37 protein-coding genes and 1 pseudogene (1 of these 38 cut by a window edge) are annotated in these 44,669 nt (G+C 62.2%); 31 read left to right on the top strand and 7 right to left on the bottom strand.

Going from position 1 to position 44,669, the window contains the following annotated elements; translation table 11 throughout:
• Nucleotides 1-637, top strand: partial view of a DUF1499 domain-containing protein gene (locus NKI46_RS25065; RefSeq protein ID WP_352748312.1) — the 3' portion only. It extends 146 nt beyond the left edge of the window; the window shows 637 of its 783 coding nt (coding positions 147-783); the start codon falls outside the window, past its left edge; it ends in the stop codon at nt 635-637.
• 4 nt (nt 638-641) lie between these two features.
• On the opposite strand, the gene NKI46_RS25070 is transcribed toward NKI46_RS25065, so the two are convergent.
• Nucleotides 642-1,550 (bottom strand): MBL fold metallo-hydrolase, encoded by a 909-nt coding sequence (locus NKI46_RS25070; protein WP_352748315.1) that lies wholly within the window; start codon nt 1,548-1,550, stop codon nt 642-644.
• Nucleotides 1,551-1,667: 117 nt separating this feature from the next.
• On the opposite strand from NKI46_RS25070, the gene NKI46_RS25075 reads away from it, so the two are divergent.
• From NKI46_RS25075 to NKI46_RS25145, 15 genes and pseudogenes are all read left to right on the top strand, one after another.
• Nucleotides 1,668-2,261 (top strand): biotin transporter BioY, encoded by a 594-nt coding sequence (locus tag NKI46_RS25075; RefSeq protein WP_023684601.1) that lies wholly within the window; start codon nt 1,668-1,670, stop codon nt 2,259-2,261.
• 272 nt (nt 2,262-2,533) lie between these two features.
• A complete protein-coding gene (gene rfbA / locus NKI46_RS25080) occupies nt 2,534-3,415 on the top strand; it encodes a glucose-1-phosphate thymidylyltransferase RfbA (protein WP_023687178.1) in 882 nt (293 codons plus the stop codon).
• Nucleotide 3,416: 1 nt separating this feature from the next.
• A complete protein-coding gene (gene rfbC, locus NKI46_RS25085; protein WP_352748318.1) occupies nt 3,417-3,971 on the top strand; it encodes a dTDP-4-dehydrorhamnose 3,5-epimerase in 555 nt (184 codons plus the stop codon).
• A gap of 25 nt (nt 3,972-3,996) precedes the next feature.
• Nucleotides 3,997-5,091: a dTDP-glucose 4,6-dehydratase gene (rfbB, locus tag NKI46_RS25090; RefSeq protein ID WP_023738507.1), complete on the top strand. Its 1,095-nt coding sequence runs from the start codon at nt 3,997-3,999 to the stop codon at nt 5,089-5,091.
• Nucleotides 5,088-6,017 carry a dTDP-4-dehydrorhamnose reductase gene (gene rfbD / locus NKI46_RS25095; RefSeq protein WP_023738508.1) on the top strand — a complete coding sequence of 310 codons (930 nt, stop codon included), beginning with the start codon at nt 5,088-5,090 and terminating at the stop codon, nt 6,015-6,017. The genes rfbB and rfbD overlap by 4 nt, the downstream gene beginning before the upstream one ends.
• A 124-nt stretch (nt 6,018-6,141) precedes the next feature.
• Complete coding sequence (locus NKI46_RS25100; RefSeq protein WP_245260410.1) at nt 6,142-6,876, top strand: ABC transporter permease; 735 nt, start codon at nt 6,142-6,144, stop codon at nt 6,874-6,876.
• Between the two features lie 36 nt (nt 6,877-6,912).
• Nucleotides 6,913-7,638, top strand: coding sequence for an ABC transporter ATP-binding protein (locus NKI46_RS25105; RefSeq protein WP_023687183.1), 726 nt, complete (start codon nt 6,913-6,915; stop codon nt 7,636-7,638).
• The gene (locus NKI46_RS25110) at nt 7,638-9,107 is read left to right on the top strand and encodes a rhamnosyltransferase WsaF family glycosyltransferase (RefSeq protein WP_023738510.1); all 1,470 of its coding nucleotides are present in this window, start codon (nt 7,638-7,640) and stop codon (nt 9,105-9,107) included. The genes NKI46_RS25105 and NKI46_RS25110 overlap by 1 nt, the downstream gene beginning before the upstream one ends.
• Nucleotides 9,108-9,315: 208 nt before the next feature.
• The gene (locus NKI46_RS25115; protein WP_352609110.1) at nt 9,316-9,855 is read left to right on the top strand and encodes a sulfotransferase; all 540 of its coding nucleotides are present in this window, start codon (nt 9,316-9,318) and stop codon (nt 9,853-9,855) included.
• A 102-nt stretch (nt 9,856-9,957) separates the two neighbouring features.
• Nucleotides 9,958-10,611: a sulfotransferase domain-containing protein gene (locus tag NKI46_RS25120; protein WP_352459694.1), complete on the top strand. Its 654-nt coding sequence runs from the start codon at nt 9,958-9,960 to the stop codon at nt 10,609-10,611.
• A gap of 219 nt (nt 10,612-10,830) precedes the next feature.
• Nucleotides 10,831-11,580: pseudogene (locus NKI46_RS25125) on the top strand (sulfatase-like hydrolase/transferase); the annotation flags it as partial.
• Complete coding sequence (locus NKI46_RS25130; protein ID WP_031253479.1) at nt 11,577-11,978, top strand: sulfatase/phosphatase domain-containing protein; 402 nt, start codon at nt 11,577-11,579, stop codon at nt 11,976-11,978. The pseudogene NKI46_RS25125 and the gene NKI46_RS25130, both read left to right, overlap by 4 nt.
• A gap of 230 nt (nt 11,979-12,208) precedes the next feature.
• Nucleotides 12,209-14,197: a nucleoside-diphosphate sugar epimerase/dehydratase gene (locus NKI46_RS25135; protein WP_031253480.1), complete on the top strand. Its 1,989-nt coding sequence runs from the start codon at nt 12,209-12,211 to the stop codon at nt 14,195-14,197.
• A 139-nt stretch (nt 14,198-14,336) separates the two neighbouring features.
• Nucleotides 14,337-15,269 (top strand): glycosyltransferase family 2 protein, encoded by a 933-nt coding sequence (locus tag NKI46_RS25140; RefSeq protein ID WP_352459692.1) that lies wholly within the window; start codon nt 14,337-14,339, stop codon nt 15,267-15,269.
• Nucleotides 15,270-15,286: 17 nt separating this feature from the next.
• The gene (locus NKI46_RS25145) at nt 15,287-15,826 is read left to right on the top strand and encodes a sugar transferase (protein WP_352459691.1); all 540 of its coding nucleotides are present in this window, start codon (nt 15,287-15,289) and stop codon (nt 15,824-15,826) included.
• Here the strand turns inward: NKI46_RS25145 and NKI46_RS25150 are convergent.
• Both NKI46_RS25150 and NKI46_RS25155 read right to left on the bottom strand, forming a co-directional pair.
• The gene (locus NKI46_RS25150; protein WP_023670715.1) at nt 15,814-16,749 is read right to left on the bottom strand and encodes an NAD-dependent epimerase/dehydratase family protein; all 936 of its coding nucleotides are present in this window, start codon (nt 16,747-16,749) and stop codon (nt 15,814-15,816) included. The two genes, NKI46_RS25145 and NKI46_RS25150, sit on opposite strands and share 13 nt — an antisense overlap.
• The gene (locus NKI46_RS25155) at nt 16,746-17,852 is read right to left on the bottom strand and encodes an O-antigen ligase family protein (RefSeq protein WP_352748325.1); all 1,107 of its coding nucleotides are present in this window, start codon (nt 17,850-17,852) and stop codon (nt 16,746-16,748) included. The genes NKI46_RS25150 and NKI46_RS25155 overlap by 4 nt, the downstream gene beginning before the upstream one ends.
• On the opposite strand from NKI46_RS25155, the gene NKI46_RS25160 reads away from it, so the two are divergent.
• The 4 genes from NKI46_RS25160 to cysQ all read left to right on the top strand — a co-directional run bounded on the left by NKI46_RS25160 (nt 17,830) and on the right by cysQ (nt 22,096).
• The gene (locus NKI46_RS25160; RefSeq protein ID WP_352748327.1) at nt 17,830-18,378 is read left to right on the top strand and encodes a hypothetical protein; all 549 of its coding nucleotides are present in this window, start codon (nt 17,830-17,832) and stop codon (nt 18,376-18,378) included. The two genes, NKI46_RS25155 and NKI46_RS25160, sit on opposite strands and share 23 nt — an antisense overlap.
• Before the next feature lie 73 nt (nt 18,379-18,451).
• Nucleotides 18,452-19,357 (top strand): sulfate adenylyltransferase subunit CysD, encoded by a 906-nt coding sequence (cysD, locus tag NKI46_RS25165; protein ID WP_023670717.1) that lies wholly within the window; start codon nt 18,452-18,454, stop codon nt 19,355-19,357.
• 2 nt (nt 19,358-19,359) lie between these two features.
• Nucleotides 19,360-21,297: a sulfate adenylyltransferase subunit CysN gene (cysN, locus tag NKI46_RS25170; RefSeq protein WP_023670718.1), complete on the top strand. Its 1,938-nt coding sequence runs from the start codon at nt 19,360-19,362 to the stop codon at nt 21,295-21,297.
• 10 nt (nt 21,298-21,307) lie between these two features.
• Nucleotides 21,308-22,096, top strand: a complete 789-nt coding sequence (gene cysQ / locus NKI46_RS25175) for a 3'(2'),5'-bisphosphate nucleotidase CysQ (protein ID WP_352748357.1) — start codon at nt 21,308-21,310, stop codon at nt 22,094-22,096.
• A gap of 1 nt (nt 22,097) precedes the next feature.
• On the opposite strand, the gene NKI46_RS25180 is transcribed toward cysQ, so the two are convergent.
• The 4 genes from NKI46_RS25180 to NKI46_RS25195 form a co-directional block, all read right to left on the bottom strand.
• Nucleotides 22,098-23,240, bottom strand: a complete 1,143-nt coding sequence (locus tag NKI46_RS25180) for a DegT/DnrJ/EryC1/StrS family aminotransferase (RefSeq protein ID WP_352748330.1) — start codon at nt 23,238-23,240, stop codon at nt 22,098-22,100.
• A gap of 297 nt (nt 23,241-23,537) precedes the next feature.
• On the bottom strand, nt 23,538-24,461 hold the full coding sequence (locus NKI46_RS25185) for a carbohydrate kinase family protein (protein ID WP_352748332.1): 924 nt from the start codon (nt 24,459-24,461) through the stop codon (nt 23,538-23,540).
• Nucleotides 24,458-24,904 (bottom strand): RbsD/FucU family protein, encoded by a 447-nt coding sequence (locus NKI46_RS25190; protein WP_023698145.1) that lies wholly within the window; start codon nt 24,902-24,904, stop codon nt 24,458-24,460. Before NKI46_RS25190 ends, NKI46_RS25185 begins: the two co-directional genes overlap by 4 nt.
• On the bottom strand, nt 24,905-26,131 hold the full coding sequence (locus NKI46_RS25195; protein WP_352748335.1) for an ROK family transcriptional regulator: 1,227 nt from the start codon (nt 26,129-26,131) through the stop codon (nt 24,905-24,907).
• A gap of 264 nt (nt 26,132-26,395) precedes the next feature.
• Here NKI46_RS25195 and NKI46_RS25200 point away from each other — a divergent pair, with 264 nt between their 5' ends.
• From NKI46_RS25200 to NKI46_RS25250, 11 genes are all read left to right on the top strand, one after another.
• Entirely contained in the window at nt 26,396-27,373 is a 978-nt protein-coding gene (locus tag NKI46_RS25200; RefSeq protein ID WP_081725578.1) for a sugar ABC transporter substrate-binding protein, read from the top strand.
• Between the two features lie 150 nt (nt 27,374-27,523).
• The gene (locus NKI46_RS25205; RefSeq protein WP_023670725.1) at nt 27,524-28,585 is read left to right on the top strand and encodes an ABC transporter permease; all 1,062 of its coding nucleotides are present in this window, start codon (nt 27,524-27,526) and stop codon (nt 28,583-28,585) included.
• Nucleotides 28,582-29,364, top strand: coding sequence for an ATP-binding cassette domain-containing protein (locus tag NKI46_RS25210; RefSeq protein WP_023670726.1), 783 nt, complete (start codon nt 28,582-28,584; stop codon nt 29,362-29,364). The genes NKI46_RS25205 and NKI46_RS25210 overlap by 4 nt, the downstream gene beginning before the upstream one ends.
• A 139-nt stretch (nt 29,365-29,503) precedes the next feature.
• Nucleotides 29,504-31,966, top strand: a complete 2,463-nt coding sequence (locus NKI46_RS25215) for a glycogen/starch/alpha-glucan phosphorylase (protein ID WP_023742687.1) — start codon at nt 29,504-29,506, stop codon at nt 31,964-31,966.
• A 70-nt stretch (nt 31,967-32,036) separates the two neighbouring features.
• On the top strand, nt 32,037-34,250 hold the full coding sequence (gene glgB / locus NKI46_RS25220) for a 1,4-alpha-glucan branching protein GlgB (RefSeq protein ID WP_023738523.1): 2,214 nt from the start codon (nt 32,037-32,039) through the stop codon (nt 34,248-34,250).
• An 83-nt stretch (nt 34,251-34,333) separates the two neighbouring features.
• On the top strand, nt 34,334-35,599 hold the full coding sequence (gene glgC, locus NKI46_RS25225) for a glucose-1-phosphate adenylyltransferase (protein ID WP_023715696.1): 1,266 nt from the start codon (nt 34,334-34,336) through the stop codon (nt 35,597-35,599).
• Nucleotides 35,600-35,618: 19 nt separating this feature from the next.
• The gene (glgA, locus tag NKI46_RS25230; RefSeq protein ID WP_352748337.1) at nt 35,619-37,064 is read left to right on the top strand and encodes a glycogen synthase GlgA; all 1,446 of its coding nucleotides are present in this window, start codon (nt 35,619-35,621) and stop codon (nt 37,062-37,064) included.
• 3 nt (nt 37,065-37,067) lie between these two features.
• On the top strand, nt 37,068-38,696 hold the full coding sequence (locus tag NKI46_RS25235) for an alpha-D-glucose phosphate-specific phosphoglucomutase (protein ID WP_352748339.1): 1,629 nt from the start codon (nt 37,068-37,070) through the stop codon (nt 38,694-38,696).
• Nucleotides 38,697-38,853: 157 nt separating this feature from the next.
• Entirely contained in the window at nt 38,854-40,854 is a 2,001-nt protein-coding gene (gene glgX / locus NKI46_RS25240; protein WP_352748342.1) for a glycogen debranching protein GlgX, read from the top strand.
• Nucleotides 40,854-42,503, top strand: coding sequence for a beta-galactosidase BglA (gene bglA / locus NKI46_RS25245; RefSeq protein ID WP_352748344.1), 1,650 nt, complete (start codon nt 40,854-40,856; stop codon nt 42,501-42,503). The genes glgX and bglA overlap by 1 nt, the downstream gene beginning before the upstream one ends.
• Before the next feature lie 447 nt (nt 42,504-42,950).
• Entirely contained in the window at nt 42,951-44,543 is a 1,593-nt protein-coding gene (locus NKI46_RS25250; RefSeq protein ID WP_023670734.1) for a peptide ABC transporter substrate-binding protein, read from the top strand.
• Nucleotides 44,544-44,669 lie beyond the last annotated feature (126 nt).

The following is a 44,669-nucleotide window of genomic DNA, read 5'->3' on the forward strand; positions in this document are numbered from 1 at the left end:
CGTCGCCTTGCTGGCTGCATTCGCTTTGCTGTTTGCGGGCCTCGCTTTGTCCAGGCTGTGGCATTTCGGCGACCGTGGCGGCCGCGACCTCTCGGTCGGCGCCTTGCTGGCGCTGCTGGTGCTGACGCCCTACGGCTTTGCCACCTATTTGGCGGCGACCACGCCGCCCCTGAGGGACATTTCGACGGACCTCGACAATCCGCCGGTGCTCGACACCAGCGACCGCACCAAGGACATGAACGTGCTTTCGCCGCCTACGCCCGGCGAGGCGCGCCTGCAGGCCGACGCCTATTCGCTGGTCACCGGGCACAGCTACAATCTGCCGTTCGAGACCGTCGTCGACGCCGTCGAAACCGTGCTCGACCGCCGCGACTGGCAACTCACCGCGCCATACCCGGTGACGGACGGTCAGGACGAGGTGACGATATCGGCGGTGGCCAGGAGCTTCGTCGTCGGCCTGCCCGCCGACGTCGCCATCCGGGTCAGCAATGACGGCGACACGATCGTCGTCGACATGCGCTCGGCCTCCCGCTACGGCCGCTACGACCTCGGCGACAATGCGGCGCGCATCGTCGGGTTCCTCGCCGAACTCGACCGGGAGGTTGCGGGCCAGGTGGGTGCGGCTCCGGCCGAGTAGTTCTCTACCCCACCGGCACAAAGACGCCGTCGATGGCCGGGTCACCCTGGGTGGCAATCAGGCCGCGCGCCACCAGGTCTTCGAGATGGGCAAGCACCGACAGACCGGCGGCGCCATGCAGGCGTGGGTCGGTGTCCCGGTAGATCGCCTTGACCATGTCCGGGATTGTCCGGTCGCCGCCCCGGATCCGTTCGAGGATCGCCCGTTCGCGCATCTTGCGGTGAGTCTTCAGCCCGCGCATGAAGCTGCGCGGCGCATTCACCGGGCCGCCATGGCCGGGCAGCAGCAGGCGGTCGCCGCGCGCGATCAATTTATCCAGCGAGGCCATGTAGTCGGCCATCGCGCCGTCCGGCGGCGCCACGATCGACGTCGCCCACGCCATCACATGGTCGGCCGAAAACAGGATGCCGGTGCCTTCGAGCGCAAATGCCGCGTGATTGGCGGTGTGGCCCGGCGTCAGCACCGTCCGGATCGTCCAGCCATCGCCCTCGACCAGCGTATCGTCGGGCAAAGTGACATCCGGCACGAAACCGGTGTCGGCGCTGGCGTCGAGCGGATTGATCTCGCCGATCCGCAGCGGCCTTGCCGGGCGGTGCGGGCCTTCGGCCAGCACGGCGGCACCGGTGTGCGCTTTCAGCCAGGCGGCCAGCGGAGAATGGTCGCGATGCGTGTGGCTGACGAAAATATGGCTCACCGGCCGGTTTGCGATCACGTTGAGCAGCGTCTGGAAATGCGCCTCGTCATCGGGGCCGGGATCGATCACCGCCAGCGTATCGCGGCCGACAATGTAGCTGTTTGTGCCGTGAAAGGTGAATGGGCTGGGGTTTTTGGCGGTGACGCGCAAGACCTCGAGCGCGACGGTGACGCCCCGGCCATAGGCGGGATCGAAGCTGGTGTCGAATTTGAGCGCCATGGCGGTGTCGTTGAACCTCTGTTCAGGAGGACGGCAAAACTGATTGCCGCATAACACGGAAGCCAATATAGAAAAACGCAAGGCCGCGATCTGCGGCAATCCGGATTGGGGAAGACCATGGCACTTGCAACGACGATGCGCCCGCTTGTTTCTCTCGCTTTGCCCCAGGAGGGCGCGCAGCGCCTGGCAACCCAGCTTTTGCTGGCGATCGCCGGAACGCTGCTTTTGACCCTGTCGGCCAAGACGAAAGTCGTGCTCGGGCCGGTCGACATCTCGATGCAGACGCTGGCCGTCCTGCTGATCGCCACCGCATTTGGCCTGCGGCTTGGCGTCGCTACCCTGCTTCTCTACATGGCCGAAGGCGCCATGGGCTTCCCGGTCTTCCAAAGCACGCCTGAAAAGGGCATCGGCATCGCCTACATGATCGGCGGCACCGGCGGTTATCTCGCCGGCTTCGTCGTGATGGCGGCCATTGTCGGCTGGGCCGCCGACCGCGGCTGGGACCGCCACCCGATCAAGTTGTTCAACGCCATGCTGGTCGCCGAAATCGTCATGATGGCCATGGGCTTTGCCTGGCTGGCCACCCTCATCGGCGCGGAAAAGGCGTGGCAGTTCGGCGTTTTGCCGTTCGTCCTCGGCGACCTGATCAAGGTTGCGCTCGCCGCCAGCCTGGTGCCGGCGGTATGGTCGCTGCTGCCCAAGCAGCCCTGAAACCGGACAAATGAATGAGCCGGCGGGCCCGGGGCCCGCCGGCTTTTTGTTGTCACGCGTCCGCCAGCCGATGGTGCAAGCCGGTTGCCAAATCGCCACGCCCATTTGCATCGTCAGCTTGTGCCTGGTCGGTCAAATTGCCGCGAGGCTGCAGATGCGGAGCAATTCTGGCGCCGATCCACGGCCGAGATTGAATTGACAAGCCATTGCGCGAAACCTAAGCACGGGCAACTTGATTTCGAGGCGGGGGCCGGTAATTCAAGGAGAGCTTGTTGAAGGGAATAATCCTTGCAGGAGGCAGCGGGACGCGTCTGTATCCCCTTACATTAGCGATCTCTAAGCAGATTCTGCCGATATACGACAAGCCGATGATTTTTTATCCGCTGAGCGTCTTGATGCTCGCCGGTATCCGCCAGATTTTGATCATTTCGACACCTCGCGACTTGCCGGTGTTTCGGGAGTTGCTGGGCGACGGTTCGGAATTCGGGGTCGAATTCTCCTATGCCGAGCAGGCGCAGCCCAACGGGCTTGCCGAGGCCTTCATCATCGGCCGCGACTTCATCGGCAAGGATAATGTGTCGATGATTCTCGGCGACAACATCTATTTCGGCGAGGGCCTGTCGCAGCTCTGCCGCACTGCTGCGCAGCGCCAAAGCGGCGCGTCGGTGTTCGCCTACCATGTCGAGGACCCGCAGCGCTACGGCGTGGTGTCGTTCGACAAGCTCAGCGGCACGGCTTTGACGATCGAGGAGAAGCCGCGGGAGCCGAAGTCCAACTGGGCGGTCACCGGCCTCTATTTCTACGACAATGAGGTCGTCGACATCGCGTCGACGATCAAGCCCTCGGCGCGTGGCGAACTCGAGATCACGGCGGTCAACAACGTCTATCTCGAGCGCGGGAAATTGCACGTGCATCAACTCGGCCGCGGCTATGCCTGGCTCGACACCGGCACGCATGACAGCCTGCATGAAGCCTCTTCCTTCGTGCGCACGATCGAGCACCGCCAGGGGATCAAGGTCGCCTGTCCTGAAGAAATCGCTTTCGAGCAGGGCTGGCTGACCGCCGACAAGGTGCTTGAGCGCGCCACGCGCCTGGGCAAGAACGAATACGCCGCCTATCTGCGCCGGCGTGTCGCCGAGCTGACGGAGACATAGAGTGCTGGAAGTCAGGCAGCTCGGTTTGGACGGCGTGCTGGAAATCGTGCCGAAGCGGCACGGCGATGCGCGCGGTTATTTCATCGAAACCTGGAATGCCGAGGCCTTTGCCGAGGCCGGCATCGATCTGCGTTTCGTCCAGGACAATCATTCCTATTCGGCTGCCGCAGGTGTCGTGCGGGGGCTTCACTATCAACTGCCTCCACGCGCGCAGGACAAGTTGCTGCGTGTGATCCGAGGCAAGATTCTCGACGTGGCGGTCGACGTCCGCCGCAGCTCGAAAACCTTCGGAAAATGGGTCGCGCTCGAAATATCGGCCGAGAGAGGCAACCAGATCCTCGTGCCGAAGGGTTTCGCGCACGGTTTCGTCACGCTCGTGCCGGACACCGAGGTTCTGTATAAGGTCACCGACACCTATTCGCCGGCGCATGATCGATCGATCCGTTTCGACGATCCTGATATCGGCATCGATTGGCCGTCGCCGGCCGGCGCCTTCGAGCTCTCGGCCAAGGACCTCAAGGCGTCGGCGCTTGCTGAGGCCGAGGTGTTCGCATGACGCGCGACGATGTGAGGAGAGCGCCATGAATTTTCTGGTGACAGGCGGTGCCGGCTTCATCGGCTCGGCCGTGTGCCGGCATTTGTGCGCCAATCCGGCCTACCATGTGACCAATCTCGACAAGCTTACCTATGCCGGCAATCTCGCCTCGCTGCGCACCATCGAGAATGCGCACAACTACAAATTTGCGCAGGCCGACATCTGTGACGAGCGGGCGGTTCTCGACATCCTCCACCGCGACGAGATCGACGTCGTCATGAACCTCGCCGCCGAAAGCCATGTCGACCGCTCGATCGACGGACCGGGCGCCTTCATCGAGACCAACATCGTCGGCACCTACCGGGTGCTGAATTCGGCGCTCGAATATTGGCGTGGCCTTGGCGACGACAGGAAAGCCCGCTTCCGCTTCCACCATGTGTCGACCGATGAGGTGTTCGGCGATCTGCCTTTCGACGGCGGCATGTTCGTCGAGGAAACGCCTTACGCGCCGTCCTCGCCCTATTCTGCCACCAAGGCGGCGTCGGACCATCTGGTGCGGGCCTGGCACGAGACGTACGGCCTGCCGGTGGTGCTCTCCAACTGCTCGAACAATTACGGCCCGTATCACTTTCCCGAAAAGCTGATCCCTCTGGTGATCCTCAACGCGCTCGATGAAAAGTCGCTGCCGGTCTACGGCGTCGGCGCCAACGTGCGCGACTGGCTGTTCGTCGAGGATCATGCGCGCGCTCTGGAACTGGTCGCCACAAAGGGCCAGCCAGGCGAAAGTTACAATGTCGGCGGCAATTCCGAGCGTACCAACCTTGGCGTCGTCGAGACGATCTGCGGCCTGCTCGATATCAGGCGTCCGCGCAGCGGGGGCCGGAGCTACCGCGATCTTATCAGCTTCGTCACCGATCGGCCCGGCCATGACCGCCGCTATGCCATCGACGCCTCCAAGATCAGCCGGGATCTCGGCTGGGCGCCGGCGGAGAGTTTCGACAGCGGCCTTGCAAGAACCGTCGACTGGTTCCTCGACAACAAATGGTGGTGGGGGCCGATCCGCGAGCAGCGCTATGCCGGCGAACGGCTGGGGCAAGTCCAGCCCCGGGGCCATGTCGAAGGCAGGAAGGGCGCGGCGTGAGACTAGTTGTCACCGGACGCGACGGTCAGGTCGCCAGCAGCCTGCTGGAGGCCGGGCAGAGGCGCGATGGCATCGAGGTCGTCACCCTCGGCCGCCCAGTGCTCGATCTGGCGCGGCCCGATACGGTCTTCGACGCACTCGCGGCAGCGCGGCCGGATATCGTGGTGTCGGCTGCCGCCTACACCGCCGTCGACCAGGCCGAGGACGAGCCCGATCTTGCCTTCGCTGTGAACGCCGTCGGCGCCGGCAAGGTCGCCGAGGCGGCCGCGAAGCTCGGCGTGCCCGTAATCCATCTGTCGACCGACTACGTCTTCGATGGCACCAAGGACGGCGCCTATGTCGAGACCGACGCCACCGCACCGCTCGGCGTCTACGGCGCCTCCAAGCTTGCCGGCGAGCTGGCCGTGGCCGCCGTCAATCCGCGCCATCTGATCCTGCGCACCGCCTGGGTCTACAGCCCGTTCGGCAAGAATTTCGTGAAAACCATGCTGCGGCTGGCCGGCGACCGCGGCGAGATCGCCGTGGTCGCCGACCAATGGGGAAATCCGACATCCGCACTTGATATTGCCGACGCGATCCTGCATGCGGCGGCGGTGTTGCGCGGCGACGACAGCTTCGACGGCTATGGGATCTACCATCTCGCCGGAGCCGGAGACGTCAACTGGAGCGGCTTTGCACGCCACATTCTGGAGGCAAGCCTGTCACATGGCGGGCCGTATGCTGCGGTACGGGATATTACGGCGCGCGACTACCCGACCAAAGCGCGTCGCCCGGCTAATTCGCGTCTTTCGACGCAAAAATTCACAGCCGCATTCGGATCGGAGGCACAGGGGTGGCAGCAATCGACGGGGCTTGTGGTGCGCCGCATCTTGCAAGCCCAGCCGGCAGCATGGAAAGACGTAGCGATTGTGTCTGTTAAGCGATGAAACAGCTTGTCGCTATCTTTATGTCGGCCGAGTCGCCATATCGCGGCGCCTTCATGCCTGTCGCGGAAATTACCAAGCCTGAGCAAGTTACACTGAAGGAAGTATCATAATGTCGGGTGTATCAATGGTTTGGCTTCGGCTCGCGCAGTTTGACATACGGCTTCGTTACCGAAATTCGACTTTCGGGCCTTTCTGGATTACGCTGAACACGGCAATATTTGCCCTTTCAGTTGGGCTTCTATATGCTGTCTTGTTTAAGCAGCCTATCAGGGAGTTCATACATCACTTGGCTACGAGTGTAGTCTTGTGGCAATTCCTATCTGGAGCAATAATTGAAGGTTCGGAAACTTTAATTGGATCTCACGATCTTCTTCTAAATACGAAGATCTCGCCGGCCTCATGCATATTTCGTTGTGTCTCTAAGAACATAATAATATTGATGCACAATGTGCTAATTATACTCATAACTCTAATTATTGCCTATCCGAACTCCGGCTTGAACATACCAATGTTCATCGTCGGAACCGCGCTGTTGGCTGCCCATGCCGCCTGGATATCGACCATCGTAGCGATTGTTTCTGTGCGATACAGAGACGTTCCGCTGATCACCGCTGCCGTTATGCAGCTTCTGTTCATGCTTTCGCCGATTATCTGGACGGCAAAGGTTCTCCCTACCAGCTCTCCGTTCCTGGTCTACAATCCTGTCGCCTACATCATCGATGCAGCGCGAACTCCACTGATGAGCGACGGCACCGACTACATGAGCGTGCTCGTGTCCGCCATTATTGCCGGCGTGGGGAGCATCGCCGCCTATCTTCTCTATCGAAGGACGGAGCACCGAATTCCGTACTGGCTTTGAATTCTGACGCCGTCACACAATTGTATTGGAAGCCCCATGTCACCGCCATCCATTCATCTGAGCGACGTCACCGTCCGAATTCCGGTCTGGTCCGCTCCGGCAAATCGTTCTCTCAAGCAAGCCGCGCTCCGTTTCACCACGGGCGGGCGTTTGCTGGCCGGTGACTCCGGCCGTTTCGAAGTCGCGGCTCTCGATGGCGTGTCGCTCGATCTTAAACCCGGCACCCGGCTGGGGCTGAGCGGGCACAACGGTGCTGGCAAGACGACACTGTTGCGCGTCTTGGCAGGCATTCTCAAACCCACCAGCGGGACAGCTGTCATCAACGGGGACTCGGCCGTTCTGATAACGCCCTCCATGGGTTTATCTCCCGAACTCACGGGCCGAGAGTTCATCCGGCTTCAGAGCCTCATGACCGGTATCGCCCCCCGTGAAATCGAGCGCCAGACCGAATCGATTATCGAGTTCTCGGAACTGGGCGATTTCATAAATTTGCCGGTACGCACCTACTCGTCCGGCATGCAGACACGGCTGTCGTTTTCGGTTGTCACCGCATATCCGACCGATATCGTGCTTCTTGACGAAGGGCTGGGCACGGGCGACGCGTCATTTCAAAAGAAGGCCAGAGAGAGAATGGAGCATTGGCTCAACAATGCCGCCATCGTCGTGCTGGCATCGCATTCCGATGCCCTGATCCGGTCGATGTGCAGTTCCGCGGTGTTTCTCGAGAAAGGTCGCGTCGTGAGAGAGGAGACCTTTGGCTAATGCGTCGTCAGCTGACTGCAACGCTCGCCGGCGCCGGCGCCCGAATCTTCGGGCACCAGGATTTGAAACAATCCTACCATAAGGTCTTCGACCCCGACGTTCCCCTGCAAAGCTATAGGGGCAGGCTTGCCTATTGGTGCATGTCGGCGGCGCACCGCCTTGGCTTCCTCTCCGACCTGCAACTGTCCTACCTGTCGCAGCTGCCGCTCGTCCCGGCGGTCGCTCCGCCAAACCATGTCTATGATCACGAGTTCTTGAACCTGCGGCTGAATCGAATCTACGACATGCCGGACGTCGAGATAGATGAGCGCCGGCCGCAGACGATCAATGTCCTGGTTCCTGCTTTCGACTTCAAATCGATCTCGGCCGGGTTCTTCGGCGTCTTCCAGATGGCGCTGTTCTTGCGCAAGACGGGTATCAATGTTCGCCTCGTCCTATTTGATAATTTCTATTTCAATATCGCCGACTTCAGAGAAAAGGTTTTGAAATACCCCGGTATGGAGGGTGTCTTCGACGAACTCGAAGTCGAGTATATCGGCGAGAGGCGGAAACCGCTTGCTATATCGCGCTTCGACTATGCCGTGGCGACCGTTTGGTATTCAGCCTATTTTGCAGAGAAGATTACAGCGCGCACAGAGAGCAAGAAGTTTATATACCTGATACAGGACTATGAGGCTGTATTTTATCCAGCAAATAGTCTATATGCCGTTGCAGATCGTACATACGCGATGGACTACGACGCGATATTTTCAAGCGAAAGCCTTATGAAGTTCTTCATTTCGAATGATGTCGGCGGCATAAGGTCTCGCGGCATGTCGCATACGTTTTTCAACAACGCCTGCTCGTCCAATCTCCTGCCCAAGGACATGTTCATCCAACGCAATCTTGCAAAGAAAAAGAGGACGATCGTCTTCTATTCTCGGCCGGTGGTGGATCGGAATATGTTCGAACTTACAGCGTTAGCTCTTACGACGGCCTTCAGGCGGGGCATTTTCGACCCCGAGGAATGGGATTGCGTGGGCATGGGCTTGGGAGAAGGTGTTGTCGAGTTGCAGCCCGGGGTTCGATCGGTTTCGTTGCCAAGGATGGACCTCAGCAAATACATCGAGGAGGTCTCGGGTTTTGATATCTGTCTCACGCTGATGGCTTCTCCGCATCCGAGCATGATCCCGATGGATCTGGCCGGATCCGGCTGTGTCGTTGTGACAAATACCTTCAAGACAAAAACTGATGATTATTTGAAGGGCCTCAGCGGAAATATCATCCCGGCTGCTTCGGAATTGAATGAAATCGTTTCAGCTTTGGAGCTGGCAAAGTCGAGGAGCGGCGACCTGGAGCAGAGGTACAGATTTGCCAAGGCAATGAAGTATCCGCGGGATTGGGACCAGTCGCTCACTGCCAAACATCTGAATTTCTTCAAGCGTCGCCTGCAGGTTCGCGCGGAAAAAGCAGCAACCGGCAAACAATAACCGTCATGAATTTTTTCGATTGCCGGCGCCGCGATCGGGGCGACTGCGAACATTGGGACACTAGGAGCGTAAGACGGTGGCGATGGCTACATCACACAAGGCGGTCAGACTCGCGTTGCCGCGGGGGCCACGAACCCTGATAGTGGTCGGATGTGGCCGGGGCGGCACAAGCCTCGTCGCCGGTGCGGCCATAATCCTGGGTGTGCCCATGGGATCGTCACCCGCTTCCATCATCCATGAGGATATGGAGCTCGTTTATGCGGCCCAGGGTCGGGACATCGATGGCCGCCTGATCGATGGTTCGGCAGATAATGGCTTGAAGAAGCTGGAAGAGATCATCGAGGCGAGAAATGATGCCAATGATCTATGGGGTTGGAAAGATCCGTCTGCCGATCTTTACCTCGGGGCGATAGCGGAGGTCGTGAGGAACCCGTTCATCGTGTTCGTCAACCGCGACATGGCTGCGGTCGCCCAGTCCGAAGTCAAGCAGATGCAGTCCTCGATCGAGCAAGCCTATGACCTGGCGCTGATCAGGTACAGCAGATATTGGGAATTGCTGCAGCGATTGCAGTGGCCGACGCTCCTTGTAAGCTATGAGCGTTCGCTGTTGAACCCGGAGTTACTGTTGTGCGAGATCGCAGATTTTATTGGACTTGACCCCCCCAGCGAAAGACAGCGTGATTTCATCAAGCAGTTCGCTTCCGGGCGGGATTATCAGCAACTGGACTTGGCAAACGCCGCTGTCTAGGCTTCCTTGATGGCTTGCCGGGCACTTTCGTCGGGGGGCGAGAGACAGTGGTGACAAGGACGTAACCTTGGCATGGGGGCGCATGCATTGGACCAGCCTGTGTTGGGTTTCATCGTTGGTGGGGTGCAGAAGTCCGGCACGACCAGCCTGTTCGGCTATCTCAGGCAACACCCACAGCTGGCGACGCCGTCCGTTAAGGAGATGCATTTCTTTGACGACGAGACGCAGAACTGGACGGAGCCGGACTATCGCAAATTGGGAAGCTTTTTTTCCGACGATGCTGGGAGAGGCATCGGATTTGACGTGACCCCGATCTATCTCTTCTGGCCGCCATCGCTGGAACGGATAAAGCGATACAATCCCGCAATGAAGCTTGTCTTCATTTTTCGCGATCCGATCGAGCGAGCGTGGTCGCAATGGCGTATGGAGACCGGTAACCGGTCGGAGCATCTGCCTTTTCACCTGGCGATCCGGCAAGGCCGCTGGCGACTAAAGGGGTTGGATCAGACCGATCCGGCATGGCGTGTGTATAGCTGTGTCGAACGGGGCTTTTACGCACGCCAACTACGCCGGCTATTTGCCTTGTTCCCGAGGGAGAACGTTCTGCTCCTGCGTTCACTGGATTTGTTGAGGGATCACCAACCTACGCTGGATGCCGTTGCTGGGTTCCTTTCCATCCAACCGTTTCTCCCCCTTGCTCCGCGAACAGATCATCTTGGGAGACGATGTGAGAACGAGCTTCGACCGGAGGCGTAACCTATTTGCGCGAGATTTTTTACGATGACATCGTCGAATTCTCCCGACTTTCGGGGCTGTCGGTTTCCGACTGGCCGACTATTGATTCGGGCTTGGCGGTAGAAGGCTGATGGAGCGACCCAACATCCTCTTCATCGTGGCTGACGACCTCAATTCCTGGATTGCGCCGTTGGGCCGCCATCCGGACGTCAAGACGCCTGACACGCGTCGCGTGGAACGACGTTTCTGCGCGCCTACTGCACGGCGCCCTATTGCAATGCCAGCCGGATGTCCGTGTTTACCGGATGCCTGCCGACGACAACGGGTGTCTATCAGAACGAGCCATTCTGGGAGGCGCCGCTGCGCAGGGTCACACTGCTCGAGCGCCTGCGCGAGGCCGGGTATTTCTGCATGGGTGCGGGGAAAGTGTTCCATGGCAGTTTCGACTACGCCGATGCAGGGCGCAACAGGACGCCGTCGGCAAGATGGAGCGACATCGAGAACCGCCCAGCCTTGTGGGACGAATTCCATACGACCGCCGCCGAGCCGATGCCGTTGCATCGGCCGCTCAACCGCATGTTTGATTTTGATGATTTCCCGAACGTAGCGTCGATAAATCATCACTTCGATTGGGGCGCCATCGAATCCGCTCGCGAGCCGGAGATGCCCGATTTCAAGACTGCGGACGCGGTTTGCGCCTTCCTGCAAAAACCGCACGAGCAGCCATTCCTTTGCGCGACGGGTTTCTACAAGCCGCATTTGCCCTGGTACGTACCGCAACCATTCCTTGATCTTTATCCTCTCGACAAGGTCAGCCTGCCCTTTGTCAAGAATGACGACCTTGACGACGTTCCCGCCATCGCAAAGGCTTGGGCTCTGTCGCCGCCTGACCACGAGACCGTCCTGAACCACGGGCAATGGCGCAACGCCGTCCAAGGCCTATCTCGGGGCCATCTCCTACTGCGACACTCAGATTGGACGTGTGCTTGACGCACAACGGGTTCCACCTGGGCGACAAGCTGCACTGGCGGAAATTCGTGCTGTGGGAGGAAGCAACGCGATTGCCCTTCATTCTGGTGCCGCCACGAGGTATGGCGACATCGGCTCGCGTCGACCAGCCAGTCAGTCTGGTCAACTTGTTTCCTACGCTTCTTGATCTTTGCGGGTTCGAGCCACCGGCGGACATAGACGTCCGTTCACTCATGCCTTTGGCGCGGGGTGGCAAAATGGAAGACCATTGTGCGATCATGACATGGTTGCGCGGCAATCATTCTGTGCGGTCAAGCCGCTGGCGCTACACGCGCTACTCCGACTTGTCGGAAGAACTCTATGATTTGAGCGCCGACCCCTATGAGGTGGAACAATCTGGCCGGCGGCGCCCGCTTTGAGCAAATGCGCATGGATCTCGGTGCGCGCCTCCCGCCCGATCGTCTGGATTGAAGGTCAGCCAAGGGAATTTCCAAAAAAATATCTGGCGATGACTACAACTCCACGCTATGCGATACAAAGCGGCGGGGCTGGGGATTGGCACTCTAAACAGGTGATCGGTGACGGGTTTCCGTCGCTCTCGCACTACGTTAGTGTCCAAGTCCTTGCGCCTGGAGTTCAGTACTACCCAATGACATCCTATGTAGAGGTCGTGTCCGGACTTCGGCCGAAGATGCGGCGCGCCATTATAATGATCCAGGATCTGGTCATGGTCCTGGTCGCGGTGGCGCTGAGTCTGGGGCTTTCTCAGTCGAGACTTTCATTCGACGCGCTCTCCACGGCCGGCCTGGCGTGCTGGGCAAGTATTGTTTTTCTCAGCCATATGCTGTTTCGCTATTGCGGCCTCTACAACACCGTGTGGCGTTTCGCCTCCACGCCGGACTTCTTCAACATCCTGAAGAGCTGCGCCATCCTGACCGTCACGCTCTATGTCGTCTCGCTGGCGGTTCGATCGTTTCAGCCGGTGACCGGCCTCAACGAGCGCCAGTTCATCGTCTTTTTCCTCGTCTCCTTCACCATCATATCGGCGCCTCGGCTCTATTACCGGTTCCTGCGCGACGGGGCGAGCTGGCGAATCCTGAGCCGCAACGCAAACAATGCGGCGATCAAACAAGCGCTGTTCGTCGGCAGGCTTGGCGAAGCAGACGTCATCATCCGCTTCACACGCACGGCCGAGCCGGCCGAATATTCCATCGCCGGCATCATGGCCATCGAGAACGGCGCGCCGTTGGGCACGCAGATACAGGGCGTTCCGGTGGTGGCCGTGCGGCCCCGCCTGGTCGAGGTCCTCGAAGAATATGCAAGAGGCACCAAAAGCCTCGACATGCTGATTTTCGGCAATGGCACCGAACGCGAGATCGAGGAATATTCGGAACTGGTCCGTGTCGCCCGTCACAGCGGTATCGCCGTCGTCCAATTCTCCGGCGTTTCGGAGCTCGGCCAAGGCGGAAAGCTGGTACTCGACGCTGTCGAGATGGAAACCATCCTGCGCCGCTCCACAGTTGCTTCCGATATGGAGCGGATCGGCGGCTTTATCGGTGGCAAGCGCGTCCTGGTCACCGGCGGCGCCGGCTCAATCGGTCGCATCCTGGTCAAGCGGTCGCTGGAACTTGGCGCGCAGGCGGTTCTGGTCGCCGATATCTCGGAGTTCGGTATTTTCCAGCTCGACCAGCAGGTTGACGAAAAGGACCATGTCCGGCTCAAGAGCCGCATCGTCGATGTCACAGACCGGCGCCAGATCACCCGCGTCGTCAGCGATTTCAAGCCCGACATCATCTTCCATGCCGCCGCGCTCAAACATGTGCCGCTGCTCGAAGAAAATTGGGAATCGGCGATCCAGACCAACATTTTGGGCACCCTCGTCTGCGCCGAGGTTGCCGCTAAATGCGGGGTGCCGCAGTTCCTGCTGATTTCCAGCGATAAGGCGGTCGATCCGACCTCGGTGCTCGGTATGACGAAACGCGCCGCCGAGCAGATCGTCTCTTCGCTGCACGAAACGCACGCCACCGGGCCCAGCGGCCGTCGCTCCGGCACCAAGTTCATCGCCGTGCGGTTCGGCAATGTCTTCGGCTCCAATGGCTCGGTCGCCACCATCTTCCAGGCGCAGATCGAGGCCGGCGGTCCGGTCACCATCACCGATCGCCGCATGACCCGCTACTTCATGACGGTGGCCGAAGCCGTCGACCTCGTCATCATGTCGGCGGCCGACGCCGAGCGGCGCCAGGGCAAGGACGACTACGCCATCTACATGCTCGACATGGGCAAGCCGGTGCCGATCCTCGAAGTCGCTGAAACCATGATCCGCATGGCCGGCAAAAGCCCCTACACCGACATTCCGATCCGTTTCACCGGGATCAGGCCGGGCGAGAAGCTTCACGAGGTGCTGCATGGCGGCAATGAGGAGATCGTCGCGCTGGATATCCCCAAGATCTTCGGCCTCAGGACCGATGTCGTGGGATGGCCCAAGGTCCAGGCGGCGCTGACATTGCTGCAGGCGGCCATGCGCGATCAGGACAAGGCCTCGGCGCTCGCCGTCATGGCCGGCCTCTATCAGGCGGAAGAGCCTCCAAGTGACGCACGCCGGGAAACCGTTGCGAAAACAGTCGGGCAAGCTGGTTAGAGCAAGTTCCAGAAAAAGTGTGGAGCGGTTTTCCGTCCGGGATTGCGTCAAAACAAAGAGCCTGTCCTGATCGACCGGGATTGGCTATTGAAACCGATCCGATGGCCGTTCCCAGGCGTTTGCAGATGATTTTGAACCAGTGAGCAGACAAGATCAGCGCGTGGCCGTGCTGCTGGGCACCAAAGATGGCGCGGCTTTCCTTGACGAGCAGCTCGCGTCGCTGGCTGCGCAATCGCATCCTGTTGTCGACCTCTGGGTTTCCGACGACGGTTCGACAGACGGCACTTCGGCCATTATCGGCGCCTGGCAGAGCCGCTGGTCCAAGGGCCGGTTGACCCTGTCGAATGGTCCTCGCCAAGGCTTTGCCGCCAATTTCCGCGCGATGATCATCGATCCGCGCATCGAGGCCGACTACTACGCCTTCTGCGACCAGGACGACATCTGGGAGCCGGACAGGCTGGAGAGCGCCATTGCCTGGATGCAAGGGCACGACGCCGGAACGCCGCTGCTGTTTTGCTCCAGAACCGCAACCATGTCCGAAACCGGAGCAGCGCAAGGGTATTCGCCGCTGTTCCAGCATCCACCCGCATTTCGCAATGCGCTTGTGCAAAGCATTGCCGGCGGCAACACGATGATGATCAACCGCGCCGCGCGAAAGTTGCTGGCAAAGGCATCGGCAAGGACCGAGTTCGTCAGCCATGACTGGTGGACCTATCTGATCGTCACGGCTGCCGGCGGCATTGTCCGCTATGACCCGCGACCGCTGGTGCGCTACCGCCAGCATGAGGCAAACCTGGTCGGCGCCAACGTGTCGTGGAAGGCGAGGCTGTCGCGGCTGGGGCGCCTGTTCAGGGGCGAGTTCGCCGTCTGGACCGATCACAATCTGAGCGGCCTGGCGGTCAATCGCGACATCCTCTCGAGGGATGCCGCCGCCTGTCTCGGCCTGTTCACCAGGGCACGAAAGGGCGGTATCCTGCGACGCCTGCGCCTTCTCAGGAAAAGCGGCGTCTACCGGCAGACGCTGGCTGGGACGCTTGGGCTCTATCTGGCCTTCATCTGGCGGCGGATCTAGAGCATGCAGACACGGCCATGAGGGAACCCAAGCGAGCTTTCGACCTGGCGGTGGCGGCGCTGCTGCTGCCACTGGCCTCGCCTTTCGTCCTGCTTGCCATGCTGGCAATCAGGACGACGTCGCCTGGACCGGCACTCTTCTCTCAAACCCGTGTCGGCCAGCACGGGGTGCCGTTTGCCTGCCACAAGCTGCGCACGATGGTTGTGGGAACGCCGTCTCTGCCCTCGCATCAGGCGCCGGCAATTTCCGTCACTGCCGTCGGCAAGGTGCTGCGGAAATTCAAGATCGACGAGCTGCCGCAGCTCTGGAACGTGCTCAAGGGCGAGATGAGCCTGGTTGGGCCGCGTCCATGCCTGCCCACGCAAACCGAGTTGGTCGACCGCCGCAGGCAATTGGGTGTGCTTGCCGCACTTCCGGGCATTACCGGGCTGGCACAGATGAAAGGCATCGACATGTCGGATCCGAAACTCTGCGCCGAAACGGATGCCGAATATCTCAGGGGGGCCTCGATCGGACTCGACGTCAAAATCCTGCTTGGCACAATCTACCGGACCTGACGGGCCTGTCGTGCAAGTTCCTCAATCCGGCCGAGCGTGTCGGTTTCCGGCATCCAGCCTTCCGAGATCAGCAGTGACGGGTCGCAAATCTGTGTCGCCATGGAAGCGTCGTACGCTGCTTTTCTGCCAAGCAGTGTGGCGAACAGCCTGAATGGCCAGGCCGGCACAGGAACGAGCCGGGTCGGAACGTCGTATCCGTGCCTGAATGCAGTCAAGATTTCGAACATCGCAACGGGGGAAGCATCGCCCAGGACATAGGTCGGGCGCGGTGGCGTGGGACGAGTCAAAAGATGCGCCACGGCGCCAGCCACCGCGTCGCGCGATATCAGCGAACGAACTGCGGTGAAAGCGCCTAAGGGCAATGGTAAGGCAATGGCGGCAGCCCGCATCATTCCACGCAGGTTTCCCTTCATGCCTTCGCCATAGACCGGCGGCAGGCGCAGCGCCGTGGCATCGGAGGGCCTGGACGCATAGGCTTCCAGTGTCTTGATCTCGCCTTCGCGTTTCGAGCGCCCGTAGGCGCATTGCGGGGCAGGGAGCGTCGCCTCGCTGATCGTTCCGCTGAAACCAGGACCGGCTACTGCCCGGATCGACGACAGATAGATGAAGCGCCCGCTTGTCCGCGAGGCGGCCGCGCGCGCCAGCTGCGCGGTCAGTGTCGCGTTGGCTGCCATGAAGTCGGCTTCGCTCGCCTTGCGGTCATTGTTGAGCGCCGCACAGTGGACGACATGGGTGATATCTCGCATCAGCGCCTGGTATGCCTGAGCCGGTGCGTCGAAGTCCGGCAACAAAACCGCATCGCTCACGGGATCGAGCCGTTCCGGGTGGCGCGATGCCATGCGCACCCCGAACCCGGCTTCGCGCAGCTGGTTGACGACCTGCCTGCCGATGAAACCCGTCGCGCCTGTGACCAGCACTTTCACGGCCGGCTTGCCTGGGGGGCCGGGGCCGGTGCCTGTTGTTCCGGCAGCATTTGTTGCCGGCCCGATGCAAGATATGTCCCGGACACCAGGAACACCATCAGTGTGGCATCGAGGATGTCGTGGCCGACCAGGATGCCGGTCAGGCCGCCGATGAGGTAGGTGATCGCAGTGACGACAATCATCGTGGCGCCGAACCGCTCGATCGCGTCCGTGCTGGTGCGCAGCACGATGGCCGCGTTTCTCGCGGCAACGAAGAACACAGCCGCGAGCGTTACGGCTCCAAGCAGCCCGGCCTCCACCAATGCAGTCAGGAAGCCATTGTGAAAATGGCTGAAGCCCGTGGACGGCATGTGGAACTGATTGTGGAATCCATCCTTTATCAGCTCGCGGCTTGCAGCAATGCCGTGACCGAAAATCGGCATGTCGTGGAAGGCGCTCAGCCCAATCTGCCAAAGTGCTGCGCGCAAGCCGAGCGCGGTCGTGTGGTCGCCCTTCGTGGCGAGCCCATCCCAATCGCTGAACAGGAAGGCCGCGCGCTCGGAAATGATGGGGAGACCGATGACAGCGATGACGATGCCGATCGCGCCCGCGATCAGCAAAAGCCGAATGGCGTTTCTGTTGTTGAGCTTGCGACGGTTGATCAGCAGGACCGCGATGCCGGCCACCAGCATCGCCAGCCAGATGATCCGCGATCCCGAATAGACAATGGCGACCGCGCCGGCCAGTGTCGCGCAGGCCAGCAAAGCCCTGTTCTTTTCGACACCCGATAAGGCGCCTGTCAGGCACATCATCATGCTGAGGCAGGCGACGGTCGCGAACACGATCGGATTGCCGGCGCCGCCTTCGGCCCGTATGCCCAGCCAGTAATATTGCACGACCGCCAGCAGCACGGCGCCAAAACAGGCGGCGGCGCTCGCCAGCACGACGATGCGCGTCAGCGTGGTTTTCTCGGTAATGCTCCAGGTCGCGTATGAGACAGGGAAAAACAGGAAGGTGATCAGCCCTGCCAGATGCGGCGCATCCCTGGCGATCGAATTGTTGACGATGGAGGCGAGCACGCTTGCTGCGCAATAGGCATAGATGGCCACCGTCATCGCGGTCATCGGCCGGTCAATGTTGAAACGCCGTCTTTTCAACGCAAGCAGAAGCACCGACCACAGGCCGCCACCATTGAATAAAAAGCTGACCGCCGATCCCAGCACCGGCGGGAAAAAGAAGCACAGAATGGAGAAGGTGATGTTGATCCGTGACGGCGAAACGTGCTGCTTGATGGCGGAGATCGGGGTCAATGCTCTGGTTCACAATGCGCTGGGTCGCGTGGCGACGGACAATGTTTGGCGCGGCATTTGCGGCATGCCGCCCGGCGCAGGTTCAGGAGCCGGTATAGCGGCTGGGTGCGGTTTTCGAAAGTGCGACGAGGTCGGGCCGGCGTTTCTTTCGGTCCAGGCAAGATTTTTCCCGGCCTTTGAAGGCTATCGCTCCGTCGGGCAGGAATTTTCGGATTCTGGGCTTTTCATGGAAAATTCGTTGCCGATCGGTGTGGCCGCCGGCCTTTCCAGCGTTGTTATATCAGGTGGCGATCTGCTAGAACGCCGGCACGAACCGATAGTGTCCAGCAGTGAAGCTTGAACCGGGCGGCTGAAAAGGACGCCCGATCCATCTGATGCAAGGTCTGGATTGCACGAGAGAACGCTCACAGTCCATGAACATCGCGCTTACGCATCTGCAGCGGCTCGAGGCCGAGTCCATCCACATCTTCCGTGAGGTTGCGGCCTCCTTCTCCAAGCCGGTGATGCTCTATTCCGTCGGCAAGGATTCCTCCGTGCTGATGCATCTGGCGATGAAGGCCTTCTATCCGGCCAAGCCGCCTTTCCCCTTCCTGCATGTCGACACCACCTGGAAGTTCCGCGAGATGATCGCCTTTCGCGACCAGATGGCGCAGAAGCTCGGCTTCGACCTGCTGGTCCACGTCAATGAAGACGGCGTGCGCGACGGTATCAACCCCTTTGACCATGGCTCGAACACCCACACCCATGTGATGAAGACGGTGGCGTTGCGCCAGGCGCTCGACAAATACGGCTTTGACGCTGCCTTCGGCGGGGCGCGGCGCGACGAGGAGAAGTCGCGCGCCAAGGAGCGCATCTTTTCCTTCCGCAACGCCCAGCATGTCTGGGACCCGAAGAACCAGCGGCCGGAGATGTGGAAGATCTTCAACACCCGCATCGCGCCGGGCGAATCGATCCGCGTGTTTCCGCTGTCGAATTGGACCGAGCTCGATATCTGGCAGTACATTCTGCAGGAAAACATCCCGATCGTGCCGCTCTATTTCGCCAAGGAGCGGCCGGTGGTCGAACGCGACGGCATGCTGATCATGAAGGATGACGATCGCATGCAATTGCGCCCCGGTGAGACGATGGAGAACCGTCTGGTGCGTTTCCGCACGCTCGGCTGTTATCCGCTGACCGGCGCCATCGAATCCGACGCCGACACGCTCGAAGCCATCGTCGGCGAGATGCTGACGGCGCGCACCTCCGAGCGCCAGGGCCGCCTCATCGACCGCGATGAAGCCGGCTCGATGGAAAAGAAGAAGCGCGAGGGGTATTTCTGAGCATGCGCCATATCCTGGCCAAGAGCCTCGCTCCCACCGACGGCGTGCGCGAATACATGGCGGCGCAGGAGAAGAAGTCGCTGCTCCGCTTTCTCACCTGCGGCTCGGTCGATGACGGCAAGTCGACGCTGATCGGCCGTCTTCTGTCCGACACAAAGCAGATATTCGAGGACCAACTCGCCGCACTCGAGCGCGATTCCCGCAAGCACGGCACCACTGGCGACGACATCGACTTCGCGCTTCTGGTCGACGGCCTCGAGGCCGAGCGCGAGCAAGGCATCACCATCGACGTCGCCTACCGCTTCTTCGCCACGCCCAAGCGCAAGTTCATCGTCGCCGACACCCCCGGCCATGAACAGTACACCCGCAACATGGCGACCGGCGCATCGACTGCCGATCTCGCCATCGTGCTGATCGATGCGCGCCAGGGTGTGCTGCGCCAGACCCGGCGCCACTCGATCATCGCTTCGCTGCTCGGCATCCGCCATATCGTGCTTGCCGTCAACAAGATCGACCTCGTCGATTTCGACCAGGCGGTGTTCGACCGTATCGTCGAGGATTACCGGCAGTTCTCGCACGAGCTCGGCTTCCAGACGATCGTGCCGATCCCGATGTCGGCCCGCTATGGGGACAATGTCACCAGCCGCTCCGGCAAGACGGCGTGGTATTCCGGCCCGTCGCTGATCGAGCATCTCGAAACCATATCGGTCGACGAGGCCGCGGTCGAACTGCCGTTCCGGTTTCCGGTGCAGTATGTCAACCGGCCCAATCTCGACTTCCGCGGCTTTGCCGGCACCATCGCGTCCGGCTCCGTCGCGCAGGGCGACGAGGTGGTGGTCGCCAAATCCGGCAAGGCCTCGCGGGTCAAGCGCATCGTCGCGCAAGGCGGCGATCTTGCCCAGGCGGTGGCCGGCCAGGCCATCACCCTTGTGCTCGATGACGAGGTCGAGGTCTCCAGAGGCAACATGCTGGTGTCGCCGGCGGCACGGCCGCAGGTCGCCGACCAGTTCGCCGCCAACATCGTCTGGTTCGACGAGGCAGCGCTGCTGCCGGGACGCTCCTATATACTGCGCACCGAGACCGACCAGACCAGCGCCACCGTCACCGACCTGAAATACCGCGTCAACGTCAACGACTTCGCTCGCGAGGCGGCGAAGTCGCTCGAGATGAACGAAGTCGGCATCTGCAATATCTCGACCCGGGCGCCGATCGCCTTCGACACCTTCGCCGACAACCGCGATACCGGCGCCTTCATCCTGATCGACCGCATCACCAATGCCACGGTCGGCGCCGGCATGATCCTGCATTCCTTGCGCCGCGCCGAAAACATCCATTGGCAGTCGCTCGATGTCGGCAAGCGCGGCCGCTCCGACCTCAAGAGCCAGCGCCCCGCCGTATTCTGGTTCACCGGTCTTTCCGGCTCGGGCAAGTCGACCATCGCCAATCTGCTTGAGAAGAAGCTGTTCGCTTCGGGGCGTCACACCTACATTCTCGACGGCGACAATGTCCGCCACGGCCTCAACCGCGATCTCGGCTTCACCGACGCCGATCGGGTCGAAAACATCCGCCGTGTCGCCGAAGTGGCAAAGCTGATGGCCGATGCCGGGCTGATCGTCATCGTCTCCTTCATTTCCCCCTTCAGCGCCGAGCGGCGCATGGCCAGGGAGTTGATGGCCGACGGCGAGTTCGTCGAAGTGTTCGTCGATACGCCGTTCGAGGAATGCGCCCGACGCGACCCGAAAGGCCTTTACGCACGGGCGCTGAATGGCGAGATCAAGAACTTTACCGGCGTCGATTCCCCGTATGAAGCTCCCGAAAATCCCGAAATCCATCTCAAGACACTCGGCAAGACGGCCGAGGAGATGGTAGAGGCTCTGGAACACTGGCTGAATGAGCGCGACATTGCCGAAGACCAATATGACAGCGGCGGCGGCATCTGACGACGAAGTGATGCTCGACGTGTTCGAGCGCCTGGCGCTCAAAGCCGGACGCGAGGTGATGCGGGTCTTCAAGGCCGGCTGCGCGGTCGACAGCAAGTCGGACTCCTCGCCGGTCACGGAAGCCGACCGCGAGAGCGAGACGATCATCCTCGCCGGCCTGCGTGCGGCCTATCCCGATATTCCCTGCGTGGCCGAGGAAGAGGTCGCCGAAGGCATTGTGCCGCCCGATCTGGATGGCGCCTTCTTCCTGATCGATCCGCTCGATGGAACGAAGGAATTCGTCAACCGCCGGACCGATTTCACCGTCAACATCGCGCTTGTCCGGCACGGCGTGCCGGAGATCGGCGTCGTCTTCGCACCGTGCAGCGGGCGGTTCTTCTCTGGACGGCCGGGCTGGGCCGAAGCAATCGAGGTCGATGACGACTTCCGTATCGTCGGCCGCCGGCGGATTTCGGTTAGGAGGGCGGTCACGCCGTTGGCGGTCGTTGCCAGCCGCTCGCACAACACCCCGGAGACCGAAGCCTTCATCAAGGATCTCGGCGCCGCCGAGATCGTCTCGGTCGGCTCATCGCTGAAATTCTGCCTGCTCGCCGCAGCCGAAGCCGACATCTATCCGCGCTTCGGCCGCACCATGGAATGGGACACGGCGGCCGGCGACGCCGTACTGCGCGCCGCCGGCGGCATGACGCGCACGCTGGACGGCGAGCCGCTCACCTATGGCAAGCGCAAACAGAGCGACGACGAGGATTTCGCCAACCCGCATTTTATTGCGAGCGGGAAGGCGGCGGACGCGGCGTAACTTACGCCGCCGCTACATGCGCCGAGTTCGAGCCAATGTAGTTGCGGATCGTCTCGATGATGCGGTCCTGGTCGGCTTCGCTGAGATAGGGATGCATCGGCAGGCACAGGATGCGCTTCGGCAGTTCCTCGGAAACCGCAAGCCCGGTCGGCGTGCGCGGATGGTCGCGATAGGCGACCTGCTCGTGCAGCGGCTTCACATAATAGATCACCGAAGGGATGCCCTTTTCGCCGAGATGCGCCCTCAACCCGTCGCGCTTCGGCGTCTCGATGGCGTATTGCGCCCAGGCCGAGCGGCCACCGCCCAGATTGCGTGACGCCTTGACGATGTCGCCGAGACCTTCGGCGTAGCGCTTGGCCACCACCTGGCGGGCGACCATCTCGTCTTCGAGGATGGCGAGTTTCTCGATCAGGATCGCCGCCTGGATCGTGTCGAGGCGTGAATTGATGCCGACGCGGACATTGTCATACTGCGTCTCGCCCTTACCGTGGAACGCAAACGAGCGCAGCTGGTCGGCCAGCGCGTCGTCATTGGTGAACATCGCGCCGCCATCGCCGTAGCAGCCCAGCGGCTTGGCCGGATAAAAGCTGGTCGAGCCGACATGGCCGAAGGCGCCGCACATTGTGCCGTCGGCCGAACCGCCGATCGACTGCGCCGCATCCTCGATCACCAGCAGCCCTTCGCGCTTGGCAATCGCCATGATCGCCTCGTAGTCGGCGGCAAGCCCGAACAGGTCGACGGGAATAATCGCCTTCGGCTTCAGCCGGCCTTCCTTCTTGATCATGGCGATCGCCGCCTCGAGGCTGGCGATGTCGATGTTGTAGGTCTCGGCGTCCACATCGACGAAAACCGGTTCGGCCTTGGCAAGCGCCACCACTTCCGCCGTCGCGGCAAAGGTGAAGCTCGGCACGAACACCGCGTCGCCGGGGCCGATACCGGCGGCAAACAGCGGCAACAGCAGCGCGTCGGTGCCGTTGGCGCAGGCCACGACATGCTTGGTGCCGATATAGGCTGCGAGCTTGTTTTCGAATTCGGTGACTTGCGGCCCTAGGATATAGCGGCCTTCCTCGACGACATTGTCGATCGCGGCCTTCAGCCGGTCGCGGATACGTTCGCGCTGCGCGCCAAGATCGATGAACTGCATGTCGGCCTCAAAACGGTGTGGTGCGGGCTGCCCCGGGGGACAATGACACGCACAGAAACAACAACTTAACCGGGCCGCTGGTACCAGAGTTGGGCCGGTCTAGAAAGCCGGACCGGCCGCGGGACGGGTTGTCTAGGTGTCGCAGCCTGTTACTTCAGGCTTTCCTGCATTGCCGCAAGATGCCGGAAATCCGGGCTTCGCCGCCTATTAATCCGGCTAATTCAGTGCGTCTTTCCGGCTCGCGGAAACATAAAGTGATCGGCTGCTTGCAGCGGCTGGCGGCGGACTAAGCGTGGATCAGGCGATTTCGTGCCGCCAGGGCGGGTTGGCGCCGGCCCGCGACACGGTCACCGCCGCCGCTTTGGCGCCGAGGGCCAGCGCCTGACGGATGGCGTCCTCCGAAAGGCCGCCGATCCCGGCCTTGGTGAGCAGGCCTTGCTCGTGCAGCGAGGCCAGAATGCCGGCATTGAAAGTGTCGCCGGCGCCGACCGTGTCGACCACCTCCACCTTATGCGGCATCACCGTGACCTTGTGATCCCTGCTGTAGCCGACTGCGCCTTCGCTGCCATGGGTGACGACGATCAGCTTGGGGCCCCGATCGAGCCAATTGCGGATGACGTCCTCATGCGAGCCGGCCTCGCCGAACCAGTGCAGATCCTCATCCGATAGCTTCACGATGTCGGCCATCGCCATCATCGAGCGGATGCGCCGGAGGTGCTTGGCTTTGTCGGGGATGAAGTTCGGCCGGATGTTGGGGTCGAGCATCATGATGCGGCGTTGGTGCTCGCGTTTCATGAATTCTTCGTAGGCAGCACCCGCCGGATCCGAAATCAGGCTGATGGCGCCAAACAGCATGGCTTCGATCTCGGCGCCCAGTTTCGGCAGATCCTCTGTCGTCAGCATGCGCCCGGCGGTGTTTTCGTCGTAGAAAGTGTAGGTCGCCTGGCCGTTGGTGAGCCGCACGAAGGCGAGCGTGGTCGGGCGAGGGGAGGTGTGCGCATAGGTGGAGCTGACCTTGCTTGCGCCGAGCGCCTCGCGGAACTGGCCGCCGAACAGATCCGACGACAGGCCGGAAAAGAAGCCGGCGGGCGCGCCGAGGCGGCCAAGCGCGATCGCCGTGTTGAACACCGCGCCGCCGACATAGGGCGCAAAGGCCGGCTCGCCCTGTGTCGTGGTGCGCGGCAGCATGTCGATCAGGGCTTCGCCGCAGCAGAGGATCATGATTTCTTGTTCTCCGGCGGATAGATCACGCCCTTGCGGATGATGATGTTGGCATAGAGCCGCGGTTCGCTGGTGGCGACGATCGCATATGCCGACCGGACGCGTGCATAGAAGTCGGCGCCCGCCAGCGCAACCACCTTGCGGCCCGGCGCGCGCCTGGTGCAGATCGCCTCGATCTCGAGGTGGACCGGATCTGCAACCGAGGGATCGCCTTTGACCGAGGCACGAAACAGCGCTTCCGGCACGAAATCATCCACCGGCAGAACGCTCAAAATGGCGTCAAGCACCGGTATGAGGTGAAGACCGTCGGCGCGGATCAGCCGGTTTGCCTGTTCTTCCGCCGGATAGTTGCCGTCGACAAGCGCGATCTCGTCGCCATGGCCCATGGCGCGCAATGTCGCCAGAAGCTCCGGACCGAGCAGCGACGGAATACCGATCAGCATTCAGGTGCTCCGGGAAATGGTGGTCGAACCGATGAGGAAGCGTTCGGACAGCGGCAGGCTGGCGCCGCCCAGCGCCCGGGCATGGATGCCGACGGTGCCTTCGCGCACCACCGGAAGCTTCAGGCCTTCGCCGTCAATGGTGCCGATCGCCTGCCTGACGGCATCGACGAGCCGGCGGCGTACGGCGAGCGGCATCCAGCCATCGATCACCGCGGCCTCGAAATCGATCACCGAGGACGCCGCGACAATGGCGTAGGCAAGCGCCTGCGAGGCGGTGGCAATCCAGTCGTCCAGATCGGCGCCGATCTCGCCCCATTCCTGCGGCGAGGTCCAGAGATAGGAGCCGTCAATGCCGCGTGCGTTAAGCGCCTTTTCCAGCATGGCGATCGAGGCGACGTCGATGAGCTGCGTCGGCTTGCCGTCTGGTCCCGGCACCGGCATCGAACCCAGCGCCCCGGCATTTCCGGTTGGCCCGCCGAACAGCCGGCCGTTGAGCACGATGCCGCCGCCGGCAAAGGCGCCGATATAGAAATAGACGAAGTCGCGCGCGCCGCCGGTCTGGCCGAACACCAGTTCGGCGCCGCAGGCGGAGGTGGCGTCATTCTGCAGATAGACCGGGAATTCGCACTGCGCCTGGATGTCGGCACTGATGTCGCGATGGCGCCATTCGTCCATGATGTCGCGCGGCGCGCCGGCGGTGTCGGCCCAGTTCCACAGTTCGAACGGCATGGCGATGCCGAGCCCGGCAATGCGCTTGTCCTGCGCAGGTGTCAGTTCGGCGCGCATCGTCTTCATGCCTTCGGTGACGAACTCAACCGTCTCGCGCGGCGCCGGATAGCGGTAGGAGTGCTGCAGCATGGAACGCACAGTTCCGAGGAAATCGATCAGCACCAGTTCGGCGCTGCGGCGGCCGATCTTGAGGCCGATGAAGAAGGCGCCTTCGGGGTTCAGCGCCATCGGGATGGAGGGCTGGCCGATCTTGCCGCGCAACGGCGCCTGGCGCAGCAGCAGGCTGTCTTCCTCCAGTTCGCGCATGATGACCGAGACGGTCTGCGCTGAAAGCCCGGTCATGCGCGCAATGTCTGATTTGGCCAAGCTGCCGTGCTGGCGAACCAACGACAGCACCAGCCGCTCATTGTGGTCGCGCATACCGCTCTGGTTGGTGCCACGGTGGAGACGGCTGGCGGCCGCCTCGGGCGAACCGTGCCTCGCAATGCCGGTCTCCACCCTTGTTCCTTCCCTTGGTTTATTCTTACTGCTTTTGCGGCAGAATGAGTGAACCGCGCAAAGCTGTCAATAATAAATAAGAGTGATTTAATTATTGACAGGCGGCTCCCGCTGGTGTCATTTGAGGGCGCGTCCACACTGGGAGAACTTCAGTGGATGCGCTCGAGATGCCGGTTGGCGGCATCCGCATGGTTCCATGGGAGGAAGATCGTGACCAAAGCTTTATTGAAGTCCACCGTGTTCGCCGCGGCGGGCCTCGGCCTGATGGCGTTTGCTTCGACAGCATCGGCCGCCGGCGTCGGCGCCTGCCTGATCACCAAGACCGACACCAACCCCTTCTTCGTCAAGATGAAGGAGGGCGCGACCGCCAAGGCCAAGGAACTTGGCGTCGACCTCAAGACCTATGCCGGCAAGATCGACGGCGACAGCGAGAGCCAGGTGGCGGCGATCGAAAGCTGCATCGCCGACGGCGCCAAGGGCATCCTGATCACCGCGTCCGACACCAAGGGCATCGTGCCGACGGTGAAGAAGGCGCGTGACGCCGGCCTGCTGGTGATCGCGCTCGATACCCCGCTGGACCCGATCGATGCCGCCGACGCGACCTTCGCGACGGACAATCTGGAAGCCGGCAAGCTGATCGGCGCCTGGGCAGCCGCGACCCTCGGCGACAAGGCCAAGGACGCCAAGATCGGCTTCCTCGACCTGACCCCCTCGCAGCCGACCGTGGATGTGCTGCGCGACCAGGGCTTCATGATGGGCTTCGGCATCGACGTGAAGGATCCCAACAAGATCGGCGATGAGGACGATGCCCGCATCGTCGGCCACGACGTCACCAACGGCAATGAAGAAGGCGGCCGCAAGGCGATGGAAAACCTTCTGCAGAAGGACAACTCCATCACCGTCATCCACACCATCAACGAGCCCGCCGCTGTCGGCGCCTACCAGGCGCTCAAGGCGGTCGGTCTCGAAAGCCAGGTGCTGATCGTCTCGGTCGATGGCGGCTGCCCCGGCGTGAAGTCGGTGACCGAAGGCGTCATTGGCGCCACCTCGCAGCAATACCCGCTGCAGATGGCGGCACTCGGCATCGAGGCGATCGCCGCCTTCGCCAAGGACGGCGCCAAGCCGAAGCCGACCGAAGGCAAGAACTTCTTCGACACCGGCGTCAACCTCGTCACCGACAAGCCGGCCAATGGCGTGAAGTCGATCGACACCAAGGAAGGCCTCGCCAAGTGCTGGGGCTGATGGCTGTCTGACAGCCAGCGACAAGCTGACGGCCGGGGGCTTGATCCCCGGCCGCTTCGGGTGGACGATGCGTCACGCGAATAATCCCGGCAGCAGACCGGACAGGCGCGAGCGGGTCTCGGCATGGAGCTGAAGCCCAGGGGAGGAAACATGGCTCAAGCACAGGAATTCGAGAAGGTTCTCTCGAGCAGCGACACAAGCGTTGCCGCCTTTGACGAGCACAAATCGGCCGTCAAGCGCATCCAGCATTTCCTGCACTCCACGCCGGCGGCGGTGCCGCTGATTGTGCTGGTCCTGTCGATCGTAATTTTCGGCATCGCCATTGGCGGGCGTTTCTTCTCATCCTATACGCTGACGCTGATCCTGCAGCAGATCGCCATCGTCGGCATCCTCGGTGCCGCGCAGACACTGGTCATCCTGACCGCCGGCATCGACCTGTCGATCGGCGTGATCATGGTGATTTCAGCCGTGATCATGGGCAATTGCGCGGTCAGCTACGGCATGCCGGCCGTGCTCGCAGTGCCCATCGGGCTTGCCGCCGGCGCAGCCTGCGGCCTGCTCAACGGTTTGCTGGTCGCCTACATGAAGCTGCCGCCGTTCATCGTCACGCTCGGCACCTGGAACATCGTCATGGCGACGAACTTCATCTATTCGGCCAATGAGACGATCCGCGATACCGACGTCGACGCCCAGGCGCCGCTGCTGCATCTCTTTGCCCTGAGTTTCAAGATCGGCACGGCGGTGCTGACACTGGGCGTCATCGCCACGGTCGTGCTCGTTTTGATCCTCTGGTACGTGCTCAATCACACCGCCTGGGGCCGCCATGTCTACGCCGTTGGCGATGATCAGGAGGCGGCGAAGCTGTCTGGTATCCAGACCAAGAAAGTGTTGATGACGGTCTACACCCTTGCCGGGTTGATCGCCGCTTTCGCTGCCTGGGTTTCCATCGGCCGCAACGGCTCGATCTCGCCGTCAGCCGCCGTCACCGACTACAACCTGCAGGCGATAACCGCGACGGTGATCGGCGGCATTTCACTGTTCGGCGGGCGCGGCTCAATTCTGGGCACGCTTTTCGGCGCGATGATCGTCGGCGTCGTCTCGATGGGCCTCAACATGCTGGGCGCCGATCCGCAATGGAAGGTGCTGCTCACCGGTGTGCTGATCATCGGCGCCGTGGCGATCGACCAATGGATCAGAAAGGTTTCGGCATGACCGTGGAACCCATCCTCACCGCGCGCGGCCTGATCAAGCGCTATGGCCGTGTCACCGCCCTCGACAATGCCGACTTCGACCTCTACCCCGGCGAAATCCTGGCCGTCATCGGAGACAATGGCGCCGGCAAATCATCGCTGATCAAGGCGATTTCCGGCGCCGCCGTGCCCGACGAAGGCGAGATCCGTCTCGAAGGCAAAGCTGTCGCTTTCAAATCGCCCATGGAGGCGCGCGAGGCGGGCATCGAGACGGTCTACCAAAACCTGGCTTTGTCGCCGGCCCTGTCGATCGCCGACAACATGTTCCTCGGCCGCGAGATCCGCAAACCCGGCTTCCTCGGCGACTGGCTTCGCATGCTCGACCGGCCCGCAATGGAAAAGCGCGCCCGCGACAAGCTGACCGAGCTTGGGCTGATGACCATCCAGAACATCAGCCAGGCGGTGGAAACGCTGTCGGGTGGCCAGCGTCAGGGCGTGGCGGTGGCGCGCGCCGCCGCTTTCGGCAGCCGTGTGGTGATCATGGATGAGCCGACCGCGGCACTCGGCGTCAAGGAGAGCCGCCGCGTGCTGGAACTGATCCTCGACGTCAAGAAGCGAGGCCTGCCGATCGTGCTGATCTCGCACAACATGCCGCATGTCTTCGAGGTTGCCGACCGCATCCATATCCATCGGCTCGGCCGCCGCCTCTGCGTCATCGATCCCAAGCAATATACCATGTCCGACGCCGTCGCCTTCATGACGGGAGCGAAGGTTCCGCCGGAGGCTGCACTCGCTGCCTGATCGCTCGACGGATAAATTGCCGCAGGGGAACTGGCGGCATGCTGGTCTAAATCGATTGAACGTATGTTGCGATGCACTAGGATAGGCTGGGACTGAGAGCGAAAGCCGGTATGATCGCAGCACGATCACGAGAGGCAGTATGACGCGAACAATGACAGCCAAAGCCCCCGATCTCGAAATACCCGATCCCAAGACGCTGGCCGACGAAGTCTTGCTGGCTCTCAAATACCGGGTCGGCAAAGGCACGTCCGTTGCTACGCAATATGATTGGCTGACCGCCTCGATCAAGGTCGTGCGCGACCGCATCGTCGATCACTGGATGCAGGCGACGCAGGAGGCCTACGCCCAGCAGGAAAAGCGCGTCTATTACCTGTCGCTCGAATTCCTCATCGGCCGGCTTATGCGCGATGCCTTCTCCAATCTCGGCCTGATGGACAATATGCGAGAAGCGCTCAAGTCGCTGGGCGTCGACCTGGACCTCATCGCCGGGCTCGAACCGGATGCGGCGCTCGGCAATGGCGGTCTTGGCCGGCTCGCCGCCTGCTTCATGGAAAGCATGGCGACCGTCGACATTCCGGCCCACGGCTACGGCATTCGCTACGCCAACGGCATGTTCCGCCAGGAGATCCATGACGGCTGGCAGGTCGAACTGCCCGAAACCTGGCTCGACCACGGCAACCCCTGGGAGTTCGAGCGGCGGGAGCGTGCCTTCGAGGTCGGCTTCGGCGGCTCGGTGGAATCGATCACCTCCAAGGATGGCCGGCTCGAGCGTCACGTCTGGAAGCCGACCGAGCATGTCCAGGCCGTCGCCTACGACACGCCGGTGGTCGGCTGGCGCGCCAACCGCGTCAACACGCTGCGGCTTTGGTCCGGCATGCCGGTCGATCCGATCCTGCTCGACAAGTTCAACGCCGGCGACCACATCGGCGCGCTGGCCGAAAGCAACAAGGCCGATGCCTTGTCGCGCGTGCTTTACCCCGCCGATTCCCACAAGGCCGGCCAGGAACTGCGGCTGCGGCAGGAATATTTCTTCTCCACCGCGTCGCTGCAGGACATCGTCCAGCGCCATCTCAGCCAGTATGGCGATCTGGCCTCGCTGCCCGACAAGGCGGCGATCCACCTCAATGACACCCATCCGGCGATCGCCGTGCCAGAGCTGATGCGCCTGCTGATGGACGTCCATGGCCTGGATTTCGACCAGGCCTGGGACATCACCAAGCGCACCTTCGGCTACACCAACCACACGCTGCTGCCCGAAGCGCTGGAAAGCTGGCCGGTGCCGCTGTTCGAACGGCTTTTGCCGCGCCACATGCAGATCGTCTACGCCATCAATGCGCAGGTGCTGCTTGAGGCGCGCGCCACCAACCAGTTCTCAAACGAGCAGATCAGCCGCATCTCGCTGATCCAGGAAAATGGCGACCGCCGCGTGCGCATGGGTAACCTGGCCTTTGTCGGCTCGCACTCGATCAATGGCGTGTCGGCGTTGCACACCGAGCTGATGAAGGAGACGGTGTTTGCCGATCTCCACAAGCTCTATCCCGACCGCATCAACAACAAGACCAACGGCATCACGCCACGGCGCTGGCTGATCCAGTGCAATCCAGGCCTCACCGCGCTCGCCCGCGCGGCGATCGGGGACCGTTTCCTCGACGACATCGACGCCATCAAGGGGCTCGAAGCCTTTGCCGGCGACGCCGCCTTCCGCGACAAGTTCGCCGCCGTCAAGCGCTCCAACAAGGTCAAGCTCGCCAATCTGGTCGCAGACCGGCTCGGCATCAAGCTCGACCCGTCGGCGCTGTTCGACATCCAAGTCAAGCGCATCCACGAATACAAGCGCCAGCTGCTCAACATCCTGGAAGCGATCGCGCTCTACGATCAGATCCGCTCGCATCCCGAGCAGGACTGGATGCCGCGTGTGAAATTCTTCGGTGGCAAGGCGGCGCCCAGCTACCACAATGCCAAGCTGATCATCAAACTGGCCAACGACGTCGCCAAGGTCATCAACAGCGACCCGTCGGTGCGCGGGCTGCTGAAAGTGGTGTTCGTGCCGAACTACAATGTCAGCCTGGCCGAGGTGATGATGCCGGCCGCCGACCTGTCCGAGCAGATTTCGACTGCCGGCATGGAGGCGTCGGGCACCGGTAACATGAAGTTCGCGCTGAACGGCGCCTTGACCATCGGCACGCTCGACGGCGCCAATGTCGAGATCAAGGAATGCGTCGGCGACGACAACATCTTCATCTTCGGCCTGAGCACGGCGGAAGTCGCCGAGCGGCGCAGCAATGGCTACAACCCGCGCGCCGTGATCGAGGGCTCCCCTGAATTGGCGCAGGCTGTTGCCGCAGTATCGTCGGGCGTGTTCTCGCCCGACCAGCCGGATCGCTACCGCGAGCTGGTCGACGGTCTCTACAACAGCGATTGGTTCATGGTGGCGGCGGATTTCGACGCCTACGCCGCCGCCCAGCGCGATGTCGACGCCGTCTGGCGCAACAGCCCCGATTGGTACGCGCGCGCTATCCGCAACGTTGCCCGCGTCGGCTGGTTCTCTTCCGATCGCACGATCCGCCAATATGCGAAAGAAATCTGGAACGTGCCCGCCTGATATGATTGCATGAGGCCACGACAATGGGTCTTGTGCACAAGAACTGGTTCCCAGGGAGGGACACCGCCTGATGAAGAAACCGCGCGCGACCGCGACGACGAGCGGGTCGGACGGGCTGGCGTCAGCCGGCGATGTCGCCGCAATTGTTGCAGGCACGCATGGCGATCCTTTTGCAATCCTGGGCGTGCATGATGCCGGCAAGAGCCTGGTTGCCCGCTGCTTCGTCCCCAATGCCGAGTTCGTCACCGCATACACGCTGGCCGGCAAGAACGCCGGCGAACTCACGCGGCGCGACGACGCCGGTTTCTTCGAAGGCAGACTGTCGATCAAGAAGCGTCAGCCGCTGCGCTATCACGCCAAAAATGCCGGCGGCGACTGGTGGCTGACCGATCCCTATTCCTTCGGCCCGGTGCTCGGCCCGATGGACGATTACTATATCGCGCAAGGGTCGCACCTCAGGCTGTTCGACAAGCTCGGCGCCCATCTCCTCGACCATGAAGGCGCGTCGGGCGTCCATTTCGCCGTCTGGGCGCCCAATGCAAGGCGCGTCTCCGTAGTCGGCGACTTCAACGAATGGGACGGCCGCCGCCATACGATGCGCGACCGCCGCGACACCGGCATCTGGGAACTGTTCATTCCCGATATCGGCGCCGGCCACCCCTATAAATACGAGATCATTGCCCCGGACGGCGTGCGCCTGCCGCTCAAGGCCGATCCGTTCGCCTTCAAGTCTGAACTGCGCCCGGCCACAGCCTCAGTGACGGCGGTGCCGCCGGCGCATGAATGGGGGGACGAAGCGCATCGCGCTTACTGGCGAAAGGCCGATCCGCGGCGGGAAGCCATATCGATCTACGAGGTCCATGCCGGCTCGTGGCAGCAGCACGATGATGGCAGCTTCCTGTCATGGGACGAACTCGCCAACCAGCTCATCCCCTATGCTGTCGAGACTGGCTTCACCCACATCGAGTTCCTGCCGATCTCCGAACATCCCTATGACCCGTCATGGGGTTATCAGACAACCGGACTTTATGCCCCCTCGGCGCGCTTCGGCGACCCCGACGGCTTCGCCCGTTTCGTCGACGGTGCGCACCGCGCCGGCGTCGGCGTCATCCTCGACTGGGTGCCGGCGCATTTCCCGGTCGACGCGCATGGCCTCGCCAATTTCGACGGCACCGCACTCTACGAGCATGCCGATCCGCGCAAGGGTTTTCATCCCGACTGGAACACCGCGATCTATAATTTCGGCCGCCGCGAGGTGGTGTCGTTCCTCGTCAACAACGCGCTGTTCTGGGCCGAGAAATACCATGTCGACGGTTTGCGCGTCGATGCGGTGGCCTCGATGCTCTACCTCGATTATTCGCGCAAGGCCGGCGAATGGATCCCCAACGAGAAGGGCGGCCGCGAAAACCTCGAAGCGGTGTCCTTCCTGCAGAAGATGAACAAGGAGGTCTACGGCCACCATCCCGGCGTGATGACCATCGCCGAGGAATCGACCTCATGGCCGAAGGTCTCGGCGCCGGTGCATGAAGGCGGGCTGGGCTTCGGCTTCAAATGGAACATGGGCTTCATGCACGACACGCTGGAGTATTTCGCCAAGGAGCCGATCTTCCGCAAGCACCACCACAACGACCTGACGTTCGGATTGACCTACGCTTTCTCCGAGAATTTCGTGCTGCCGCTGTCCCATGACGAGGTCGTGCACGGCAAGGGCACGCTGCTCGGCAAGATGGCCGGCGACGACTGGCAGAAGTTCGCGACTTTGCGCGCCTTTTACGCCTTCATGTGGGGGTATCCCGGCAAGAAGCTGTTGTTCATGGGCCAGGAATTCGCCCAGCGCCGCGAGTGGAGCGAGGCGCGCGCGCTCGACTGGAACCTGCTCGACTTCCACCCGCATCGCGGCGTCTGGCAGACGGTGCGCGACCTCAACTATCTCTATCGCTCGCGCCCAGCGCTGCATGCACGCGACTGCGAGCCGGACGGCTTCTCCTGGCTGATCGTCGACGACAAGGAAAATTCGGTCTTCGCCTGGCTGCGCAACGCGCCCGGCGGCAACCCGATCGCCGTCATTTCCAACTTCACGCCAGTGCCGCGCGACAATTATCGCGTGCCATTGCCCAAGGTCGGCAAATGGCGCGAAATCATCAACACCGACGCTTCGGACTACGGTGGTTCGGGCAAGGGCAATGGCGGTGTGGTCGAAGCCAGGGCGGAAGGAGGAGGCATTTCGGCAACGATGCTTTTGCCGCCGCTGTCGACGATCATGCTTGAACTCGTTGCGGACTAGGTCCGTCAACTCGTTACGGATTAGGTCCGTCGACTCGTTGCGGACCGGGCGATGCTCCAGACTGGTAATTTGGGAGGGTAAAGATGGCAGACTTGAAGAGAACCCAGCCGCTGGCGCGCGATGCCATGGCCTATGTGCTGGCCGGCGGCCGCGGCAGCCGGCTCAAGGAATTGACCGACCGCCGCGCCAAGCCGGCTGTCTATTTCGGCGGCAAGACGCGCATCATCGATTTCGCGCTGTCCAATGCGCTGAATTCCGGCATCCGCCGCCTCGGTGTCGCCACCCAGTATAAGGCGCATTCGCTGATCCGCCACCTGCAGCGCGGCTGGAACTTCCTGCGGCCGGAGCGAAACGAAAGCTTCGACATCCTGCCGGCCTCCCAGCGTGTCTCGGAAACCCAGTGGTATGAAGGCACCGCCGACGCCGTCTACCAGAACATCGACATCATCGAGGCCTATGGCCCTGAATATATGGTGATCCTGGCCGGCGACCATATCTACAAGATGGACTACGAGCTGATGCTGCGCCAGCACGTCGATGCCAATGCCGACGTCACTGTCGGTTGCCTGGAAGTGCCGCGCTTGGAAGCGACCGGCTTCGGTGTCATGCATGTCGACGGCAAGGACAACATCATCGCGTTCGTCGAAAAGCCCGCCGACCCGCCCGGCATTCCCGACAAGCCGGAATTCGCGCTGGCTTCGATGGGCATCTATGTCTTCAAGACCAAGTTCCTGATGGAGCAGCTGCGCCGCGATGCCGCCGAGCCGGGTTCAAGCCGCGACTTCGGCAAGGACATCATCCCCTACATCGTACAGCACGGTAAGGCGATCGCGCACCGTTTCGCCAAGTCCTGCGTGCGCTCGACGGCCGAGAACGAAGCCTATTGGCGCGATGTCGGCACGGTCGACGCCTACTGGGAAGCCAATATCGACCTGACCGACATCACTCCCGAACTCGACCTCTACGACCGCGACTGGCCGATCTGGACCTATGCCGAATTGAAGCCGCCGGCAAAGTTCGTGCATGACGAGGATGGCCGGCGCGGTTCGGCCGTCTCCTCGCTGGTCTCAGGCGATTGCATCGTCTCGGGTGCTTCGCTGAAGCGCAGCCTGATCTTCACCGGCGCGCGCATCAACTCCTATTCGACGCTGGAAGAGGTCGTCATGCTGCCCGACGTTCATGTCGGCCGGAACGCAAAGTTGAAGCGCGTCGTCATCGACCACGGTGTAAGGATACCGGAAGGGCTGGTGGTTGGCGAAGACCCTGTTCTCGACGCCAAGCGTTTCCGGGTTTCGGAAAAGGGCATCTGCCTGGTCACGCAGGACATGATCGACAAGCTGAAGCTGTAAGACGGGGTACCATAAACGCATGCAGGTTCTGTCGGTCACGCCCGAGATATTCCCGCTGATCAAGACCGGCGGACTTGCCGACGTGACCGGCGCATTGCCGATCGCGCTGGCCGCCAAGGGCGTGACCATGCGCACGCTCATCCCCGGCTTTCCCCAGGTGATGGACGCCTTCAAGAAAAAGAAGGCTGTCTATCAATACCCGCTGCTGCAGGGCGGCAAGGCTTCGGTCCATGCCGTCAAGATCGCCGGGCTCGACCTGTTCGTGCTCGACGCGCCGCATCTCTACGACCGTCCCGGCGGCCCTTACGGCAATGCGGCCGGCGCCGATTGGCCCGACAATTGGCGGCGTTTTGCTGCGCTGAGCCAGGTCGGTGGCGATATCGCCGGCGGCGCCATTTCCGGCTACCAGCCGGATCTCGTCCACGCCCATGACTGGCAGTCGGCGATGACGCTGGCCTATATGCGCTACGGCAAGGCGGTCGGCGTGCCGTCGCTGATCACGGTTCACAACCTTGCCTTCCAGGGTCAGTTCGGCGCCGGCATTTTTGGCGAGCTCGGCTTGCCGGCCGCGGCGATGGCGCTCGACGGCGTAGAATACTATGGCGGCGTCGGCTTCCTCAAGGCCGGCCTGCAGGCGGCCTGGGCGATCACCACGGTGAGCCCCACCTATGCCCAGGAAATCCGCTCGCCGGAATTCGGCATGGGCCTCGACGGCCTGATCAACATGCGCTTTTCCGACCTCTACGGCATCGTCAACGGCATCGACACCGACATCTGGAACCCGGAGACCGACAAGCATCTGGTGTCGGCCTACTCCGCCGCGACGCTCAAGGCTCGGCTTCCCAACCGGGCGGTTGTCGAGGACCGTTTCAGCCTCGAGCGCGACGACAGTCCGATCGTCTGCGTCGTCAGCCGGCTGACCTGGCAGAAGGGCATGGACATACTGGCGGCTGTGGTCGACGGCGTCGTCGCCACCGGCGCGCGGCTGGCGATCCTCGGCTCAGGCGACGCCGGCCTGGAAGGCGCGCTGCTGGCTGCCACCGCCCGCCATCGCGGCCGTGTCGGCGTCGTCGTCGGCTATGACGAGGGGCTTTCCCACACCATGCAGGGCGGCTGCGACGCCATCGTCATCCCGTCGCGCTTCGAGCCTTGCGGGCTGACCCAGCTTTACGGCCTACGCTATGGCTGCGTGCCGGTCGTCGCCCGCACCGGCGGCCTTGCCGACACCATCATCGACGCCAATGAAGCAGCGATCTCGGCCGGTGTCGCCACCGGCTTCCAGTTCGCGCCCAATAGTGGCGGCGCCATGCTGCACGCCATCCGCCGGCTGGTCGATGCGCATTCGAGCCCGGCCGTCTGGGAACAGATCCAGCGCCAGGGCATGAAGGCCGATGTCTCCTGGGACAAGAGCGCCGACAAATACGTTGAACTCTACCGCCTGCTGCTTTCGAAAAGGGTTGCCTGAAGCATGATCCGGACCGTCGCCACCAAACCCTATCTCGACCAGAAACCCGGCACGTCCGGCCTGCGCAAGAAGGTGCCTGTCTTTCAGCAGGAGCACTATGCCGAGAACTTCATCCAGTCGATCTTCGACGCGCTGGAGGGCTTTGAGCGCAAGACGCTGGTGATCGGCGGCGACGGCCGCTTCTACAACCGCGAGGTCATCCAGAAGGCCATCGCCATGGCGGCGGCCAACGGCTTCGGCAAGGTGATGGTCGGGCAGGGCGGCATATTGTCGACGCCGGCGGCGTCGCATGTCATCCGCAAATACAAGACCTTCGGCGGCATCATCCTGTCGGCCAGTCACAATCCGGGCGGCCCGCACGAGGATTTCGGCATCAAGTACAATGCCGGCAATGGCGGCCCGGCGCCGGAAAAGCTGACCGACGCGATCTTCGAAAAGACCAAGACGATTTCGAGCTTCAAGACCGCCGACATCGACCAGATCGACATCGATAAGATCGGCACGGTGACCGCCGGCGGCATGGCGGTCGAGATTATCGACCCGGTCACCGACTATGCCGAATTGATGGAGAGCCTGTTCGACTTCGACGCCATCCGCGCCAATTTCAAATACGGCTTCCGCATGCGCTTCGACGCCATGCATGCGGTCACCGGCCCGTATGCCAAGGAAATCCTCGAGCGCCGGCTCGGCGCGGAGAATGGCACCTGCCGCAACTACAAGCCGCTGCCGGATTTTGGCGGCCATCACCCGGATCCGAACCTGGTCCACGCCAAGCATCTCTATGACGAGATGATGGGACCGGATGCGCCCGATTTCGGCGCCGCTTCCGACGGCGACGGTGACCGCAATCTCATCATCGGCAAGGGCATTTTCGTCACCCCGTCGGATTCGGTGGCCATGCTTGCCGCCAATGCGCAATTGGCGCCGGGCTACAAGGACGGCCTCAAAGGCATCGCCCGCTCGATGCCGACCAGCGGCGCTGCCGACCGCGTCGCCGAAAAGCTCGGCATCGGCATCTACGAAACGCCGACCGGTTGGAAGTTCTTCGGCAATCTGCTCGATGCCGGCATGGCAACGATCTGCGGCGAGGAAAGCGCCGGCACCGGCTCGAACCATGTCCGTGAAAAGGACGGGGTGTGGGCGGTGCTGTTGTGGCTGAACATCCTGGCCGTGCGCGGCGAAAGCTGCAAGGACGTCGTTACCGAACATTGGGCGACCTACGGCCGCAATTACTATTCACGTCATGACTATGAGGAGGTCGAAACCGAGCGCGCCAACGCCCTGGTCGACGAGTTGCGCGCCAAGCTCGCTTCGCTGCCCGGCACCAGCGTGCGCGGACTGAAGATCGCCAATGCCGACGACTTCGCGTATCACGATCCCGTCGACGGTTCGGTGAGCAAGAACCAAGGCATCCGCATCCTGTTCGAAGGCGGCTCGCGTGTCGTGTTTCGTTTGTCCGGCACCGGCACGTCGGGTGCTACGCTACGCGTCTACATCGAGCGCTACGAGCCGGACAGAGCGCGGCATGATCTCGACACGCAAGAGGCGCTCGCTGACCTGATCGCGGCTGCCGATGATATCGCCGGGATCAAGAGCCACACCGGGCGCAACAAGCCGAGCGTGATTACTTGAGGGTGGTGACGTCTTTACCCTCCCCCTTGTGGGGAGGGTCGATCCGCGCAGCGGATCGGGTTGGGGGTGCTCGTAAAGCGCTTTCCCCGCGCCGACCCCCACCCCGCTCACTTCGTTCGCGACCCTCCCCACAAGGGGGAGAGTGGAGGATGCGCCGATGATCCAGCTCGGCGCAACCGTCACTCCCGAAGGCATCCGCTTCGCCGCCTGGTCGTCATCCGCGCGGCGCCTGTGGGTGTCGATCTTCGACGACACCGGCGCCCGTGAAATCGACCGGCTCGAACTTCAGCCGGAAGGCGAGAGCGTCCATGCGCTGTTCGTCGCCGGCCTTGCCGCGGGTACGCGCTACGGCTTTCGCGCCGACGGCGAATATGCGCCGGAGCGCGGGCTGTGGTTCGATCCCGACAAGCTGCTCACCGATCCCTACGCCGTCGAGATAGACCGGCCCTACCAGCATCATTGGCGGCTTGCCGTCCGGCGCAACGAAGGCACCGATACCGCGCCGCTGATGCCGAAGACCGTCGCCCGCGCGCTGCCGAAGCCGCTACCGGCCAAGCCGCCTTTGTTCCAGCCGGGCGGCCTGATCTACGAACTCAACGTCCGCTCCTTCACCAGGCTGCATCCGGACGTACCGGAAGCGCAGCGCGGCACCATTGCAGCCCTTGCCCATCCGGCTATCGTCGAACATCTCAAGAAGATCGGCGTCTCCGCCGTTGAGCTAATGCCCGTGACGGCATGGGTCGATGAGCGCCATTTGCCGCCGCTGGGCCTCAGCAATGCCTGGGGCTACAACCCAGTCACCTTCATGGCGCTCGACCCGCGCCTGGCGCCCGGCGGCATCGCCGAGTTGCGCGATACTGTGGGGGTGCTGCGCAGGGCTGGCATTGGCACCATCCTCGATCTCGTCTTCAATCATACCGGCGAAAGTGACCGGCTCGGGCCGACGCTGTCGCTGCGCGGCCTCGACAATCAAGCCTACTACCGCAGCGAGCCGGACGGCAGGTTGGCCAACGATACCGGCACCGGCAATACCATTGCCTGCGACCATCCGGTCGTTCGCGACATGGTACTCGACACGCTGCGCCATTTCGTCCGCCATGCCGGCGTCGACGGTTTCCGCTTCGACCTGACGCCGGTCCTCGGCCGCGTCGATGGCGTATTCGATCCGGCGGCCCCGTTGCTCGAGACCATCGCTGGCGATCCTCTGCTTGCCGATAGGGTGCTGATCGCCGAGCCGTGGGACATCGGCCCGAATGGCTATCAGCTCGGCAATTTCCGGCCGCCTTACCTCGAATGGAACGACCGCTACCGCGACGACGTCAGGCGCTTCTGGCGCGGCGATGCCGGCGCGGTCGGTGCGCTGGCGACAAGGCTCGCCGGCTCCTCCGATGTGTTCGGCAGGGAGGGCCAATCCGCCAGCCGCACGGTCAACTTCATCGCCGCACACGATGGCATGACGCTGGCCGATATCGTCGCTTATGAAGCCAAGCACAACCAAGCCAATGGCGAGAAGAACCGCGACGGCCACAATGAGAACTTGTCCTGGAACAACGGCGTCGAGGGCGAAACCTCGGACAAGGCGATTGCCGAGGCCCGTTCCCATGATCGCTTCGCGCTGCTCGCCACTCTGTTTGCCTCGCGCGGCACCATCATGCTGACGGCGGGCGATGAATTCGGCCGCACGCAAGGGGGCAACAACAACGCCTATGCGCAGGACAACGCCATCACCTGGCTCGACTGGGCCGGGCGCGACGTCGGGCTGGAAGCCCATGTGTCGGCGCTCGCAGCTCTGCGCGGCGCGGTGCCGGCGCTTTCCGATACGCGCTTCCTGACCGGAGAGCCGCCGGCCGGTTCTGATGTGCCCGACGTCGCGTGGCTGACCGAGACCGGCGCGCCGCTCGGCGAAGCCGACTGGAACGATGGCTCGCGCCATCGCCTCGTCATGCTGCTCGGCGATGGCGGGGAAGGCCGCCTGGCTGTGATCGTCAATGGCGATCGCCGCCAATGCGTCTTCACGCTGCCCGCGCGGCAAGGGTTTGAATGGCAGCCGGCTGTTGAAGCGCAAGCGGTCGACCTCGCGTGGCCGCTGCCCGGCCGCAGTGTCAGTTTCATGATCGAGCGCCGGACCGCAAAGGCCCGCGCCAGGAAGGGTCCGTGATGGCCGACGACAATGCCCAGCCGGGAGCCGAACAGAGCGCCGACTGGTGGCGCGGCTGCGTCATCTACCAGATCTATCCTCGCTCCTTCCAGGACACCACCGGCGACGGCAGCGGCGACCTCTCAGGCATCACCTCACGGCTGGCGCACGTCGCCTCGCTCGGCGTCGACGCCGTCTGGCTGTCGCCCTTCTTCAAATCGCCAATGGCCGATATGGGCTACGACGTCTCCGACTATCAGGCGGTCGATCCGATGTTCGGCACGCTCGACGACTTTGACGCGCTGGTTGCCGAGGCGCACAGGCTCGGCCTGAAGGTGATCATCGATCAGGTGTTGTCGCACTCCTCCGACAAGCACGAATGGTTTGTAGAGAGCCGTGCCAGCAAGGATAATCCCAAGGCTGACTGGTATGTCTGGGCCGACACCAGGCCGGACGGCAACGCGCCCAACAACTGGCTGTCGGTCTTCGGCGGCCCGGCCTGGGAGTGGGACGCGACCCGCCGGCAATACTACATGCACAATTTCCTCGCCTCGCAGCCGGACCTCAACTTCCACAATCCTGAGGTTCAAGACGCGTTGTTGCAGACGGTGCGGTTCTGGCTCGAGCGCGGCGTCGACGGCTTCCGCCTGGATACGGTCAACTACTATGTCCACGACCGCTGGCTGCGCAGCAACCCGCCGCTGGCGTCGAGCGTCGCCGGCACCAACGGCGAAACCAACACCTATCTCTTCCAGGAGCACCTGTTCGACAAGACGCAACCGGAAAACCTCGATTTCCTCAGGCGCTTCCGCGCTTTGCTCGACGAATATGACGGCCGCGCCAGTGTCGGCGAGGTCGGCGACGAAGGCCGCTCGCTGCAGACGCTGGCCGCCTACACATCCGGCGGCGACAAGCTCAACATGTGCTACACCTTCGACCTGCTCGGCCCGCAATTCTCAGCCGCCCATGTGCGCGGCTGCGTCGAGGCCTTCGAGGCAGCCGTCGCCGACGGCTGGGTCTGCTGGGCGTTCTCCAACCACGATGTCGTGCGCCATGTCAGCCGCTGGACGCGGCCGGGCGGCGATCCAGATGCGGTGGCGACATTCGCTATCGCTTTGCTCTCCTGCCTGCGGGGCTCGATCTGTCTCTACCAAGGCGAAGAGCTTGGGCTGGAGGAGGCGGAGCTGACCTTCGAGGATCTGCGCGATCCCGTCGGCATCCGTTTCTGGCCGGGGGTAAAGGGCAGGGACGGCTGCCGCACACCGATGGTCTGGGAAGCGGGCGCCGACAATGCCGGTTTTTCCTCGGGAAAACCCTGGCTGCCGGTGCCGGAAAGCCACCGCGCTCGGGCGGTCGATATCCAGAACGCCGACGACAAGTCCGTGCTCGCCGGCTACCGGACGATGCTCGCCTTGCGCAAGGCGCATCTGGCGCTGGTCAAGGGCCCGATTCGCTTTCTCGATACCGACGGCGATGTCCTTGCCTTCATCCGGCAGGGCGAGGACGCGATATTGCTCTGCGTCTTCAATTTCGCCGACAAGCCGGCCGACTGGCGGCTGCCGCCGGATCTCCAGCCTGTCGAGACGATCGCTCTGGGTGGCGGTGCCGTCCTGCAGGAGGAGGGGCTGTTGCTGCCGGCCCTGGGCTGGTTTGTCGGCAAGGTAGGCTGATCTTCAGGGACGCCGTCCGGCGTCAACAAAGATCGTGTCCGCATGCAACCGTGCCGAGTGATCCGTGCAACGCCACCGGCGCCATGTTTTTCATTTCGGGCTTCTTCGGTACTTTCGTCGAGCTTGGCCACGAACGGCATTCCTGGAATGTTTCCAGATGGTTGCGCCAATTACAACTGATGAGGGCAAAACGCAAAATTACAGGACAACCGGAAGCTGCACCCAATTGAACCTGGTAATATAGATTAGCTATGGCTGGTTTAGGGTGAGGATGCTCACTTAGCGTCAAGCAAGACTCGGTTGAAATAATATTTCCGTCTGTCTAGTCTCCTGCCACCAGCTGCCGGGACGGGAACCGGCGGCGCGCTCGAAGGGGCCAGAAATCGGTTCCGGGGCGTCAACACTCGTAAGGCGCAGCCGATGGGCAGCGCCACAGGGAGAGACTTCATGCTGAAAAATATGCTGAAGGCGACGCTTGTCGCCGCGACCATGACCTTTGCCGCAGGCACGTTCCTGACGCCGGCCCTTGCCGAGACCGTCTATAACAGAGGCAGCGCCGCCGAAGCGGAGACGGTCGATCCGCACAAGACCTCGACCGTCTACGAAGCCGATATCATACGCGACCTGTTCCAGGGACTGGTCATGCACGATCAGAAGACGAACCTCATCCCGGGCGCCGCCGAAAGCTGGACGGTATCGGATGACGGCACCGTCTACACCTTCAAGCTGCGCAAGGACGGCTTGTGGTCGGATGGCAGCCCGGTGACGGCGGACGACTTCGTTTATTCCTTCCGTAGGCTGGAGGATCCGGCGACCGCCGCCGAATACGCTTCCATGCTCTATCCCGTGAAGAACGCCGAGGAAGTCAACACCAAGAAAGGCAAGCCCGAGGACATGGGCGTCAAGGCGATCGACGCCAACACCCTGGAAGTGACGCTGAAGGCGCCGACGCCATACTTCCTGGAGATGCTGACCCACCAGGCTACCTACCCGGTCAACAAGGCCTCGATCGACAAGCTCGGCGCCGACTGGATCAAGGCGGGCAATCTCGTTTCGAACGGCGCCTATACATTGGCCGAGTGGATTCCCAACGACCACATGAAGCTGGTCAAGAATCCGAAATTCTGGGATGCCGCGACCGTCAAGATGGACGTCGTCAACTACATCCCGACCGAAGACCGCTCTTCGGCGATGAAGCGCTTCGAGGCAGGCGAACTCGACAGCTACGGCGACCTGCCGACCGAACAGCTCGCTGACCTCAAGACCAAGTTCGGCGATCAGGTCCGCGTCGGACCGTATCTCGGCACCTATTATTACGCGATCAAGACCGACAAGGCGCCCTGGGACAATGTCGAGCTGCGCAACGCCATCTCGATGGCTATCGACCGCGACTTCCTGGCCGAAAAGGTCTGGCAGAATTCCATGCTGCCTGGCTATTCGATGGTGCCTCCGGGCATCGCCGGCTACACGCCGGCAATGGCCAAATACGCCGACATGCCGCAGATCGACCGCGAGGACGCCGCCAAGAAGATCCTTGAGAAACTCGGCTATACGCCCGAGCATCCGCTGAAGATGGAGATCCGCTACAACACCTCGGAAAACCACAAGAACACCGCGGTTGCCATCCAGGAACAGTTGAAGCCGCTTGGCGTCGAGATCACGCTGCTCAACACCGATACCAAGACCCACTATTCCTTCCTCGAGCAGAAGGGCAACTACGACGTGGCGCGTGCCGCCTGGATCGCCGACTACAAGGATCCCGAGACCTTCCTCGGCATCACCCGCAAGGCCAGCGGCAACAACTATTCGAACTACGTCAGCCCGGCATATGAGGCGGCCATGGACAAGGCCGCGGCTGCCGGCGGCAAGCCGGAAGAGCGCATGAAGGACCTCACTGAGGCCGAGCGCATCCTTGTCGATGACGTCGGCAACATTCCGCTTCTCTACTACAGCTTCCACGATATCGTTTCCTCGAAGCTGCATGGCTTCGATGACAATGTGATGGACATCCATCCGTCCCGCTTCGTCTCCAAGGACTGATAATCATCCTTGACTGGACCGCCCCCCCCCCAATTTGGGGGGGGGGCGGGGGGGGGAAAGCCACCGGGCCCAAATGGGGGGGGGATTTTGGGGAGCCCCGGGGGCTGTGTTTTGGCCCCCGCGGGG

Origin of the sequence: Mesorhizobium sp. M0615, from assembly GCF_040320805.1 — a bacterium.
GTDB lineage: Bacteria > Pseudomonadota > Alphaproteobacteria > Rhizobiales > Rhizobiaceae > Mesorhizobium.

Bases quoted from the DNA above. Each gene is read 5' to 3' on its own strand.
- NKI46_RS25070 (WP_352748315.1), bottom strand. From the start codon at position 1,550: ATGGCGCTCAAATTCGACACCAGCTTCGATCCCGCCTATGGCCGGGGC.
- NKI46_RS25075 (WP_023684601.1), top strand. From the start codon at position 1,668: ATGGCACTTGCAACGACGATGCGCCCGCTTGTTTCTCTCGCTTTGCCC.
- rfbB (WP_023738507.1), top strand. From the start codon at position 3,997: ATGAATTTTCTGGTGACAGGCGGTGCCGGCTTCATCGGCTCGGCCGTG.
- NKI46_RS25100 (WP_245260410.1), top strand. From the start codon at position 6,142: ATGGTTTGGCTTCGGCTCGCGCAGTTTGACATACGGCTTCGTTACCGA.
- NKI46_RS25105 (WP_023687183.1), top strand. From the start codon at position 6,913: ATGTCACCGCCATCCATTCATCTGAGCGACGTCACCGTCCGAATTCCG.
- NKI46_RS25110 (WP_023738510.1), top strand. From the start codon at position 7,638: ATGCGTCGTCAGCTGACTGCAACGCTCGCCGGCGCCGGCGCCCGAATC.
- NKI46_RS25115 (WP_352609110.1), top strand. From the start codon at position 9,316: ATGGGATCGTCACCCGCTTCCATCATCCATGAGGATATGGAGCTCGTT.
- NKI46_RS25135 (WP_031253480.1), top strand. From the start codon at position 12,209: ATGACATCCTATGTAGAGGTCGTGTCCGGACTTCGGCCGAAGATGCGG.
- NKI46_RS25145 (WP_352459691.1), top strand. From the start codon at position 15,287: ATGAGGGAACCCAAGCGAGCTTTCGACCTGGCGGTGGCGGCGCTGCTG.
- NKI46_RS25160 (WP_352748327.1), top strand. From the start codon at position 17,830: ATGGCCACCGTCATCGCGGTCATCGGCCGGTCAATGTTGAAACGCCGT.
- NKI46_RS25155 (WP_352748325.1), bottom strand. From the start codon at position 17,852: ATGACCGCGATGACGGTGGCCATCTATGCCTATTGCGCAGCAAGCGTG.
- cysD (WP_023670717.1), top strand. From the start codon at position 18,452: ATGAACATCGCGCTTACGCATCTGCAGCGGCTCGAGGCCGAGTCCATC.
- cysN (WP_023670718.1), top strand. From the start codon at position 19,360: ATGCGCCATATCCTGGCCAAGAGCCTCGCTCCCACCGACGGCGTGCGC.
- cysQ (WP_352748357.1), top strand. From the start codon at position 21,308: ATGCTCGACGTGTTCGAGCGCCTGGCGCTCAAAGCCGGACGCGAGGTG.
- NKI46_RS25180 (WP_352748330.1), bottom strand. From the start codon at position 23,240: ATGCAGTTCATCGATCTTGGCGCGCAGCGCGAACGTATCCGCGACCGG.
- NKI46_RS25185 (WP_352748332.1), bottom strand. From the start codon at position 24,461: ATGATCCTCTGCTGCGGCGAAGCCCTGATCGACATGCTGCCGCGCACC.
- NKI46_RS25190 (WP_023698145.1), bottom strand. From the start codon at position 24,904: ATGCTGATCGGTATTCCGTCGCTGCTCGGTCCGGAGCTTCTGGCGACA.
- NKI46_RS25200 (WP_081725578.1), top strand. From the start codon at position 26,396: ATGGCGTTTGCTTCGACAGCATCGGCCGCCGGCGTCGGCGCCTGCCTG.
- NKI46_RS25205 (WP_023670725.1), top strand. From the start codon at position 27,524: ATGGCTCAAGCACAGGAATTCGAGAAGGTTCTCTCGAGCAGCGACACA.
- NKI46_RS25210 (WP_023670726.1), top strand. From the start codon at position 28,582: ATGACCGTGGAACCCATCCTCACCGCGCGCGGCCTGATCAAGCGCTAT.
- NKI46_RS25215 (WP_023742687.1), top strand. From the start codon at position 29,504: ATGACGCGAACAATGACAGCCAAAGCCCCCGATCTCGAAATACCCGAT.
- glgB (WP_023738523.1), top strand. From the start codon at position 32,037: ATGAAGAAACCGCGCGCGACCGCGACGACGAGCGGGTCGGACGGGCTG.
- glgC (WP_023715696.1), top strand. From the start codon at position 34,334: ATGGCAGACTTGAAGAGAACCCAGCCGCTGGCGCGCGATGCCATGGCC.
- glgA (WP_352748337.1), top strand. From the start codon at position 35,619: ATGCAGGTTCTGTCGGTCACGCCCGAGATATTCCCGCTGATCAAGACC.
- NKI46_RS25235 (WP_352748339.1), top strand. From the start codon at position 37,068: ATGATCCGGACCGTCGCCACCAAACCCTATCTCGACCAGAAACCCGGC.
- glgX (WP_352748342.1), top strand. From the start codon at position 38,854: ATGATCCAGCTCGGCGCAACCGTCACTCCCGAAGGCATCCGCTTCGCC.
- bglA (WP_352748344.1), top strand. From the start codon at position 40,854: ATGGCCGACGACAATGCCCAGCCGGGAGCCGAACAGAGCGCCGACTGG.
- NKI46_RS25250 (WP_023670734.1), top strand. From the start codon at position 42,951: ATGCTGAAAAATATGCTGAAGGCGACGCTTGTCGCCGCGACCATGACC.